The 57,671-nt window shown below is 52.9% G+C and carries 52 protein-coding genes, 1 tRNA gene and 1 other annotated feature (2 of these 54 running past the window's edge); of the genes, 36 read left to right on the forward strand and 17 right to left on the reverse strand.

The window, feature by feature from the left end; genetic code table 11:
- Positions 1–1,057: the 3' portion of a YchO/YchP family invasin gene (locus GY169_RS10555; protein WP_167575713.1), read on the forward strand. 335 nt of this gene lie to the left of the window's left edge; only the last 1,057 of its 1,392 coding nucleotides appear in the window; the start codon falls outside the window, past its left edge; the stop codon is at positions 1,055–1,057.
- Positions 1,058–1,100: 43 nt separating this feature from the next.
- On the opposite strand, the gene narL is transcribed toward GY169_RS10555, so the two are convergent.
- Positions 1,101–1,751 carry a two-component system response regulator NarL gene (gene narL, locus GY169_RS10560; protein ID WP_065356687.1) on the reverse strand — a complete coding sequence of 217 codons (651 nt, stop codon included), beginning with the start codon at positions 1,749–1,751 and terminating at the stop codon, positions 1,101–1,103.
- Positions 1,744–3,543: a nitrate/nitrite two-component system sensor histidine kinase NarX gene (gene narX / locus GY169_RS10565; protein WP_167575714.1), complete on the reverse strand. Its 1,800-nt coding sequence runs from the start codon at positions 3,541–3,543 to the stop codon at positions 1,744–1,746. Before narX ends, narL begins: the two co-directional genes overlap by 8 nt.
- A 310-nt stretch (positions 3,544–3,853) precedes the next feature.
- Here narX and GY169_RS10570 point away from each other — a divergent pair, with 310 nt between their 5' ends.
- The 5 genes from GY169_RS10570 to narI all read left to right on the forward strand — a co-directional run bounded on the left by GY169_RS10570 (position 3,854) and on the right by narI (position 12,300).
- Positions 3,854–5,245 (forward strand): NarK family nitrate/nitrite MFS transporter, encoded by a 1,392-nt coding sequence (locus GY169_RS10570; RefSeq protein ID WP_163448665.1) that lies wholly within the window; start codon positions 3,854–3,856, stop codon positions 5,243–5,245.
- Between the two features lie 392 nt (positions 5,246–5,637).
- On the forward strand, positions 5,638–9,381 hold the full coding sequence (locus GY169_RS10575; RefSeq protein ID WP_167575715.1) for a nitrate reductase subunit alpha: 3,744 nt from the start codon (positions 5,638–5,640) through the stop codon (positions 9,379–9,381).
- On the forward strand, positions 9,378–10,916 hold the full coding sequence (gene narH, locus GY169_RS10580; RefSeq protein ID WP_163448663.1) for a nitrate reductase subunit beta: 1,539 nt from the start codon (positions 9,378–9,380) through the stop codon (positions 10,914–10,916). Before GY169_RS10575 ends, narH begins: the two co-directional genes overlap by 4 nt.
- Positions 10,913–11,623, forward strand: coding sequence for a nitrate reductase molybdenum cofactor assembly chaperone (narJ, locus tag GY169_RS10585; protein WP_167575716.1), 711 nt, complete (start codon positions 10,913–10,915; stop codon positions 11,621–11,623). Before narH ends, narJ begins: the two co-directional genes overlap by 4 nt.
- On the forward strand, positions 11,623–12,300 hold the full coding sequence (gene narI / locus GY169_RS10590) for a respiratory nitrate reductase subunit gamma (RefSeq protein ID WP_064544999.1): 678 nt from the start codon (positions 11,623–11,625) through the stop codon (positions 12,298–12,300). Before narJ ends, narI begins: the two co-directional genes overlap by 1 nt.
- A gap of 182 nt (positions 12,301–12,482) precedes the next feature.
- Here the strand turns inward: narI and GY169_RS10595 are convergent.
- The 3 genes from GY169_RS10595 to GY169_RS10605 form a co-directional block, all read right to left on the reverse strand.
- Positions 12,483–12,567, reverse strand: a tRNA-Tyr gene (locus GY169_RS10595).
- Between the two features lie 163 nt (positions 12,568–12,730).
- Positions 12,731–13,573 carry a formyltetrahydrofolate deformylase gene (purU, locus tag GY169_RS10600; protein ID WP_163448661.1) on the reverse strand — a complete coding sequence of 281 codons (843 nt, stop codon included), beginning with the start codon at positions 13,571–13,573 and terminating at the stop codon, positions 12,731–12,733.
- Between the two features lie 48 nt (positions 13,574–13,621).
- Positions 13,622–14,080, reverse strand: a complete 459-nt coding sequence (locus GY169_RS10605; RefSeq protein WP_167577286.1) for a YchJ family protein — start codon at positions 14,078–14,080, stop codon at positions 13,622–13,624.
- 113 nt (positions 14,081–14,193) lie between these two features.
- Between GY169_RS10605 and rssA the strand changes: the two genes are divergently transcribed.
- The 3 genes from rssA (at position 14,194) to galU (ending at position 17,436) form a co-directional block, all read left to right on the forward strand.
- The gene (gene rssA, locus GY169_RS10610; protein WP_167575717.1) at positions 14,194–15,105 is read left to right on the forward strand and encodes a patatin-like phospholipase RssA; all 912 of its coding nucleotides are present in this window, start codon (positions 14,194–14,196) and stop codon (positions 15,103–15,105) included.
- Positions 15,106–15,196: 91 nt separating this feature from the next.
- A complete protein-coding gene (gene rssB / locus GY169_RS10615; RefSeq protein ID WP_163448659.1) occupies positions 15,197–16,210 on the forward strand; it encodes a two-component system response regulator RssB in 1,014 nt (337 codons plus the stop codon).
- A 317-nt stretch (positions 16,211–16,527) separates the two neighbouring features.
- Complete coding sequence (gene galU / locus GY169_RS10620; RefSeq protein ID WP_163448658.1) at positions 16,528–17,436, forward strand: UTP--glucose-1-phosphate uridylyltransferase GalU; 909 nt, start codon at positions 16,528–16,530, stop codon at positions 17,434–17,436.
- Positions 17,437–17,598: 162 nt separating this feature from the next.
- Here galU and hns read toward each other — a convergent pair whose 3' ends face one another.
- Positions 17,599–18,012: a histone-like nucleoid-structuring protein H-NS gene (gene hns / locus GY169_RS10625; RefSeq protein ID WP_064545023.1), complete on the reverse strand. Its 414-nt coding sequence runs from the start codon at positions 18,010–18,012 to the stop codon at positions 17,599–17,601.
- 913 nt (positions 18,013–18,925) lie between these two features.
- Here hns and tdk point away from each other — a divergent pair.
- Entirely contained in the window at positions 18,926–19,555 is a 630-nt protein-coding gene (tdk, locus tag GY169_RS10630; RefSeq protein WP_163448657.1) for a thymidine kinase, read from the forward strand.
- Positions 19,556–19,697: 142 nt separating this feature from the next.
- On the opposite strand, the gene adhE is transcribed toward tdk, so the two are convergent.
- Entirely contained in the window at positions 19,698–22,370 is a 2,673-nt protein-coding gene (gene adhE, locus GY169_RS10635; protein WP_167575718.1) for a bifunctional acetaldehyde-CoA/alcohol dehydrogenase, read from the reverse strand.
- 496 nt (positions 22,371–22,866) lie between these two features.
- Between adhE and GY169_RS10640 the strand changes: the two genes are divergently transcribed.
- The 7 genes from GY169_RS10640 (at position 22,867) to GY169_RS10670 (ending at position 30,734) form a co-directional block, all read left to right on the forward strand.
- Positions 22,867–23,514 carry a YchE family NAAT transporter gene (locus tag GY169_RS10640; RefSeq protein WP_163448655.1) on the forward strand — a complete coding sequence of 216 codons (648 nt, stop codon included), beginning with the start codon at positions 22,867–22,869 and terminating at the stop codon, positions 23,512–23,514.
- A gap of 760 nt (positions 23,515–24,274) precedes the next feature.
- Positions 24,275–25,906 (forward strand): oligopeptide ABC transporter substrate-binding protein OppA, encoded by a 1,632-nt coding sequence (oppA, locus tag GY169_RS10645; RefSeq protein WP_064545033.1) that lies wholly within the window; start codon positions 24,275–24,277, stop codon positions 25,904–25,906.
- An 85-nt stretch (positions 25,907–25,991) separates the two neighbouring features.
- Positions 25,992–26,912: an oligopeptide ABC transporter permease OppB gene (oppB, locus tag GY169_RS10650; protein WP_163448654.1), complete on the forward strand. Its 921-nt coding sequence runs from the start codon at positions 25,992–25,994 to the stop codon at positions 26,910–26,912.
- 14 nt (positions 26,913–26,926) lie between these two features.
- Positions 26,927–27,835 carry an oligopeptide ABC transporter permease OppC gene (gene oppC / locus GY169_RS10655; RefSeq protein ID WP_163448653.1) on the forward strand — a complete coding sequence of 303 codons (909 nt, stop codon included), beginning with the start codon at positions 26,927–26,929 and terminating at the stop codon, positions 27,833–27,835.
- Positions 27,836–27,846: 11 nt separating this feature from the next.
- Entirely contained in the window at positions 27,847–28,842 is a 996-nt protein-coding gene (locus GY169_RS10660; RefSeq protein ID WP_163448652.1) for an ABC transporter ATP-binding protein, read from the forward strand.
- Positions 28,839–29,843, forward strand: a complete 1,005-nt coding sequence (gene oppF, locus GY169_RS10665) for a murein tripeptide/oligopeptide ABC transporter ATP-binding protein OppF (RefSeq protein WP_163448651.1) — start codon at positions 28,839–28,841, stop codon at positions 29,841–29,843. Before GY169_RS10660 ends, oppF begins: the two co-directional genes overlap by 4 nt.
- 51 nt (positions 29,844–29,894) lie before the next feature.
- Positions 29,895–30,734: an ion transporter gene (locus GY169_RS10670; protein ID WP_411908114.1), complete on the forward strand. Its 840-nt coding sequence runs from the start codon at positions 29,895–29,897 to the stop codon at positions 30,732–30,734.
- Positions 30,735–30,775: 41 nt separating this feature from the next.
- On the opposite strand, the gene GY169_RS10675 is transcribed toward GY169_RS10670, so the two are convergent.
- Together GY169_RS10675 and cls are read right to left on the reverse strand one after the other, a co-directional pair.
- The gene (locus tag GY169_RS10675) at positions 30,776–31,105 is read right to left on the reverse strand and encodes an HI1450 family dsDNA-mimic protein (RefSeq protein WP_163448650.1); all 330 of its coding nucleotides are present in this window, start codon (positions 31,103–31,105) and stop codon (positions 30,776–30,778) included.
- Positions 31,106–31,138: 33 nt separating this feature from the next.
- The gene (gene cls, locus GY169_RS10680) at positions 31,139–32,599 is read right to left on the reverse strand and encodes a cardiolipin synthase (protein ID WP_167575719.1); all 1,461 of its coding nucleotides are present in this window, start codon (positions 32,597–32,599) and stop codon (positions 31,139–31,141) included.
- A gap of 143 nt (positions 32,600–32,742) precedes the next feature.
- Here cls and GY169_RS10685 point away from each other — a divergent pair, with 143 nt between their 5' ends.
- Positions 32,743–32,916 (forward strand): YciY family protein, encoded by a 174-nt coding sequence (locus tag GY169_RS10685; protein WP_122983154.1) that lies wholly within the window; start codon positions 32,743–32,745, stop codon positions 32,914–32,916.
- A 55-nt stretch (positions 32,917–32,971) separates the two neighbouring features.
- Here GY169_RS10685 and GY169_RS10690 read toward each other — a convergent pair whose 3' ends face one another.
- Entirely contained in the window at positions 32,972–33,268 is a 297-nt protein-coding gene (locus GY169_RS10690) for a YciI family protein (RefSeq protein ID WP_064545104.1), read from the reverse strand.
- 220 nt (positions 33,269–33,488) lie between these two features.
- On the opposite strand from GY169_RS10690, the gene tonB reads away from it, so the two are divergent.
- The gene (gene tonB / locus GY169_RS10695) at positions 33,489–34,202 is read left to right on the forward strand and encodes a TonB system transport protein TonB (protein WP_223882172.1); all 714 of its coding nucleotides are present in this window, start codon (positions 33,489–33,491) and stop codon (positions 34,200–34,202) included.
- A 29-nt stretch (positions 34,203–34,231) separates the two neighbouring features.
- Here the strand turns inward: tonB and GY169_RS10700 are convergent, their stop codons facing one another.
- Both GY169_RS10700 and pfkB read right to left on the reverse strand, forming a co-directional pair.
- On the reverse strand, positions 34,232–35,092 hold the full coding sequence (locus GY169_RS10700; RefSeq protein ID WP_167575721.1) for a fructosamine kinase family protein: 861 nt from the start codon (positions 35,090–35,092) through the stop codon (positions 34,232–34,234).
- A 252-nt stretch (positions 35,093–35,344) separates the two neighbouring features.
- The gene (gene pfkB, locus GY169_RS10705; protein ID WP_167575722.1) at positions 35,345–36,277 is read right to left on the reverse strand and encodes a 6-phosphofructokinase II; all 933 of its coding nucleotides are present in this window, start codon (positions 36,275–36,277) and stop codon (positions 35,345–35,347) included.
- 315 nt (positions 36,278–36,592) lie between these two features.
- Here pfkB and GY169_RS10710 point away from each other — a divergent pair, with 315 nt between their 5' ends.
- Together GY169_RS10710 and GY169_RS10715 are read left to right on the forward strand one after the other, a co-directional pair.
- Positions 36,593–37,351, forward strand: coding sequence for a YdiY family protein (locus GY169_RS10710; RefSeq protein ID WP_163448645.1), 759 nt, complete (start codon positions 36,593–36,595; stop codon positions 37,349–37,351).
- A gap of 270 nt (positions 37,352–37,621) precedes the next feature.
- Entirely contained in the window at positions 37,622–37,867 is a 246-nt protein-coding gene (locus tag GY169_RS10715) for a hypothetical protein (RefSeq protein ID WP_163448644.1), read from the forward strand.
- 249 nt (positions 37,868–38,116) lie between these two features.
- Here GY169_RS10715 and yniD read toward each other — a convergent pair whose 3' ends face one another.
- Positions 38,117–38,224, reverse strand: a complete 108-nt coding sequence (yniD, locus tag GY169_RS10720) for a small membrane protein YniD (RefSeq protein ID WP_100249959.1) — start codon at positions 38,222–38,224, stop codon at positions 38,117–38,119.
- 290 nt (positions 38,225–38,514) lie between these two features.
- On the opposite strand from yniD, the gene thrS reads away from it, so the two are divergent.
- The 14 genes from thrS to selO all read left to right on the forward strand — a co-directional run bounded on the left by thrS (position 38,515) and on the right by selO (position 51,234).
- A complete protein-coding gene (gene thrS, locus GY169_RS10725; protein ID WP_064545116.1) occupies positions 38,515–40,443 on the forward strand; it encodes a threonine--tRNA ligase in 1,929 nt (642 codons plus the stop codon).
- Positions 40,444–40,446: 3 nt separating this feature from the next.
- Entirely contained in the window at positions 40,447–40,989 is a 543-nt protein-coding gene (infC, locus tag GY169_RS10730) for a translation initiation factor IF-3 (protein ID WP_071845866.1), read from the forward strand.
- Between the two features lie 96 nt (positions 40,990–41,085).
- Complete coding sequence (rpmI, locus tag GY169_RS10735) at positions 41,086–41,283, forward strand: 50S ribosomal protein L35 (RefSeq protein WP_003030583.1); 198 nt, start codon at positions 41,086–41,088, stop codon at positions 41,281–41,283.
- A gap of 50 nt (positions 41,284–41,333) precedes the next feature.
- Positions 41,334–41,690 carry a 50S ribosomal protein L20 gene (gene rplT, locus GY169_RS10740; protein ID WP_000124850.1) on the forward strand — a complete coding sequence of 119 codons (357 nt, stop codon included), beginning with the start codon at positions 41,334–41,336 and terminating at the stop codon, positions 41,688–41,690.
- A 118-nt stretch (positions 41,691–41,808) separates the two neighbouring features.
- Positions 41,809–41,933 (forward strand) — a sequence feature (Phe leader region).
- The gene (gene pheM / locus GY169_RS10745; protein WP_001386830.1) at positions 41,814–41,858 is read left to right on the forward strand and encodes a pheST operon leader peptide PheM; all 45 of its coding nucleotides are present in this window, start codon (positions 41,814–41,816) and stop codon (positions 41,856–41,858) included. (Overlaps the previous feature by 45 nt.)
- Before the next feature lie 60 nt (positions 41,934–41,993).
- Entirely contained in the window at positions 41,994–42,977 is a 984-nt protein-coding gene (pheS, locus tag GY169_RS10750; protein ID WP_064545118.1) for a phenylalanine--tRNA ligase subunit alpha, read from the forward strand.
- A gap of 15 nt (positions 42,978–42,992) precedes the next feature.
- Positions 42,993–45,380 (forward strand): phenylalanine--tRNA ligase subunit beta, encoded by a 2,388-nt coding sequence (gene pheT / locus GY169_RS10755; RefSeq protein ID WP_167575723.1) that lies wholly within the window; start codon positions 42,993–42,995, stop codon positions 45,378–45,380.
- Between the two features lie 4 nt (positions 45,381–45,384).
- Positions 45,385–45,684 (forward strand): integration host factor subunit alpha, encoded by a 300-nt coding sequence (gene ihfA / locus GY169_RS10760; RefSeq protein WP_003030571.1) that lies wholly within the window; start codon positions 45,385–45,387, stop codon positions 45,682–45,684.
- A 99-nt stretch (positions 45,685–45,783) separates the two neighbouring features.
- Positions 45,784–46,767, forward strand: coding sequence for a vitamin B12 ABC transporter permease BtuC (gene btuC, locus GY169_RS10765; protein ID WP_163446509.1), 984 nt, complete (start codon positions 45,784–45,786; stop codon positions 46,765–46,767).
- Between the two features lie 99 nt (positions 46,768–46,866).
- Positions 46,867–47,421 (forward strand): glutathione peroxidase, encoded by a 555-nt coding sequence (locus GY169_RS10770; protein WP_167575724.1) that lies wholly within the window; start codon positions 46,867–46,869, stop codon positions 47,419–47,421.
- Positions 47,418–48,179, forward strand: coding sequence for a vitamin B12 ABC transporter ATP-binding protein BtuD (gene btuD / locus GY169_RS10775; RefSeq protein WP_167575725.1), 762 nt, complete (start codon positions 47,418–47,420; stop codon positions 48,177–48,179). Before GY169_RS10770 ends, btuD begins: the two co-directional genes overlap by 4 nt.
- A 94-nt stretch (positions 48,180–48,273) precedes the next feature.
- Positions 48,274–48,738 (forward strand): C40 family peptidase, encoded by a 465-nt coding sequence (locus GY169_RS10780; protein ID WP_163446506.1) that lies wholly within the window; start codon positions 48,274–48,276, stop codon positions 48,736–48,738.
- A gap of 278 nt (positions 48,739–49,016) precedes the next feature.
- Entirely contained in the window at positions 49,017–49,730 is a 714-nt protein-coding gene (locus GY169_RS10785; protein ID WP_163446505.1) for an EAL domain-containing protein, read from the forward strand.
- A 61-nt stretch (positions 49,731–49,791) separates the two neighbouring features.
- Positions 49,792–51,234, forward strand: a complete 1,443-nt coding sequence (selO, locus tag GY169_RS10790) for a protein adenylyltransferase SelO (protein WP_167575726.1) — start codon at positions 49,792–49,794, stop codon at positions 51,232–51,234.
- A 36-nt stretch (positions 51,235–51,270) separates the two neighbouring features.
- On the opposite strand, the gene hemP is transcribed toward selO, so the two are convergent.
- The 3 genes from hemP to GY169_RS10805 form a co-directional block, all read right to left on the reverse strand.
- A complete protein-coding gene (gene hemP / locus GY169_RS10795) occupies positions 51,271–51,450 on the reverse strand; it encodes a hemin uptake protein HemP (protein WP_163446503.1) in 180 nt (59 codons plus the stop codon).
- Between the two features lie 134 nt (positions 51,451–51,584).
- A complete protein-coding gene (gene aroH, locus GY169_RS10800) occupies positions 51,585–52,631 on the reverse strand; it encodes a 3-deoxy-7-phosphoheptulonate synthase AroH (protein ID WP_163446502.1) in 1,047 nt (348 codons plus the stop codon).
- A gap of 153 nt (positions 52,632–52,784) precedes the next feature.
- A complete protein-coding gene (locus GY169_RS10805) occupies positions 52,785–53,618 on the reverse strand; it encodes a pyruvate, water dikinase regulatory protein (RefSeq protein ID WP_035896136.1) in 834 nt (277 codons plus the stop codon).
- 331 nt (positions 53,619–53,949) lie between these two features.
- Between GY169_RS10805 and ppsA the strand changes: the two genes are divergently transcribed.
- Positions 53,950–56,328 carry a phosphoenolpyruvate synthase gene (ppsA, locus tag GY169_RS10810; RefSeq protein ID WP_167575727.1) on the forward strand — a complete coding sequence of 793 codons (2,379 nt, stop codon included), beginning with the start codon at positions 53,950–53,952 and terminating at the stop codon, positions 56,326–56,328.
- A 164-nt stretch (positions 56,329–56,492) separates the two neighbouring features.
- Here the strand turns inward: ppsA and GY169_RS10815 are convergent, their stop codons facing one another.
- Positions 56,493–57,671: the 3' portion of a glycoside hydrolase family 88 protein gene (locus GY169_RS10815; RefSeq protein WP_167575728.1), read on the reverse strand. The gene runs 24 nt beyond the window's last position; the window shows 1,179 of its 1,203 coding nt (coding positions 25–1,203); its start codon lies beyond the right edge, outside the window; it ends in the stop codon at positions 56,493–56,495.

Below are 57,671 nucleotides of genomic sequence, written 5' to 3' on the forward strand. Positions count from 1 at the left end.
GCTGGTGGATGAGAAGGGTAAGTTTACCGGTAGTCACGGCAGTTGGTTTGTGCCGTTGCAGGACAACACCCGCTATCTCACCTGGACCCAGATAGGGTTAAGCCAACAGGATGAAGGAACGGTAGGGAACCTCGGCGTCGGCCAGCGTTGGGTCGCCGGGCGATGGTTGCTGGGCTATAACACCTTTTACGATAGCCTGTTGGGTGATGATCTCAACCGTGGCGGCGTTGGCGCGGAGGCCTGGGGTGAAAATCTGCGCTTTTCAGCCAACTACTACCATCCGCTTCATGCCTGGGAAAACAGCGGCACGACGCTACAACAGCGTATGGCGCGTGGCTACGACGTTACCGCACAGGCCTGGATCCCCGCCTGGAACCACATTAATACCAGCCTGAGCGTGGAGCAGTACTTCGGCGATAGTGTCGATCTGTTCCGCAGCGGTACGGGGTACCATAACCCGGTCGCGGTTTCGCTTGGCCTTAACTATACCCCCATTCCACTTCTTACCTTTAGCGCTCAGCACAAGCAGGGAGAGAGCGGGGTGAATCAAAACAATCTTGGCATGAAGGTGAATTTCCGCTTCGGTGTACCGCTGAAAAAGCAGTTAGCGGCTGATGAAGTGGCGCAAACGCGCACCCTGCGCGGCAGCCGCTATGATGCGCCAGAGCGCAATAGTTTGCCGGTGATGGAGTATCGGCAGCGTAAGAGTCTGACGGTCTATCTGGCGACGCCGCCGTGGAACCTGAGCAGCTATGAAACGGTCGAGCTTAAACTTCAGATACACGACGAGTACGGCGTGAAATCGCTGACCTGGCAAGGTGATACTACCGCGCTCAGCCTGACGCCGCCGGCGTCGAATAACAGCACCGACGGGTGGAGCATCATTATGCCCGCGTGGGATTATACCCAAGGCGCCAGCAATACCTGGCATCTGTCGGTGGTGGTGGAAGATAAGAAGGGGCAGCGTGTTACCTCCAATGAGATCACGCTGGCGTTGACCGAGCCGGTCGTCAGCTTTGCGCCGATGGAAAATGGCTGGTCGGGCATGACGCCTTAATTGTGCGTGACAGGAGCTGTCACGACAATTAAGGAGCGGGCAGTCAGAAAATACGTTCCTGATGCACCCAGACCGCGGCTTCAACGCGCGATTTCAGCTTCATTTTCTTCAGCATATGCTTCACGTGCACCTTGACGGTGCTTTCGGTGATGTCCAGGCGACGAGCGATCATCTTATTCGGCAGGCCTTGAGCGATCAGTTTCAGAATATCGCGTTCGCGTGGCGTCAGCTGGTTGATGTCACGATCTGAAGTGGCGCGGTTGGCGCGCAGGCTGGCAGCCAGAACCGGGGTTAATGCTTCGCTCAGAACCATTTCGCCCGCGGCGGCCTGCTGCAGGGCTTTCAGCAGGTCTTCCGGCTCCATATCTTTTAGCAGATAGCCGTCAGCGCCGCGTTTGAGCGCAGTGACGACGTCTTCTTCATGGTTAGAAACGCTGAAAACCACCACGCGGCCAGAGAGTGATTTTTCGCGCAGCTTGTCGAGGGTTTCCAGACCGTTCATGCCGGGCATGTTGAGATCGAGCAAAATCAGATCCGGATCGAGCGCTTCTGCCAGTTCAATGCCTTGCTCGCCGTTGCTGGCTTCGCCCACAACCTGTATATCCGATGCCATACTGACCAGCTGTTTTACGCCAGTACGCAGCATGGGATGATCGTCAATTAGCAGGATGGTAGCCCGTTCCTGATTACTCATGGATTTCTCCTTGGAAAGTTGAAAGCGATTTTTCAGGGATAAACGAGACCACGACTTCAGTACCGCCGCTTTCACGGCGACGAACCTGGCAATCGCCACGCAGGCTCTGCGCGCGGTCACGCATAATAATAAGACCATAATGGTTGCTGCGTTCAGCGTGCAGCGGCACACCGCAGCCGTTATCCGCCACCACCAGTTTGACCTGATTACCCTGTTGGGTAACGGTCACCTTCACGTCGCTGGCCTGTGAATGCTTCAGCGCATTGCTGAGTGCCTCACGGGCAATTTGCAGCACGTGAATGGCCTGATGCGACGGGACGTAGCGCGGCGGTAGCTGATAGTCCAGCTGGACCGGGAAACCAAAGTGTTTGCTGTATTCCAGACAACTGGACTCCAGTGCCGGGCGCAGACCCGACTCGGTCAGCTTCAGGCGGAAAGTGGTCAGCAGCTCGCGCAGTTGCGCCCACGAGGTGTTTAGCTCGTTACGGACCTGGCCAAGCAGTTCGCGGCTTTCTGCGGACGACTGTTCGTTCTGCATCATTTGCAGACAGCTGACCTGCATTTTCATGCATGAGAGCGATTGGGCGATGGAGTCGTGCAGCTCGCGGGCAATGGTGGCGCGCTCTTCCATAACGATGAGCTGCTGCTGGCGCTCCAGCTGTTTATCCAACGCCAGCGTTGAGGTTAGTTGTTCGAGCAGCGTGTCGACCAATTGCTGCTGATCGTGGCTCAGCTCGCGACCATGGGGCAGGGTGGCCAGCAGAATGCCATACTGATTGCGCGGGTCGGTAAGACGCCATTTGAGCGTCGCGCCTTCGGTCGCCGACATATCAACGTCCCGTGGACACAGGTAACAGCCTTTATCGTCGCATTCCCAGCCTGAATGGCAGCTAAATTCCTGGTGGTTCTCTTCATCTTCAGTGTCGTAGACCCGCACTTCAATTTCCCGTAGCGGCGTCAGCTGTTGCAGGCCGTTCAATACCGGCGAAATACGCTCGCACAGCGGTGCGCTGCTGTGTAGCCGGCGGTTCGCCTGCCACAGGAAGGAGAGTATGGCATTCTTCTGCTCCAGACCGGCGGTTTTTTCCTGCACCCGGCGTTCCAGCGATGCATAGCTTTCGGCCAGTTCGGCAGACATGTTGTTCAGCGCCATGCCCAGAGTTGCCATTTCATTACGTCCGCCGATCTGCGCGCGATAGGTAAAATCACGATGACTGATGGCTTCCGCCATCCGCAGAAGCTGACGCCACGGATGCAGCAGGCGTGTACGTAGCCAGAAGACGGTGAAAATAAACAGCACGGCCATGAAAAAAGCCATCAGGCGGTGCATCCACACCACGTGAGAGATGCGCTCTTCGGTGGTGTGATCGAAAACGGTGACTAACTGATTAATGCGGTCGACGAAGCCCGAGACATCGGCATTCACTTCATCCTGGCTTTGTGCGCCGCGAATGTCGGGCGCCAGATGATTCAGCCAGTACTGTTGTAGCGCTTTGAGCTGTGCCACCTGGCCATCACGTTCTGCCGCCAGCTGTAGCTCCGGGCTGAAGACGGTTTTTTGCATTTCATCAAACAAGGGCTGGTCGTGCTCTTGCACGGGAATGGCCGCCAGCAGACGGTAGCTCTGCATACGCAGAGAGCCTGCCTGGTTAATGGCGTGCGCGCTGCCCTGGACGCCGTTGACCAGGCGTGCGGAAATCATCATGCTGGCCACCCCGATGAGGGTAGAGAGCAGGACGATGAGGGCCAGTTGATTCACCAGCGTGAGTGGTGTAAAAAAGCGTCTAAACATTGTGCGTTACAGCTCCTGACGGAAGGCTCTCCGGCGAGTGGCGTTATTTTCGACTATCGCCTGGAGTATACCCATACCCCCAAGGAGTTACTCCTTTATTTCCATAATAGTAAAGGTGCCGGGGGGAGAGGGGTAGCAACGTAACAGCCGTGTGATAAAACAGGTTTTTTTAGACAGAAAAGACTACTCCCTAAGGATGATGCTGTTTTTTTGCCCATTCTGTAGCCCACTTTTCCTTTGATTTATATCAACTTACCTCGTGGTGTAAACCCTAATGTGGCGAGGTTGATATTAATAATCAGAGGTGTCTATGAGTCACTCCACTGCCCCGGAAAGGGCAACCGGCGCTGTCATTACCGACTGGCGTCCGGAAGATCCGGCATTCTGGCAGGAACGCGGTCATCGCGTTGCAAGCCGGAACCTGTGGATTTCAGTACCGTGCTTGCTGCTGGCTTTCTGCGTATGGATGTTGTTCAGCGCTGTTGCGGTCAATTTACCAAAAGTGGGCTTCCAGTTTACGACCGACCAACTGTTCATGCTGACGGCGCTGCCGTCTGTGTCAGGGGCGCTGCTACGCGTGCCGTATTCCTTCATGGTGCCGATGTTTGGCGGCCGTCGCTGGACAGCGTTCAGCACCGGGATCTTAATCATTCCATGCGTATGGCTCGGTTTTGCGGTGCAGGATACCTCTACGCCGTTTAGTATCTTTATCATCATCTCTCTGCTGTGCGGCTTTGCCGGCGCAAACTTTGCGTCCAGCATGGCTAACATCAGCTTCTTCTTCCCGAAACAGAAGCAGGGCGGTGCGCTGGGCCTGAACGGTGGACTGGGTAACATGGGCGTAAGCGTTATGCAGCTGGTGGCTCCACTGGCGATTTCGCTGTCTATCTTCGCCGCCTTTGGTAGCCAGGGCGTCCAGCAGCCGGACGGTTCAGAGCTGTTCCTGGCGAACGCTGCATGGATCTGGGTGCCGTTCCTGGCCATTTTCACCCTTGCGGCCTGGTTTGGTATGAACGAGCTGGCGACCTCTAAAGCATCGCTGAAAGAACAGCTGCCGGTACTGAAACGTGGTCACCTGTGGATCATGAGCCTGCTGTATCTGGCAACCTTCGGTTCGTTTATCGGTTTCTCCGCCGGTTTTGCCATGCTGTCGAAAACCCAGTTCCCGGACATTCAGATTCTGCACTACGCCTTCTTCGGGCCGTTTATCGGCGCGCTGGCGCGTTCTGCGGGCGGGGCTATCTCCGACCGCCTGGGCGGGACTCGCGTGACGCTGATTAACTTTATCCTGATGGCGGTATTTAGCGCGCTGCTGTTTATGACCCTGCCAACCAACGGCGTGGGCGGTAACTTCATCGCCTTCTACGTAGTCTTCCTGGCGTTGTTCCTGACGGCCGGTCTGGGCAGCGGTTCCACCTTCCAGATGATTTCCGTGATCTTCCGTAAGCTGACGATGGATCGCGTGAAAGCCGAAGGCGGTTCCGACGAGAAAGCAATGCGCGAAGCGGCCACCGATACGGCGGCAGCGCTGGGCTTTATCTCGGCGATTGGCGCTATCGGCGGCTTCTTTATTCCGAAAGCGTTCGGTACCTCGCTGGATTTAACCGGCTCACCGGCTGGCGCAATGAAGGTGTTCCTTGTGTTCTATATTGTTTGTGTGGTGGTGACCTGGGCAGTATATGGTCGCAAAGCGAAAAAATAACGCTTAACGTTATTTAAAAATAAAGGCGCGAGTTTTCGCGCCTTTATTACATTCCGGGTTAGTTACAACATACTATTGGTGTTACGACGATTTTGGCAGCGTGCCAAAGTGGGCTTAGCAGGAGGGGAACGCGACTCTACCCCTTAATACCAGATGGCTCCTTTTTTACAGACTGAAACATTATCCATTTAATAAAAGTCTTTATTTTACAATGCATTATAAAATACAAATGTATACCACCTTGGTGGTATGTGAGTTTTTAGCCGCAATTGTTAAGCCTGCCCGCCTTGATCGTTATCAATTCCCTCCATCTTTCAGCGCGTTAACTTCGCTGCAAATTCAGCAATGTCGATTTATCAGAGAGCCGTCAGGCTCCAAACAGGAGAGACCCGATGAGTAAATTCCTGGACCGGTTTCGCTACTTTAAACAAAAGGGTGAAACATTTGCCGATGGGCACGGACAGATTCTAGATACCAACCGGGATTGGGAAGATGGATACCGAAGCCGCTGGCAGCATGACAAAGTTGTGCGCTCCACGCACGGCGTAAACTGCACCGGTTCCTGCAGCTGGAAAATCTACGTTAAAAACGGTCTGGTCACCTGGGAAACCCAGCAGACCGATTACCCGCGCACCCGTCCGGACCTGCCAAACCATGAACCTCGCGGCTGTCCGCGTGGGGCGAGCTATTCCTGGTACCTTTATAGCGCCAACCGTCTGAAATATCCGCTGATGCGTAAACGCCTGATGAAAATGTGGCGTGATGCGAAGAAACTGCACAGCGATCCGGTTGATGCCTGGGCATCCATTATTGAAGATGCCGACAAAGCAAAAAGCTTCAAGCAAGCGCGTGGCCGCGGTGGCTTCGTACGCTCCTCCTGGCAGGAAGTGAACGAGCTGATTGCCGCCTCCAACGTTTACACCGTCAAAACCTACGGCCCGGACCGTGTGGCAGGCTTCTCGCCGATCCCGGCGATGTCGATGGTTTCCTATGCTTCCGGCGCCCGCTATCTCTCCCTGATCGGCGGCACCTGCCTGAGCTTCTACGACTGGTACTGTGACTTGCCGCCAGCGTCTCCGCAGACCTGGGGCGAACAGACCGACGTACCGGAATCCGCCGACTGGTACAACTCCAGCTACATTCTCGCCTGGGGTTCCAACGTTCCGCAAACGCGTACCCCGGACGCGCACTTCTTCACTGAAGTTCGCTATAAAGGCACCAAAACCGTCGCTATTACCCCGGACTACGCTGAAATCGCCAAGCTGTGCGACCTGTGGCTGGCACCGAAGCAGGGGACCGATGCGGCGATGGCGCTGGCGATGGGCCACGTGATGCTGCGTGAATTCCACCTCGACAAACCGAGCCAGTACTTCACCGATTACGTTCGCCGCTACACCGACATGCCAATGCTGGTGATGCTGGAAGAGCGTGATGGCTTCTACGCCGCGGGCCGTATGCTGCGTGCAGCGGATCTGGTGGACGGTCTGGGTCAGGAAGAGCACCCGGAATGGAAAACCGTCGCCTTTGATGAAAAAGGCGAAATGATCGCGCCAAACGGTTCAATCGGTTACCGCTGGGGCGATAAAGGTAAGTGGAACCTCGAACAGCGCGACGGTAAAACTGGCGAAGAGGTTGAACTGCGCCTCAGCCTGCTGGGCAGCCACGACGACGTGGCTCAGGTTGGCTTCCCGTACTTTGGCGGCGACGGCACCGAACACTTCGCCAGCGTTGAGCTGGAAAACATCCTGCTGCACAAACTGCCGGTGAAACGCCTGCAGCTGGCAGACGGCAGCACCGCGCTGGTAACTACCGTTTATGACCTGACCATGGCGAACTACGGCCTGGAACGCGGTCTGAACGATGAAAACTGCGCGACCAGCTACGAAGATATTAAAGCGTACACCCCGGCGTGGGCGGAGAAAATCACCGGCGTTTCCAGCGCACAGATCGTCCGTATCGCGCGTGAATTTGCTGATAACGCAGATAAGACGCATGGTCGCTCGATGATCATCGTTGGTGCCGGTCTGAACCACTGGTATCACCTCGATATGAACTATCGTGGCCTGATCAACATGCTGGTGTTCTGCGGCTGCGTCGGTCAGAGCGGCGGCGGCTGGGCACACTACGTAGGCCAGGAAAAACTGCGTCCGCAGACCGGCTGGCAGCCGCTGGCGTTTGCCCTTGACTGGCAGCGTCCGGCACGTCACATGAACAGCACTTCCTACTTCTATAACCACTCCAGCCAATGGCGCTATGAGTCGGTTACCGCGCAGGAGCTGCTGTCCCCGCTGGCGGATAAATCTCGCTACACTGGTCATCTGCTGGACTTCAACGTGCGCGCAGAACGCATGGGCTGGCTGCCGTCTGCGCCGCAGTTAGGCACCAACCCGCTGCGCATTGCCGATGAAGCGAAAAAAGCCGGCATGACCCCGGTGGATTACACCGTTAAGGCGCTGAAAGAAGGTTCTATCCGCTTTGCCGCTGAACAGCCGGAGAACGGTAAAAACCATCCGCGTAACCTGTTCATCTGGCGCTCTAACCTGCTGGGCTCTTCCGGTAAAGGTCATGAGTACATGCTGAAGTATCTGCTGGGTACCGAGCACGGAATTCAGGGGCTGGATCTCGGCAAGCAGGGCGGCGTGAAGCCGGAAGAAGTGGAATGGCAGGATAATGGCCTCGACGGCAAGCTGGATCTGGTGGTGACGCTGGACTTCCGTCTGTCGAGCACCTGTCTGTACTCCGACATCGTGCTGCCGACTGCGACATGGTATGAAAAAGACGACATGAATACCTCGGATATGCATCCGTTTATTCACCCGCTGTCTGCCGCCGTTGATCCGGCCTGGGAGTCGAAAAGCGACTGGGAAATCTACAAAGGCATCGCCAAGAAATTCTCTGAAGTCTGCGTTGGCCACCTCGGTAAAGAAACCGATGTCGTCACGCTGCCAATTCAGCACGACTCCGCTGCCGAGCTGGCGCAGCCGTTAGACGTGAAGGACTGGAAAAAAGGCGAATGCGATCTGATTCCTGGCAAGACCGCGCCGCACATTATTCCGGTTGAACGTGATTACCCGGCAACCTACGAGCGCTTTACCTCTATCGGCCCGCTGATGGAGAAAATCGGTAACGGCGGTAAAGGCATTGCCTGGAACACCCAGAGCGAAATGGATCTGCTGCGTAAGCTCAACTACACCAAGGCGGAAGGCCCGGCGAAAGGTCAACCAATGCTGGATACCGCGATTGATGCCGCAGAGATGATCCTCACTCTGGCGCCGGAAACCAACGGTCAGGTGGCGGTGAAAGCCTGGGCGGCGCTGAGCGAGTTTACCGGTCGCGACCACACCCATCTGGCGCTTAATAAAGAAGACGAGAAAATTCGCTTCCGCGATATTCAGGCGCAGCCGCGCAAGATTATCTCCAGCCCGACCTGGTCTGGCCTGGAAGATGAGCACGTCTCTTACAACGCCGGTTATACCAACGTTCATGAGCTGATCCCATGGCGTACGCTCTCGGGTCGTCAGTCCTTGTATCAGGACCACCAGTGGATGCGTGACTTCGGTGAAAGCCTGCTGGTTTACCGTCCGCCTATCGACACCCGTTCGGTGAAAGAGGTGATGGGTAAGAAATCCAACGGTTACCCTGAGAAGGCGCTGAACTTCCTGACGCCGCACCAGAAATGGGGCATTCACTCCACTTACAGCGACAACCTGCTGATGCTGACCTTAGGTCGCGGCGGCCCGGTGGTATGGATGAGTGAAGAAGATGCCAAAGAGATCGGTATTGAAGACAACGACTGGATCGAAGTCTTCAACAACAACGGTGCACTGACCGCGCGTGCGGTCGTGAGCCAGCGTGTACCGGCCGGGATGACCATGATGTACCACGCGCAGGAACGTATCGTGAACCTGCCGGGTTCAGAAATTACCGGTCAGCGCGGCGGTATCCATAACTCGGTGACCCGCATTACGCCAAAACCGACCCATATGATTGGTGGCTATGCGCACCTGGCCTACGGCTTTAACTACTACGGCACCGTAGGTTCTAACCGTGATGAGTTCGTGGTGGTACGTAAGATGAAGAACATTAACTGGCTGGATGGCGAAGGCAATGACCAGGTACAGGAGAGCGTAAAATGAAAATTCGTTCACAAGTCGGCATGGTGCTGAATCTCGATAAATGCATCGGCTGTCATACCTGCTCAGTCACCTGTAAAAACGTCTGGACCAGCCGTGAAGGGACCGAGTACGCGTGGTTCAACAACGTTGAAACCAAGCCGGGCACCGGTTTCCCGACCGACTGGGAAGATCAGGAGAAATATAAAGGCGGTTGGATCCGTAAAATTAACGGTAAACTGGTGCCGCGCATGGGCAACAAAGCGCTGCTGCTGGGTAAAATCTTCGCCAACCCGCATCTGCCGGGTCTGGATGATTACTACGAGCCGTTTGATTTCGACTACCAGACGCTGCACAACGCACCGGCGGATAGCAAGGCACAGCCCATTGCCCGTCCGCGCTCGCTGATTACCGGCAAGCGTATGGACAAAATCACCAAAGGCCCGAACTGGGAAGATGACCTTGGTGGTGAGTTTGAGAAGCTGTCGAAAGACAAAAACTTCGAGAACATGCAGAAGGCGATGTACGGCCAGTTCGAGAATACCTTCATGATGTACCTGCCGCGTCTGTGCGAGCACTGCCTCAACCCGGCGTGTGTGGCGACCTGCCCGAGCGGTGCTATCTACAAGCGTGAAGAAGACGGCATTGTGCTGATCGACCAGGACAAGTGCCGCGGCTGGCGTATGTGTATTACCGGTTGCCCGTACAAGAAGATCTACTTCAACTGGAAGAGCGGCAAATCTGAAAAATGCATCTTCTGCTATCCGCGTATTGAAGCGGGTCAGCCGACCGTGTGTTCAGAAACTTGCGTAGGCCGTATTCGCTACCTCGGCGTGCTGCTGTACGACGCGGACGCGATTGAAACCGCAGCCAGCACCGAAAACGAGAAAGATCTGTATCAGCGTCAGCTGGACGTGTTCCTCGACCCGAACGATCCGAAAGTGATTGAACAGGCGCAGAAAGACGGTATCCCGCTGAGCGTGATTGACGCGGCGCAGAAATCGCCGGTCTACAAAATGGCGATGGACTGGAAGCTGGCGCTGCCGCTGCACCCGGAATACCGTACGCTGCCGATGGTCTGGTACGTGCCGCCATTGTCGCCGATTCAGTCCGCCGCCGATGCGGGCGAGTTGGGCAGCAACGGTATCCTGCCGGACGTTGAAAGTCTGCGTATTCCGGTGCAATACCTGGCGAACCTGCTGACCGCAGGCGACACCGCACCGGTGCTGCTGGCGCTGAAACGTATGCTGGCGATGCGTCACTTCAAACGTACGGAAACCGTCGATGGCGTTATCGATACCCGTGCGCTGGAAGAGGTGGGGCTGACCGAAGCACAGGCGCAGGAAATGTACCGCTATCTGGCGATTGCCAACTACGAAGACCGCTTTGTGGTGCCAAGCAGTCACCGTGAACAAGCGCGCGAAGCGTTCCCGGAGAAAAACGGTTGTGGCTTTAGCTTCGGTGACGGATGCCACGGTTCGGACAGCAAGTTCAACCTGTTCAACAGCCGCCGTATCGATTCGGTGGATGTGAGCAGCAAAACGGAGCCGCACGCATGATTGAACTCGTGGTGATTTCACGTCTCCTTGAGTACCCGGATGCTGCCTTATGGCAGCATCAAGGCGAACTCTTCGACGTATTGTCTGAATCAGACAAACTGGAAAAAGCGGATGCTCAGGCGCTGGGCATCTTCCTGCGTGATTTAACCGCGCAGGATCTGCTGGACGCTCAGGCGGCCTACAGTGAACTGTTTGACCGTGGTCGCGCCACCTCGCTGCTGCTATTCGAACATGTTCACGGCGAATCCCGCGATCGCGGGCAGGCAATGGTCGATCTGCTGAATCAGTATGAGCAGCACGGTCTGGTCCTCGACAGCCGCGAGCTGCCGGATCACCTGCCGCTGTATCTGGAGTATCTGGCACAATTGCCAGAGAGTGAAGCGGTTGGTGGCCTACAGGATATCGCGCCGATTCTGGCGCTGCTCTGCGCGCGCTTGCAACAGCGTGAGAGCCGCTATGCGGTGTTGTTCGAACAGTTGTTGAAGCTCGCCAACAGCGCGGTAGATGAAGCGAAAGTGGCGGAAAAAATTGCGGACGAAGCCCGCGATGATACGCCACAGGCGCTGGATGCGGTGTGGGAAGAAGAGCAGGTGAAATTCTTTGCCGACCAGGGCTGCGGTGATTCGGAAATCGCCAATCACCAGCGTCGTTTTGCCGGAGCCGTGGCCCCGCAATATTTGAATATCTCTAACGGAGGACAGCAATAATGCACTTCCTGAATATGTTCTTCTTTGACATTTATCCGTACATCGCGGGTTCTGTCTTCCTGATTGGCAGCTGGCTGCGCTATGACTACGGCCAGTACACCTGGCGTGCCGCCTCCAGCCAGATGCTGGATCGCAAAGGGATGAACCTGGCATCGAACCTGTTCCATATCGGGATTCTGGGGGTATTTGCTGGTCACTTCCTGGGGATGCTGACCCCGCACTGGATGTACGAAGCATGGCTGCCACTGGAAGTGAAACAGAAGATGGCGATGTTTGGCGGTGGTGCGGCAGGTCTGATGTGCCTGGTCGGTGGTGTGCTGCTGCTCAAACGCCGTCTGTTTAGCCCACGGGTGCGTGCGACCACGACCGGCGCCGATATTCTGGTACTCTCCGTGCTGGTTATTCAGTGCGCGCTGGGGCTGCTGACCATTCCGTTCTCCGCCCAGCATATGGACGGGAGTGAAATGATGAAGCTGGTCGGCTGGGCGCAGTCCGTGGTGACCTTCCATGGTGGCGCCTCCGCACATCTGGACGGTGTAGCCTTTATCTTCCGTATGCACCTGGTGCTGGGCATGACGCTGTTCCTGTTGTTCCCATTCTCGCGCCTGGTACATATCTGGAGCGTGCCGGTCGAGTACCTGACCCGCAAGTATCAGATTGTTCGTGCACGCCATTAATACGGTGCTGTGACGCTCTAAACCCCGCTTCGGCGGGGTTTTTTTGTGCGGTCTGTTCCCCGGCCAAGCGCAGCGCCGCTGGGATATATATATGGCAGAGAGGCAAGATAGAGCTAGAGAAATAAAAGAAATGACTGAGAGAGATTTGAATATTTAATGGAAAGAGGTGCTACCGGAGATGATGGTGGTGGGGGAAGGATTCGAACCTTCGAAGTCGATGACGGCAGATTTACAGTCTGCTCCCTTTGGCCGCTCGGGAACCCCACCACTGGGGTAATGCTTGGTTTTACTGGCCTGCTTCCTTCTCGGGAAGCGGGGCGCATCATATCAAATGACGCGCCGCTGTAAAGCATTCGTTTATCGAAAATGAACTGTTTGCCTGCTTTTTATCCGCAACGGGTTAAAGCTAATCAATTCATTTCGCTAACGATTAAAGAATAATCGTGCGATTACCGTAAACGAAAACGCGTTGCGCCAGCACCTGATACAGCGCACGGCTCAGTACATTTTTCTCGACGTCACGACCGGCTCGCATCATGTCTTCTGCCGTATAGGTGTGATCGACGTGAATAACGTCCTGCATGATGATTGGACCTTCATCCAGGTTATCGTTCACGTAGTGTGCGGTCGCACCGACAATTTTCACGCCGCGCTCGTAGGCCTGATGGTACGGGCGGGCGCCAATAAACGCCGGCAGGAATGAATGGTGGATGTTGATAATCTTGTTCGGGAAACGGGCGACAAACTCAGGCGTCAGCACGCGCATATATTTCGCCAGCACTACGTAGTCAGGCTCGTGTGCTTCGATGGCATCGGCCATTAATTTATCGTGCTCTTCGCGTGCCAGCCCTTCATGACTGACCAGCTGGAACGGAATACCAAAACGTTCAACCAGCGTACGCAGAGTCTCGTGGTTACCGATGACGGCGGCAATTTCGACATCCAGGCCGCCGTAGTTGGCTTTCATCAACAGATCGCCAAGGCAGTGCGCCTCTTTCGTCACCAGAATAACGATGCGGCGGCGTCCCGCAGGATTCAGCTCGCGTACGGAACCTTCCGGCAGCGCGCTGTCTAAATCTGCGAGCAGGGTGGCGTCGTTGAAGATGCCTTCCAGTTCGGTACGCATAAAGAAACGTCCGGTGCGGTGGTCGACAAATTCGTTGTTCTGCACGATGTTCAATTCGTGTTTGTAGCAGATGTTGGTGATGCGCGCGATCAGGCCTTTCTGGTCAGGGCAGATGGTGCGTAGTACTTTTCGTTGAATGGAGTGCATTGCCGGGTAAATCCTGTTGATGATGTTTGCGAAGCTGTTGTCAGGCGTTTATTGCCCACAGCATTTTTTAAATTTTTTCCCTGAACCGCAAGGGCAAGGGTCGTTTCTGCCAATCACTGGCCGCGTACCGTCAATATAGTACCACTGACCGTTTTCTTTTAAGAATCGCGAACGCTCAATGATGGCGCCATTTTTGTTATGTTCACGAAAACGAGCGACAAAGCTGACAAAACCTTCATCCGCGTTGCGGCCTTCGTCGGTGGCGAACACGGTCAGCCCTAGCCATTCGGTATGGGCAAAACCGTTATGAATATCATCACGAAACGCGGCAGCCTGACAGCTGGGATGCCAGGTTTTGACCAGATAATCTGCATCCTTCTTCACGAAGGCGCAATAGCGTGAGCGCATAAGGTGTGATGGGCTCGGTGCGACTTCGTTGCCGGACAGATAACGCTGGCAACATAAGCTATACTCGAGGGCGCTCCCACAGGGGCAAAGTTCAGACAAAGCGATCTCCCTGAAACGATAAATTAACGGCGAAGTTACGCCTGATTGCACTATGGTAACCGAGCGATGGGGATGATACCACGCCAGAAGCAAGAGGATGTTCATCGGTCACAATGAGAAAGATTAAAATTGGCCTGGCGTTAGGTTCAGGGGCGGCGCGGGGCTGGTCGCATATTGGCGTGATTAAAGCGCTGCAGAAAATGGGTATAGAGATTGATATCGTTGCCGGGTGTTCCATCGGTTCGCTGGTGGGGGCGGCGTACGCCAGCAATCAACTTCCTGCGCTGGAGAAGTGGGTCTGTTCATTCAGCTATTGGGATGTGCTGCGCCTGATGGATTTGTCATGGCGTCGGGGCGGCCTGCTGCGCGGTGAACGCGTCTTTAATCACTATCGGCAGATTATGCCGAACGACACGATCGAACAGTGCGAGCGTCGTTTTGCGGCGGTTGCGACTAACCTTAGCACCGGCCGTGAACTGTGGTTTACCGAAGGTGATCTGCATATGGCGGTTCGCGCATCGTGTAGCATACCGGGGTTGATGGCGCCGGTGCAGCATAACGGTTATTGGTTAGTGGATGGCGCGGTCGTTAACCCGGTACCGGTTTCGTTAACACGTGCGCTGGGGGCTGACATTGTCATTGCGGTCGATTTGCAACACGACGCACACCTTATGCAGCAGGATCTCCTGTCCGTCAATATTCAGCCCGATGGAGAGATGAATGAATCGCCAGATGAGCTATCATGGCATGAGCGCCTGCGCGCCCGTTTGGGGCGCGTTGCTTCTCGCCGGTCGGTGGTTGCGCCCACAGCAATGGAAATTATGACAACGTCAATCCAGGTGCTGGAAAATCGGCTCAAACGTAACCGCATGGCGGGTGACCCGCCGGACATTCTGTTACAACCGTTTTGCCCCCAGATTTCAACTCTGGATTTTCATCGAGCTTCATCTGCAATAGCCGCGGGTCAACAAGCGGTTGAAAAAAAGACAGATGAGCTGCTGCCTTTAGTACAGAGTTCAACTTAAGGCATTTTTTTCGACTACTTCAGCAAATTCTGAAAGGCGTTTATCACAATAGCATGCCACTATTTAGATATCGTCGGGCAGGGGAGATATCATGACGCAGCCGTTGGCGGGAAAACAGATTTTGATTGTCGAAGACGAACCGGTTTTCCGCTCACTTATGGATTCATGGCTTTCGTCGCTCGGTGCACACACGCTGCTTGCTCAGGACGGCGTTGACGCGCTTTCGCAGATGGAAAGCCAAAGACCCGATCTGATGATATGTGACCTGGCAATGCCGCGAATGAACGGCTTACAGCTGGTCGAACATCTGCGCAATGCCGGCGATACGCTACCCATTCTCATCATTTCCGCGACCGAAAATATGGCTGATATTGCCAAAGCGCTGCGCCTTGGCGTTCAGGATGTGTTATTAAAGCCGGTTAAAGATTTGAACCGTCTGCGTGAAACGGTATTGGCCTGCCTTTATCCCAATATGTTTAATTCCCGGGTGGAAGAAGAAGAGCGGTTATTTGAAGACTGGGATGCGTTGGTGAACAATCCCGCGGCGGCGGCAAAGCTTTTACAAGAGCTACAGCCGCCGGTGCAGCAAAGAATATCGCACTGTCGGATAAATTATCGCCAGCTGATGGCGGTCGACGCCCCCGGTTTAGTGTTGGATATAGCGCCACTGTCTGAGCACGATTTGGCATTTTATTGCCTGGATGTTACCCGCGCGGGCGATAATGGGGTACTGGCGGCATTATTATTGCGTGTGCTCTTTAATGGTCTCTTGCAAGAACAGCTGGCACATCAAGGTCAACGCCTACCCGAATTAGGCAGTTTGTTAAAGCAGGTCAATCAGCTATTGCGTCAGGCCAATCTTCCTGGACAGTTTCCGCTACTCGTGGGTTATTATCATAGCGGGTTAAAAAATCTCATCCTGGTCTCTGCTGGTTTGAACGGCACATTAAATACCGGCGAACATCAAATACAAATAAGTAATGGCGTACCGCTGGGGACGTTAGGTAACGCTTATCTTAATCAAATAAGCCAGCGTTGTACCTCCTGGCAGTGCCAGATTTGGGGAAATGGTGGTCGTTTACGCTTAATGTTGTCTGCGGAATGAGCAAACGCATTTTTTTACAGGGATAGCTTTAACGGCTTTTCTGCCGTAGTGCTACTATCTGGCAAATTGATGTGGATATACTCGTCATACTTCAGCGTGCTGGTGCGTTGAACGGACCCGTTATCTTCGGCGGCGGTGATTAACGTTAGCACGGAGTTTATGGGCAGCGCTCTTCCTTCAGTCCGACTTTCGAGTATAAATCTTAATTCGATGTCATCGCGTCCTTTTCAGAGCAGCCTCAGTAGGTTGTGATGATATACTCGACGCGTTATTAATAAACGAGCAAGTTCAAAGTTTGAACAGTTCAGGAGATTTGAATGGCTGCCCTAAATTCGAAAGTAAGAAAGGCTGTTATCCCGGTTGCCGGATTAGGTACAAGGATGTTGCCCGCGACTAAAGCAATTCCAAAGGAAATGTTGCCTCTGGTCGATAAGCCTTTAATTCAGTATGTCGTGAACGAGTGTATCGCAGCTGGTATCACTGAAATTGTACTGGTTACCCATTCTTCCAAGAATTCTATTGAAAACCACTTCGACACCAGCTTTGAGCTTGAAGCCATGCTGGAGAAGCGCGTAAAACGTCAGCTTCTGGAAGAAGTGCAGTCTATCTGCCCACCGCACGTCACCATTATGCAAGTCCGTCAGGGGCTGGCAAAAGGTCTGGGCCACGCGGTGCTGTGCGCGCATCCTGTCGTTGGTGATGAGCCTGTCGCGGTCATCCTGCCGGACGTTATTCTTGATGAATACGAGTCCAATCTGAGCCGGGATAACCTAGCTGAAATGATCGCACGCTTTGATGAAACGGGTGTAAGCCAGATCATGGTTGAGCCGGTTGCTGACGTTACTGCTTACGGCGTGGTCGATTGCAAAGGCGCTACCCTGAACCCGGGTGATAGCGTGCCGATGGTTGGCGTGGTTGAGAAGCCGAAAGCCGACGTTGCACCGTCTAACCTCGCGGTTGTGGGACGCTACGTCCTGAGTGCAGAAATCTGGCCATTGCTGGCGAAAACCCCTCCAGGCGCCGGTGATGAGATTCAGCTGACTGATGCTATCGACATGCTGATCGAAAAAGAGACCGTGGAGGCCTATCACATGAAAGGCAAAAGCCATGACTGTGGTAACAAGCTGGGGTATATGCAGGCGTTTGTGGAATACGGCATCCGTCATAATACGCTGGGTGAGGATTTCAAAGCGTGGCTGCAAGACACGCTGGGCATCGCGAAGTAATATCGTGAGGACGAAAAAACCGGGGAAACCCGGTTTTTTTATTTTTAAATAACACGAAAGGATAAAAAATGAACGAGCTTGTGCCGATGTGTTTTCAAGCTGGCGGTAAAGGTCCAGATATAAAAAATCCCGCCGTAGCGGGATTTTTACACAGCGTGAGGATTAATCCTTGATCAGGAAATCGTCCAGAGATTTACCCTGCTCATCCATCGCTTTTTTGATTACTGCTGGGGTACGGCCCTGGCCAGTCCAGGTTTTGGTTTCGCCGTTTTCATCAACGTAGCTATATTTAGCAGGACGTGCAGCACGTTTCGCTTTGGTGCCAGTCTTGGCTGCAGCCATGCTATTCAGCAGTTCGTTCGGATCAATACCGTCAGCAATCAGCATTTCGCGGTATTGTTGCAGTTTACGGGTGCGCTCTTCGATTTCTGCCGCAGCAGCATTTTCTTCTTCACGACGTTCGTTAACAACAACTTCTAATTTTTCCAGCATTTCTTCAAGCGTTTCAAGGGTGCATTCTCTTGCCTGCGCACGAAGAGTACGGATGTTGTTCAAAATTTTAAGTGCTTCGCTCATTGTAGTAATCTCAAACTTATATTGTGGGGTGGTTTGTTGAACTAATAATAGAGCGATAAAATCAGATGTGCAATAGGGAAGAATGTAAGGAATTCAAAATAACGTGTTATTTGATGCTGTCATTAATATTTATAAGTTAAATTGTGGGCCAGGTTCCTCATCTTTCCCGTACTAATTGTCAGGAGGCGTAGCGGGATAACGAGCGGGGCGGAGAGGATGGGATGTGTATAAATATACCCCGTACGGGTAAATATCAACCTTATGTATTAGCTGGTATGCATCCATTTTGTGCATTACTTTATCGACAATGAATGATTGCGTGACTCAACCACTTCACGGCCTGTCCGGGCTTTTGCAGCGCATTCCTTAACACTATTAACCTATTTGCCTCAGAGCCTGTATGGGTAAATTGCATGGCGGTGAAAACGATTTTACCGTGCGGACAATGGCAATACCGCAGGCAGCATCAGGGTTATCGGCTTTAAGCCCATAGTTATGACGATGTTATTTCAACCTGTGACTGTTTAATTTATGGATAACAATGTCCTGCAAGTCGCTACACAAATTGGCGGCGATCACATTTTTTTAGACAGACTCATTCATCTTTTCAACTATTAACCTCGCTAGCTAATTTTACCGTGATGGTCCGCCAGCTGTATGCGGCGGCGGAGGGCAAAAGTGGTTAACTATTTCAGATTTATGATGAAGTTACCTTCGTGCCAGGGATAAATAGGTAGGGCGAAAACGACAGTGACGTAATATATCGGTTTTTCTGAATATTTCAGTTGTATCAGGCTCATAATCGAGAGGTGTCTTCATCCTGCAATGGTGAAGAGGACACAGGAAGACTGTGGGCAAAATATGCTACACTGCACGCCGTTTAAAAAACGCATCGATTAGGATTTTGCAGCCAATGGCACAACTTTATTTCTACTACTCAGCAATGAATGCCGGGAAGTCGACCGCTCTGTTGCAGTCGTCATACAACTACCAGGAGCGCGGTATGCGCACTATCGTTTATACCGCAGAAATAGACGATCGCTTTGGCGCCGGGAAAGTGAGCTCGCGAATTGGCCTCTCTTCGCCTGCGAAGCTGTTTAATCAGACCAGTAATCTGTTTGCCGAAATTAGCGCTGAGAATGCGCGTGAACGCATTAACTGCGTGCTTGTCGATGAATGCCAGTTTCTGACGCGTGAACAGGTCTACGCGCTTTCTGATGTGGTAGATAACCTGGATATTCCGGTATTGTGCTACGGGCTGAGAACGGATTTTCGCGGCGAGCTGTTTAGCGGTAGCCAATATTTACTGGCGCTCTCTGACAAACTGGTTGAGTTAAAAACGATCTGCTTCTGCGGTCGTAAAGCCAGCATGGTGCTGCGACTCGACCAGGAAGGGCGGCCGTACAATGAGGGTGAGCAGGTGGTGATTGGCGGCAACGAGCGTTATGTATCCGTTTGCCGTAAGCATTACAAGGAGGCGCTTGAAAAGGGCTCTCTGGCTGTTATTCAGGACCAGCACCGTATGACCTGCCGTTCTTGTTAAACGTCTCTACGTACGTTTGAGGCCCTGATGGATATGGGGAGCCAAACGTGCGTGGTTTTCCGTTGATGTTTTTGGAATAAAAAAAGCCCCATCATGATGATGGGGCTTTTTGCTTATGCTTTTCAGCGAGCGTTAAAGCGGATTATTTCTTCGCTTTTTTCTCAGCTTTCGCCGGAGCAGCTTCTTTCTTCTCTGCTGCCGGAGTGCCTTCAACGAAGTCACGACCGTAGTAGGTATCCAGCAGAATCTGTTTCAGTTCAGAAATCAGCGGGTAACGCGGGTTAGCGCCGGTACACTGGTCGTCAAACGCATCTTCAGACAGTTTGTCAACGTGTGCCAGGAAGTCAGCTTCCTGCACGCCAGCTTCACGGATAGACTTAGGAATACCCAGTTCAGCTTTGATTTCGTCCAGCCAGCCCAGCAGTTTTTCAATTTTCGCTGCAGTGCGGTCGCCCGGAGCAGACAGACCCAGGTGGTCAGCGATTTCCGCGTAGCGACGACGTGCTTGCGGACGGTCGTACTGGCTGAATGCAGTCTGTTTAGTCGGGTTGTCGTTCGCGTTATAACGAATAACGTTGCTGATCAGCAGGGCGTTCGCCAGACCGTGAGGAATGTGGAACTGAGAACCCAGCTTGTGCGCCATAGAGTGACATACACCCAGGAAGGCGTTCGCAAACGCGATACCGGCGATAGTCGCTGCACTGTGAACACGCTCACGCGCTACCGGGTTCTTAGAACCTTCGTGGTAGGACGCTGGCAGGTTTTCTTTCAGCAGTTTCAGAGCCTGCAGTGCCTGGCCGTCGGAGAACTCAGAAGCCAGTACGGAAACGTAAGCTTCCAGGGCGTGAGTTACCGCATCCAGACCACCGAACGCACACAGTGACTTCGGCATATCCATCACCAGGTTGGCATCAACAATCGCCATGTCTGGAGTCAGCGCGTAGTCAGCCAGCGGGTATTTCTGGCCGGTTGCGTCGTCGGTTACTACCGCAAACGGAGTCACTTCAGAACCGGTACCGGAAGTGGTGGTGATAGCAACCATTTTTGCTTTCACGCCCATTTTCGGGAACTTGTAGATACGTTTACGGATGTCCATAAAGCGCAGCGCCAGCTCTTCGAAGTGGGTTTCCGGGTGTTCGTACATAACCCACATGATTTTCGCTGCATCCATCGGGGAACCGCCGCCCAGCGCGATGATCACATCTGGTTTGAACGAGTTCGCCAGGTCTGCACCTTTACGGACGATGGTCAGAGTCGGGTCAGCTTCAACTTCGAAGAACACTTCGGTTTCAACGCCAGCCGCTTTCAGAACAGAAGTGATCTGGTCAGCGTAGCCATTGTTAAACAGGAAGCGGTCGGTCACGATCAGCGCACGTTTGTGGCCATCGGTAATCACTTCATCCAGCGCGATTGGCAGAGAGCCACGGCGGAAGTAGATAGATTTCGGAAGTTTGTGCCACAACATGTTTTCAGCTCGCTTAGCAACGGTTTTCTTGTTGATCAGGTGCTTAGGACCAACGTTTTCAGAGATGGAGTTACCACCCCAGGAACCACAACCCAGAGTCAGAGAAGGTGCGAGTTTGAAGTTATACAGGTCGCCGATACCACCCTGAGAAGCCGGGGTGTTGATCAGAATACGCGCGGTTTTCATCATCTGACCGAAGTAAGCTACGCGTTCTGGCTGGTTGTCCTGGTCGGTGTACAGGCAAGAGGTATGACCGATACCGCCCATCGCAACCAGTTTTTCCGCTTTATCAACAGCGTCCTCGAAGTCTTTCGCACGGTACATGGCCAGGGTCGGAGACAGTTTTTCGTGAGCAAACGGCTCGCTCTCATCAACGACTTTTACTTCACCGATCAGAATCTTGGTGGTTTCAGGAACAGAGAAGCCTGCCAGTTCAGCAATTTTGTATGCCGGCTGACCAACGATAGCCGCGTTCAGCGCGCCATTTTTCAGGATAACGTCCTGAACAGCTTTCAGCTCTTTACCCTGCAGCAGGTAGCCGCCGTGAGTCGCGAAACGCTCACGTACTGCGTCATAGACGGAATCAACAACAACAACAGACTGTTCAGAAGCACAGATTACGCCGTTATCGAAGGTTTTAGACATCAGAACGGACGCAACGGCACGTTTCACATCAGCGGTTTCATCAATAACAACCGGGGTGTTACCAGCGCCTACGCCGATAGCAGGTTTACCGGAGCTGTATGCCGCTTTAACCATGCCTGGGCCACCGGTCGCGAGGATCAGGTTGATGTCCGGGTGGTGCATCAGCGCGTTAGACAGTTCTACAGACGGTTGGTCAATCCAGCCGATCAGATCTTTCGGTGCGCCAGCAGCGATAGCAGCCTGCAGCACGATGTCAGCCGCTTTGTTGGTTGCGTCTTTAGCACGCGGGTGCGGAGAGAAAATGATGGCGTTACGCGTCTTCAGGCTGATCAGCGATTTGAAGATAGCGGTAGAAGTTGGGTTAGTGGTCGGTACGATACCGCAGATGATGCCGATAGGTTCAGCAATAGTGATGGTACCGAAAGTGTCGTCTTCGGACAGCACGCCACAGGTTTTTTCATCTTTATAGGCGTTGTAGATATATTCTGAAGCGAAGTGGTTTTTGATCACTTTGTCTTCAACAATACCCATGCCGGATTCGGCAACGGCCATTTTGGCGAGAGGGATTCGAGCATCTGCAGCGGCCAGAGCGGCGGCGCGGAAGATTTTGTCAACTTGCTCTTGAGTGAAACTGGCATATTCACGCTGGGCTTTTTTTACGCGCTCTACGAGTGCGTTAAGTTCAGCGACATTAGTAACAGCCATAATGCTCTCCTGATAATGTTAAACTTTTTTAGTGAATCATCTGCTCGACAAGTCAGTATAGACAAATCACCTGCAGCTGGCGAAAAAGTTAAGGAAACAAAGCGTTACCCACGAACTGATCCACTTGATTTACTAAAAGAGCTTCGATTTAGCCAAGGAGCTTACCGGAAAAAATACGACTTATTTATGAGGTCGTTTCTCTTTCGGTGTAAGCAGATTACCCACTTCTGAGTACGATTTACGTGATCTAAATCAAATTTAAGCTAAGCTGACACCTTTCAGCAGGGCTGTTTTAGCAAAATGTAGAAGCTGTTAATCATTCGTGAGTATCGGTGCCGTAAACATTAGCATACTTTATACAAATTTATAACACTCTGTTTTTACCTCATTTTTCTGGACAATTCTGGTGAACATGGTCGATAAAAAAGGTATTGTCTGCGCCACTCTCGATTTACTGTTCATCAACGACAACTTTTAATGATGCTCCGGGGTTCACGTGATTCAGACGTTGTTTGATTTTCCTATTTTCTTTAAGTTCTTTATTGGACTGTTTGCACTGGTGAACCCGGTTGGTCTGATTCCGGTTTTCATCAGCCTGACGAGTTATCAAACGGCAGCGGTGCGCAACAAAACCAACCTGACGGCTAGTCTGTCGGTTGCCATTATTCTCCTGACTTCGTTATTCCTTGGCGATCTGATCCTGCAACTCTTCGGTATCTCGATTGATTCCTTCCGTATTGCTGGCGGGATCCTGGTGGTCTCGATTGCGATGTCGATGATCAGCGGTAAGCTGGGAGAAGATAAGCAGAACAAGCAGGAGAAATCAGAGACTGCCGTGCGTGAAAGTCTGGGGGTTGTGCCGCTGGCGCTACCATTGATGGCGGGGCCGGGCGCTATTAGCTCCACGATCGTATGGGGTACACGCTATCATTCGCTAACCTATCTCCTCGGTTTTTCCTTATCTATTGCGCTATTCGCCTGGTGTTGTTGGGGCATTTTCCGTATTTCTCCGTGGCTGGTGCGTATGCTGGGGCAAACGGGGATTAACGTGGTCACCCGTATTATGGGGTTGTTACTGATGGCGTTGGGGATTGAATTCATTGTGACCGGTATCAAATCCATCTTCCCGGGTCTGGTCGGCTAATTATTCTGCGGCGACGGTAGGGCACTCAAAACTACTGTTGCCGTTAATATCAGAAAAACATATCACTCATTCCGCAAGTCGCTGTACAAATAATCAATTTGAATATTTGAATAAATATATACATATCAACAAGATATTCTTGTCCTGCCATACCGTCTTTCTTCACATAAATGTTATTTCCTTCACACGATACTCTGGGGCTTGCTGTTAGATAATTGAAATGATATTAGTAATTTCAGTTTCAGGGCAGAGTTATGTGCTAAAAAATGAGCAACTGTTAAATTTTCGTACAAAAAACAGCCTCTGATACTGAGCCAGTAAACAACAGGCACCATTTTTTGTATATCTATCTGATAATAATAGATTTAAGAATATCGTGTTTTGTGCATACGCTGTCATCAACAGGCTGCTCTGCTGGCTAAAAGAGAATTGGTTAACAAATTTGCAAATTATATTGGCGGCGATAATCGGCATTTGGTACTTTCCGGCCTGAGTTATTCGCGACATAAAGCTATGTAAATGATAACTGTTTCCATATGTAAGCAGTTATGAACAGAATAAGAAAAGCGTCCCGACAGGGGGGAGGCTTTAATGAATCGACGTCAGGCTGCCATAAGAGCGGCCGTAATAAAAAAGTCGGTGATAGCAGGCAGTAAATGACCTGGCAGACGCAAAAATCTCCTGCGCTGCACAGGAACCCGAAAGGGGACTAAACAGGCTGACGACAGTCAGTAATAATAATGAACGGAGTATCAACACAATGTCCATCATCACAAAAAAAAGCCTGGTTGCGGCTGGCATTCTCACAGCGCTGATCGCAGGGAACGTAATGGCTGCAGATGTTCCTGCAGGCACCGAGTTAGCGAGCAAACAAACGCTGGTACGAAATAGCGGTGCTGAACCGCAGTCTCTCGACCCGAATAAAATTGAAGGGGTGCCAGAGGCGAATATCAGCCGCGACCTGTTCGAAGGGTTGCTGAATACCTCTCCAAAAGACGGTCACCCGATTCCGGGCGTCGCCGAAAGCTGGGACAATAAAGATTTTAAAGTCTGGACATTCCATCTGCGTAAAGATGCCAAATGGTCCAACGGCGAACCGGTTACCGCACAAGATTTCGTTTATAGCTGGCAGCGTCTGGTCGATCCGAAAACCGCATCGCCATATGCCAGCTATCCACAGTACGGCCATATTGTGAACGTTGATGAAATTATCGACGGCAAAAAAGCACCGAGCGAACTGGGCGTCAAAGCGATCGATGACCACACTCTGGAAGTGACGCTGAGTGAGCCAGTGCCTTATTTCTATAAGCTGCTGGTGAACCCGGCCATGTCCCCGGTTTACAAACCGGCGATCGAGAAATTCGGCGAGAAATGGACTCAGCCGGGCAACATCGTAACTAACGGTGCGTACACCCTGAAAGACTGGGTTGTTAACGAACGTATCGTGATGGAACGTAACCCACAGTACTGGGATAACAAGAAGACCGTTATCGATCAGGTAACCTGGCTGCCGACCTCTTCTGAAGTGACTTACGTAAACCGCTACCGCAGCGGTGAGCTGGATATGACCTATAATCAGTTGCCGATCGAACTGTTCCAGAAACTGAAAAAAGAGATTCCGAACGAAGTTCACGTCGATCCGTATCTGTGTACTTATTACTACGAAATTAACAACCAGAAAGCCCCGTTCACCGACGCTCGCGTACGTACCGCACTGAAGCTGGGTCTGGACCGCGATATCATCGCTAACAAGGTCAAAGGCCAGGGCGACCTGCCGGCTTATGGTTACACGCCGCCGTATACCGATGGCGCGAAGTTGACCGAACCAGAGTGGTTCAAGTGGTCACAGGAAAAACGTAATGAAGAAGGTAAAAAACTGCTGGCGGAAGCGGGTTATACTGCTGATAAGCCGCTGACCTTCAACCTGCTGTACAATACCTCCGATTTGCACAAAAAACTGGCTATCGCCGCGGCCTCACTGTGGCGTAAGAACCTGGGTGTCGAAGTCAAACTGGTTAACCAGGAGTGGAAGACCTTCCTCGACACTCGTCACCAGGGGACTTATGACGTTGCGCGCGCTGGCTGGTGTGCGGACTACAACGAACCAACCTCCTTCCTGAACACCATGTTGTCCGGTAGCTCAATGAACACCGCGCACTATAAGAGCGAAGCGTTCGATAAGATCATGGCTGAGTCGGTAAAAGCCGCCAACGAAGAGCAGCGTACAGCCGCGTATGCCAAGGCTGAGCAGCAGTTGGATAAAGATACCGCTATCGTACCGGTCTATTACTACGTTAACGCCCGCCTGGTGAAACCATGGGTTGGCGGCTACACCGGTAAAGACCCGATGGATAACGTCTATACCAAAGATCTGTACGTTATCAAGCATTAATGGCAATACGTGGGGCGAGCATGTGCTCGCCCCATCGTGTCTTATTTGAGAGCAGTGCAAAGGCACATGCCAGAAGGTACGGGCAATGTTGAAATTTATATTACGTCGCTGTCTGGAAGCGATTCCGACGCTATTTATCCTTATTACGATTTCCTTCTTTATGATGCGCCTTGCGCCGGGCAGCCCATTTACGGGTGAGCGTACGCTGCCGCCCGAGGTCATGGCCAACATCGAAGCAAAGTATCACTTAAACGATCCCATCCTGGTGCAGTACGGTAATTACCTGAAGCAGTTAGCCCACGGTGATTTCGGCCCCTCCTTTAAATATAAAGATTATTCCGTTAACGATCTGGTCGCAGTGAGCTTCCCGGTGTCGGCAAAATTAGGCGCGGCAGCGTTTCTGCTGGCGGTTATTTTGGGCGTCACGGCTGGCGTGATTGCGGCATTAAAACAGAACACGAAATGGGACTATGCGGTCATGGGGGTAGCGATGACCGGGGTGGTTATTCCCAGCTTCGTCGTCGCGCCGCTGCTGGTGATGATATTTGCGATTACGTTGCACTGGCTGCCCGGCGGCGGCTGGAACGGTGGGGCGCTGAAATTCATGATTCTACCGATGGTTGCGCTCTCTCTGGCCTATATCGCCAGCATTGCGCGTATTACCCGTGGCTCGATGATTGAAGTTTTACACTCCAACTTTATTCGTACCGCCCGCGCAAAAGGGTTGCCGATGCGGCGGATTATTTTCCGCCACGCGTTAAAACCCGCGCTGCTGCCGGTGCTTTCTTATATGGGGCCTGCCTTCGTCGGTATTATTACCGGTTCGATGGTGATTGAAACCATCTACGGCTTGCCGGGGATTGGACAGCTGTTCGTTAACGGAGCGCTTAACCGCGATTACTCTCTGGTGCTTAGCCTGACGATTCTGGTTGGCGCATTAACGATCCTGTTTAACGCGGTGGTAGATGTGCTCTACGCCGTTATTGACCCGAAAATCCGTTATTAAGGCTGGAGCTCGCTATGATGTTAAGTAAAAAGAACAGCGAGGCGCTGGAAAGTTTCAGCGAGAAGCTGGAAGTCGAAGGGCGTAGCCTGTGGCAGGATGCGCGCCGACGCTTTATGCATAACCGCGCGGCGGTCACCAGTCTGGTCGTGCTGGTGCTGATTGCGCTCTTCGTGACGCTGGCGCCGATGCTATCGCAGTTTTCCTACTTCGATACCGACTGGGGCATGATGTCCAACGCGCCAGATATGGAGTCCGGTCACTATTTTGGCACCGACTCTTCCGGGCGCGATCTGCTGGTGCGTGTGGCAATCGGCGGACGTATCTCACTGATGGTCGGTATTGCTGCCGCGCTGGTGGCCGTCATCGTGGGGACGTTGTACGGTTCGCTCTCTGGCTATCTGGGCGGCAAAGTTGATTCGGTGATGATGCGCCTGCTGGAAATCCTCAACTCCTTCCCGTTCATGTTCTTCGTCATTTTGCTGGTGACCTTCTTCGGGCAAAACATCCTGTTGATTTTCGTCGCCATCGGGATGGTTTCCTGGCTGGATATGGCACGTATCGTGCGCGGTCAGACGCTTAGCCTGAAACGTAAAGAGTTTATTGAGGCGGCCCAGGTCGGCGGTGTCTCTACCGCGAGCATCGTTGTCCGCCATATCGTGCCGAACGTACTCGGGGTCGTGGTGGTTTACGCCTCTCTGTTGGTGCCTAGCATGATTCTGTTTGAATCCTTCCTGAGCTTCCTAGGTCTGGGGACACAAGAGCCGCTGAGCAGTTGGGGAGCGCTGTTAAGCGATGGCGCTAACTCGATGGAAGTGTCGCCGTGGCTGCTGCTGTTCCCGGCTGGATTCCTGGTCGTGACGCTGTTTTGTTTCAACTTTATCGGCGATGGCCTGCGTGATGCCCTCGACCCGAAAGACCGTTAAGGAGTGTTGCCATGAGCATAATTGAAACGGCAACGACGTCGCAGCGGTTGCTGGACGTAAAAGATCTGCGTGTGACCTTTAAGACGCCTGACGGTGATGTGACCGCCGTTAATGACCTCAACTTCAGCCTGCGTGCGGGTGAGACGTTGGGGATCGTCGGCGAGTCCGGTTCGGGTAAATCGCAAACGGCGTTTGCCCTGATGGGGCTATTGGCAAGCAACGGACGGATCGGCGGTTCGGCACTGTTTAACGGGAAAGAGATCCTTAACCTGCCGGAGCATGCGCTGAATAAACTGCGTGCCGAGCAGATTTCAATGATTTTCCAGGACCCAATGACCTCCCTGAACCCGTACATGCGGGTAGGCGAGCAGCTGATGGAAGTGCTGATGCTGCATAAAGGCATGGGCAAGGCCGAAGCGTTTGAAGAGTCGGTCAAAATGCTGGATGCGGTCAAAATGCCGGAAGCGCGTAAGCGTATGCGAATGTATCCGCACGAGTTTTCCGGCGGTATGCGTCAGCGCGTGATGATCGCGATGGCTTTGCTGTGTCGGCCAAAACTGCTGATTGCCGATGAGCCCACCACCGCGTTGGACGTGACCGTTCAGGCGCAGATCATGACGCTGTTGAACGAACTGAAGCGTGAGTTTAACACCGCAATTATCATGATTACCCACGATCTCGGCGTCGTTGCGGGGATCTGCGATAAGGTGCTGGTGATGTACGCAGGCCGCACGATGGAATATGGCAAAGCGCGCGATGTGTTCTACCAGCCTGCGCACCCGTACTCTATTGGTCTGCTGAATGCGGTTCCACGTCTGGACGGTGAAGGTGAATCGCTGCTGACCATTCCTGGCAACCCGCCAAACCTGTTACGTCTGCCAACCGGCTGCCCGTTCCAGCCTCGCTGCCCGCACGCGATGGAGGTGTGCAGCAGCGCGCCGCCGCTGGAAGAGTTTGCGCCAGGCCGCTTACGCGCCTGCTTTAAGACCGTGGGGGAACTGGTATGAGCGCCGTGACTGACGAAAGAAAAGTACTGCTCGAAATCGCGGATTTAAAGGTCCACTTCGAGATTAAAGATGGCAAACAGTGGTTCTGGCAGCCGCCGAAAACGCTGAAAGCGGTAGATGGTGTCACGCTTCGACTGTATGAGGGCGAAACGTTAGGGGTGGTCGGCGAGTCTGGCTGCGGGAAATCAACCTTTGCGCGAGCCATTATCGGTCTGGTGAAAGCCACCGACGGTAAAGTGGCCTGGCTGGGTAAAGACCTGCTCGGCATGAAGCCGGATGAGTGGCGCAATGTGCGTAGCGACATTCAGATGATTTTCCAGGATCCGCTCGCGTCATTGAACCCACGTATGACTATCGGTGAGATCATTGCCGAGCCGCTGCGTACCTACTACCCGAAAATGCCGCGTCAGGAAGTGCGCGACAAAGTGAAAACCATGATGATGAAGGTGGGGTTGCTGCCAAACCTCGTCAACCGCTATCCGCATGAGTTTTCCGGCGGCCAGTGCCAGCGTATCGGCATTGCGCGTGCGCTGATCCTTGAACCGAAACTGATTATCTGTGATGAGCCAGTTTCGGCGCTGGACGTGTCGATTCAGGCGCAGGTGGTCAACCTGCTGCAGCAACTACAGCGTGAGATGGGGCTGTCGCTGATCTTCATCGCTCACGATCTGGCGGTAGTGAAGCATATCTCCGATCGTGTACTGGTGATGTATCTGGGACATGCGGTAGAGCTGGGCACCTACGATGAGGTGTACAACAATCCGTTGCATCCTTACACCAGGGCGTTGATGTCCGCCGTGCCGGTGCCCGATCCCGACCTGGAGCAGAATAAAACCATTCAGCTTCTGGAGGGCGAACTGCCTTCGCCGATCAACCCACCGTCAGGCTGTGTATTCCGGACCCGCTGCCCGCTGGCGGGGCCAGAATGTGCGCAAACGCGTCCACTTCTGGAAGGAAGTTTCCGTCACGCCGTTTCCTGTCTCAAGGTTGACCCGTTATAATCGTCAGGGCTGGCAGGTTGCCAGCCCTTATTTTTTATACGAGGGTTCATCGTGACCGGGATTAGCGCTTTGCGCCATCGTCTTTATCATTTCTTATTCGATCAACGCACGCGGACCGGGCGCCGGTTTGAAGCGCTGTGCGGTTGTTTTGCCTTATTAAGCGTTGTCACTATCTTTATTGAGTCGGGTATCGGTACAACTTACCATCTCACCTACGATGAATGGCATGCTTTTGTCTGGCTGGAAATTGCCTTTACGCTGGTGTTCACGCTGGAGTATTTCCTGCGTCTATTCTGCTGGCCCAATCCCGCACGCTACGTTTTCAGCTTCTGGGGATTTATCGACCTGGCCACCATTCTGCCGTTTTACGTGATCATGCTATGGCCTGAAATCGGCGTGGAATATTTGTTTGCCTGGCGAGCGATGCGTGTGATTCGCGTACTGCGAATTTTGAAGCTGCTCCGGCTGATGCCCGCCCTGAATAGTTTGTGGAGCGCGATCGTCAATTCCCGTCATCAGCTGATTCTATTCTACGCGTTTATCGGCATCGTAATGGTTGTTGCGGGGGCGCTTATGTACGGAATCGAAGGGCCGGTGAACGGTTTTACGACGCTGAGTACGGCGGTATATTGGGCGATTGTGACGGTCACGACGGTGGGTTATGGCGATATTACGCCACATACCGCTGCGGGCAGAATGGTGGCGTCTGTTCTGATCTTAATCGGTTACTCCGTGATCGCGATTCCGACCGGGATTATTACCGCTCAGATGACCAGCGAATTCCAAAAACGTCGTCAGGAACGGGTGTGTCCGCATTGTAAACAGCGACACCATGAGCCAACTGCGCGCTATTGCAACGGCTGTGGTACCGCACTGCCTCGGCAACAATAATTTGCCGACAAAAAAGGGCAGCGTGGCTGCCCTTTATCTTATTACTCGCGCCAGAGAATATGGCAAAGCTTGTGATCTTTTTCGCGACACAGTAGCACGCGGGCGAAAATATCGTTGATCTCGCCGCCGTCGGTATCCGCCAGACCAATCACCACTTCAGCGAAGAAATCGGGATTCAGATCGAAATCAACGTGATCTTTCCAGTCTTCGGAAGGGTCGAACAGCTCGGCGCCGCCGCGCTCTTCAAACTGCAGGTTGAACAGAATAATGTCGGCCGGGTCAAGGTTGTCACCCGCAAGCTCAAGAAAAATGTCATAAGCCTGTTCGAGCGTTTCATCTTCGGTCAGACGATTGTTTAAATCCATATCCATGATGGCTACCTGTTGAGTGCTAATGGGCACGTTTTACAGTAATGGGCTAAAGAAGTAAAACAGTCGTTCGGCGAGACGATGCCAGAATGGTCGTTTCACCCACAGTCGTGCATCCAGCAGACGTGAACGGGAAATATAGTCGTCCTGTACGGCAGCCAGATCGCTACCGAATCCGCTGTCGTCTATCACCAACGTAATTTCGAAGTTGAGCCACAGGCTACGCATATCGAGGTTAACCGTCCCGACCAGGCTCAGTTCACCGTCGACCAGCACGCTCTTGGTATGCAGCAAGCCCCCTTCAAACTGATAGATTTTGACGCCCGCAGCCAGCAGTTCCGTAAAGAAGGCTCGACTGGCCCAGCCAACCAGCACTGAGTCATTTTTACGCGGCAAAATGATGCTCACATCAACTCCACGCTGCGCGGCGGTGCAGATAGCGTGCAACAGATCTTCGCTCGGAACAAAGTACGGAGTCGTCATGATCAGGTATTCGCGAGCGGAATACGCCGCGGTGAGCAGTGCCTGATGAATCAGGTCTTCAGGGAAACCAGGCCCGGACGCAATCGTCTGGATTGTATGCCCGCTGGCCTCTTCAAACGGCATGATGTTGAGGTCGGGCGTCGGCGGTAAAATGCGTTTGCCGGTCTCAATCTCCCAGTCGCAGGAGTAAACGATACCCATGCCGGTGGCGATAGGGCCCTCCATACGCGCCATCAGGTCAATCCACTGGCCGACTCCGGAGTCTTGCTTAAAGAAGCGCGGGTCGACCATGTTCATACTGCCGGTGTAGGCAATATAGTTGTCGATCATGATCATTTTGCGATGCTGGCGTAAATCCATCCGGCGCAGGAACACACGCATCAGATTAACCTTCAGCGCTTCAACAACCTCGATGCCCGCATTGCGCATCATGGCGGCCCAAGGGCTGCGGAAGAAGGCGACGCTGCCTGCGGAGTCCAGCATCAATCGGCAGTGCACGCCGCGACGGGCAGCGGCCATCAGCGATTCAGCAACCTGATCGGCCATGCCGCCTGGCTGCCAGATATAAAAGACCATCTCGATATTGTGGCGCGCCAGCTGAATATCGCGAATGATTGCCTGCATCACGTCGTCAGACTCAGTCAATAGCTGTAGCTGATTGCCCTTGAGACCCGCGATACCCTGACGGCGTTCACATAGCTTAAACAGAGAAGAAGCAACCTGGCTGTTGTCTTCGGCGAAGATATGTTTGCAGGCTTTTAGATTGTTCAACCACTTTGCGGTTGACGGCCACATCGCGCGCGCGCGTTCTGCGCGGCGTTTTCCAAGGTGTAGTTCACCGAGTGAAAGATAGGCGATGATACCGACCAACGGGAGAATATAAATAATCAGCAGCCAGGCCATGGCTGAAGGCACGGCACGTCGCTTCATCAGAATACGTAACGTTACCCCGGCGATTAACAACCAATACCCCAGAATGGCCATCCAACTTACTACGGTGTACACGGTTGTCATATTTCGAAAATCCTTTTGCTTGCCAGTTGTTAAGAGTTTACGCATCAGAAGAGATCTGGCAAATAAAAACGCAACGAGAAACCGCTGGTCAGCCATTTGCAAGGGGCTATAATGGGGCGTCTTTTTTAGCAAGAGCGTTAGAAATGAAGCGTAGTAGACCGGAAGTGGGGCGCTGGCGGATGGTGAGACAAGCCAGTCGTCGCAAAGCGCGTTGGTTAGAAGCACAATCGCGTCGTAATATGCGCATCCACTCCATCAGAAAGTGCCTGGTCGGCCGGCAGCGAAACTGCCTGTTGTTTGCCATTTACGATCTCTGATGATTAAAAGGGCACCGTCAGGGTGCCCTCTGTTTTTCAGCCTGCTTAGCGCAACTCAAAAAACCTTTTTATACGGTTTTACCGAAACCTGCTGGTACACACCAGCCGCGACATAGGGATCGTCCTGCGCCCAGGACTGAGCTGCTTCCAGCGATTCAAATTCCGCAATCACCGTTGAACCACTAAAACCTGCCGCGCCCGGATCGTTGCTGTCAACGGCAGGCATTGGCCCGGCGGTCAGCAAACGGCCTTCATCATGCAGCAACTGCAAACGAGCCAGATGAGCGGGGCGGACCGAAAGACGTTTTTCAAGAGAGTCGGCGATATCCTGAGCATAAATGACGTAAAGCACGGGCGGAGCTCCTGTTTAAATAGTTTGCGGATTACGGTAAGACAAAGCGCCAGCGACTGCAATGCAAAGTTTTGTGTGCAGGAAAAGACGCGAAACGTCGCGGTTTTTTTGACCAAGCGCAGGAGAAAATTGACCGAAGATAAGATGGCTTATTGAATATGATTGCTATTTGCATTTAAAATCGAGTTCTCATTTTTCAACTGTAACGACTATGACTGCAATGACCCTTGATTTACCCCGCCGGTTTCCGTGGCCGACGTTGCTCTCTGTTGGCATCCATGGTGCCGTCGTGGCCGGTCTGCTTTATACCTCGGTACATCAGGTTATTGAATTGCCCGCTCCCGCACAGCCGATTACCGTCACGATGGTTGCGCCGGCCGATCTCGAGCCTCCTCAGGCTGTCGCTCAGCCGCAGCCAGTCGTTGAGCCGGAGCCCGAGCCTGAACCCGCGCCGATTCCGGAGGTGCAGCAGGCGCCGGTCGTTATTCACAAACCAAAACCGAAGCCGAAGCCAAAACCCAAGCCGGTGAAAAAAGTCGAACAGCCGAAGCCTGAAGTGAAGCCGGTTGAATCGCGTCCTCTGTCAACGGTTAACCGTGATGCGCCGCCGGCGAGTTCGGTTGCCAACAATTTGCCGGGGGCAAGCGCGCCGTCGGTTAGCGCGCCTACCGGCCCACGAGCGTTGAATCGCCCGCAGCCGGGTTACCCATCGCGCGCTCAGGCGCTGCGTATCGAAGGTAAAGTACGGGTGAAATTCGACGTGACCGCCGATGGTCGCGTGGAGAATGTGCAAATCCTCTCAGCGCAGCCATCCAACATGTTTGAGCGCGATGTTAAAACGGCAATGCGGAAATGGCGTTACGAATCCGGCAAGCCGGGGACGGGGCTGATTATGAATATTGAGTTCCGCTTGAAAGGCGTTCAGATGAACTAAGTAAAAGCCCCCGAAAGGGGGCTTTGTCATTATGCGGCCAGAACCTTATCCATTGCCTTTTGCGCGATCACCAGATGCTGTCCGCCAAATAGAATCGCCCGGTTAATCAACGTATAGAGCTGATATATCGGCTGGCGCTCAAGGAATCCGGCTGGCAGCGGTGAAATCGACTGATAGCCGTCGTATATTTGCGGTGGTTGGTCGGGATGCAGCGGCAACATCGCCAGATCACACTCGCGATCCCCCCAATAGCAAGCCGGGTCAAAAATGTACGGCCCGTTTGGCCCCAGTGCGCAGTTGTTTGACCAGAGGTCGCCGTGCAGCAGCGAAGGCTGCGGCTGATGCGAACTCAAGCGCTGCTGGATATGATCGACAATCGCGTCGATATCGCCAAACTCCATGCCTTTTTCTGCGGCCAACTCTAACTGCCAGCCAATTCGCTGCTCGGCAAAAAAATTCGACCAGCGACGTTGCCAGGCATTGGGCTGTGGGGTGGTGGAAAGGTCGTTGTCAAAATCGAGGCCAAACTGCGGTTGGTCGCTCCACTGATGCAGGTGAGCGAGCTGCTGGCCCAGCAGGAAGGCATTGTGTGCGTCCAGAGGACGGGGCGGCAGATACTCCATCACCAGGAAACTGTAGTCGCGGTCTGTACCCACGACGAACACTTCCGGGACGGTCACGGTTTTACTACGAGAGAGCAGCTCGAGCTGATCGGCCTCCGCGGTAAAAATGGGCAATAATTCACGTTCATCGCACTTCACGAAGAAATCCCGACCGGCATAACGTATATGCCATGCGGCATGAATTTCTCCGCCGGGCAGTTCAGTACGCAGATCGATTTCGCCACTTCCAAGTTGCTCGCCTAACAGGCTACTGATCGCTTGCCACATGATGTCTCTCCCCATGTTTTCTGCCGTATCATAAGGTTAGCGCATTACTGCTGGGTAAAAATTCGAGCTATACCGCACAACGGGTAAAAAGAATGTAGATCGCAGAGGCAGGATCGTACTCCCTCTGCTACAGACGTGTGATGACTGCGCTTCGTATGCACCCCATTGTTAACCATGGAGTTTGCTTAGCATAGCCGATTACGGCGATTTAGCGACCTGCGGGATGCCCCGCAGATCCGTTTTCCTGCACATTTAGTGCTGTTGCAGATAAGAATAAATTTTCTGCGTATTTTCGCGTGAACACAGGCGGGTACCTTGATTGATCGTGGCGGCACTGCCTGCCGCGACGCCATAGTGCACCATTTCCTCAAGGCCGGCGCCCTCTGCAAGTTTCAGCGTCATGGCGCCGACCATGCTGTCACCTGCGCCAACGGTGCTCTGGCTTTTGATCGGCGGCGGGACAACCTGCACGCATGAATGCGCGTCAACGGCCAATGCTCCCTGTGCGCCCAAAGAAACCACCACGCGACGCGCTTTCCCGCTGCGAACGATCTCCTGTGCGGCGTTGCGAACATCATCCGGTTGGTTCAGGTCCCGCTGAACCAGTGCGCTAAGTTCTTTCTGATTGGGTTTAACCAGCTCGATGTCGCCGATCGCCAGCGCGGCCGCGAGGGCATCGCCGGAGCTATCAATAATGCAGCGTAGCCCGTGCTGCTGGGCGGATTTAATCAGGCTGACAAACTGTGTGAGGGAGACCCCTGGCGGCAGACTTCCGCTAATAACCAGCAGAGAGCCAGAATCGATCTGCGATATGTTTTTTTGCAGCGCTTCCAGTTCATCATCATGCAGCGTGGCGCCTGGCATGACAAAGCGATACTGCTCGCCGCTGGCATCAACGTGGACGTGGAGATTCTGCCGCGTCCATTCACGGGATTCGACACTGTTGACGGGAACATGTTCGGCTTGTAGTAACGCCACCAGATGTTCTCCGGTCGCACCGCCCGCCGGAAAGAGAGCGGTAGCGTTGCCACCCAGAAAGGTGATCGCGCGCGCAACATTGATTCCACCTCCGCCAGGTTCAAAGACAGGAGCGCTACAACGAAGTTTACCTTCGGGATAAATTTGTGGTGTTTGCGTGGCGCTGTCGAGTGAAGGGGCGAGCGTCAGTGTGTAAATTTTAACCATAGCTATAACCTCCCTTTATGAGCAAATAGACTGCTCTGGACACAACCTGGTTTAAGTCTGGCACTTGCCTGATGAGAATGAAAGAAACAACAGCATGATTTTTATAGAAAAGTGTAAATAACTGCTGACTTTTATTATGAAATAAAATGCGCTTTAAGACGGCTCTTATTCAAAAAATGAAAGACGAATAGCATTGCTATGTTATTCGTGCCTTTTTATAATTTGTTGCCTTTCTATGGACCACCCCGACGTTGATCCTCGCGAAAGTTTCCGGGACGGAATCGTCTCCTTTTTTGTTGTACGGACTCATAATAAATGAAGCTTTTGAAGACAGTACCGGCAGCGGTTGTGCTGCTGGGGGGCGTGTTTGCGTCTGCATATGCAACCGCCAGTGATACCGTTTTTACTGTCATGGATGACCCAACCAGCGCTAAAAAACCTTTTGAAGGTAACGTGAATGCGGGCTACCTCGCACAATCTGGCAATACCAAAAGCTCATCAGCAACCGCTGATTCAACGCTGACCTGGTACGGTGATACGACGGCATGGTCCCTGTGGGGCAATGCCAGCAATACATCCGCTAACGATGAACGCTCTTCTGAAAAATATGCTGTTGGCGGCCGTGGTCGCTATAACATGACGCATGAAGACTACCTGTTTGGCCAGGCTAGCTGGTTAACCGACCGTTATAACGGCTATCACGAGCGTGATGTCTTTACCGCAGGTTATGGTCGCCAGTTCCTGACCGGGCCGATCCACAGTTTCCGTTTTGAATTTGGTCCCGGTGTTCGTTACGACGAATACACCGACGGAAACTCGGAAACACAGGCGCTGGGTTACGCGTCTGCGGCCTATGCATGGAAGATGACCGACACCACTAAATTCACTCAGGGTGTCTCTGTATTGGGGGCCGATGATACGACCGTCAACTCAGAAACCGCGCTAAATGTTGCTATCAATGAGCACTTTGGCCTGAAAGTGGCCTACAACGTGACGTGGAACTCTGAGCCACCGGAAACGGCACCGAATCACACCGATCGCCGTACTTCTTTGACGTTGGGTTATACCATGTAGTCATTTACGGGCCGGAGATAAGCCGGCCTGTATTTTCAATTTTGCGCGATGTGTTATTATTAAATACGACCGCTGTTTTATTTAATTAAAAATTCATAACCTCCATAATATCTCCACATTTGCCCCTTTCGACATAATATTCAATAAATTTGACACGAATAGCTAAATATTTTGACTAGGCAAAAGTGTGATCTGGATCTACACTTGTGTTCAAGGGCGAAATGATGCCTTGGCGTTCAAAAGTCTTAATCCAGTTAGAGAATAAACATTATGAAAAATATCAAAATCGCATCTGCAGCTATTCTGCTGTCAACACTCTCTTTCGGTGTATTTGCTGCCGAGCCTGCCACGCAGCCAGCCAGTTCCACTAAAGCCGCTACCGTTCAGCACGTTGGTATCTCCAGCGCCTATGACGTTGAAGCCGGTTCCAACATTGCCCCGGGCTCACAGAATACCGGTCGTTCTATGGATGACGCATTCAATGTTCACACCCTGGTTGCAGGTGAGTGGTACTAACTATTCTGTGCTGTAATAATTTGATTTCTTATTAATTATTAATGCCGGCAGAGAAAACCGGGTAGAGTCGTACCGGTTTTTCTTGCTGCTATTGATATTTGTTAAAATAAGAAAATTCAGAATTTGTATTTAAAACGTCAGTTCAGGTATTTTTACCGCACGTATTGTTAATAAATAAACGTTAAAGGCATTTTTTGTATATAAATGATCTTTAACCAGAGTTTCCCGTCACGGTTGTTTATCTATTTATTATCCCCATATCATTGCCGCCCATCTGAGTAGCAGCATGGCACCACAGATGGCGATTAACACCAGCACCATTTTCCAGTGTTTTTTCGCGAATCGATGTGTCGGCATTGGTTCACTCCCTTATATATGCTGTGTTTCACGTAGTGTACCAGAATTGTCGACAAACATAGCAACCCGCACAGGGTAGGGCAATTGCGGCTTTAATCACGCCCTGATGATGTGTAAACTAACCCACGGTATTATCAACAGCGGATCCAGGCGGAGCCCGGTACACCGTACAGGTTCCTCATTTTTTGCAGAGTGAAGCGGAAATCAATCCATAACGTGTTGATAAATTTAATCATATAGTTTTGTATGTGCTCTTTCGTGTGGGGCACCACTGCAAATAAGGACATGAAATGCCTGTAATTACTCTTCCTGATGGCAGCCAACGCCATTATGACCATGCCGTAAGCCCGATGGATGTCGCTCTGGACATCGGCCCTGGTCTGGCAAAAGCCACCATCGCTGGGCGCGTGAACGGTGAACTGGTTGATGCATCCGATATCATTGAAAACGATGCAACGCTGTCTCTCATCACTGCGAAAGATGAAGATGGCCTGGAAATCATTCGTCACTCCTGCGCTCACTTGCTTGGTCATGCCATTAAACAGCTGTGGCCAAACACTAAAATGGCGATTGGCCCGGTTATCGACAACGGCTTCTATTACGACGTTGATCTTGACCACACGCTGACCCAGGAAGACATCGACGCGCTCGAAAAACGTATGCATGAGCTCGCCGAGAAAAACTATGACGTCATCAAGAAGAAAGTGAGCTGGCATGAAGCCCGCGAGACTTTCGTGAAACGTGGCGAAACTTATAAAGTTTCCATCCTTGATGAAAATATTGCGCATGATGACAAACCCGGTTTGTATCATCACGAAGAATACGTCGACATGTGCCGCGGTCCGCACGTGCCGAATATGCGTTTCTGTCACTACTTCAAGCTGATGAAAACCGCCGGTGCTTACTGGCGCGGCGACAGCAACAACAAGATGCTGCAGCGTATCTACGGTACGGCGTGGACGGACAAAAAAGCCCTCAATGCCTACCTCCAGCGTCTGGAAGAAGCGGCGAAGCGCGATCACCGTAAAATCGGTAAGCAGCTCGACCTGTATCATATGCAGGAAGAAGCGCCGGGTATGGTCTTCTGGCATAACGACGGCTGGACTATCTTCCGCGAGCTGGAAACTTTCGTGCGCTCCAAGCTGAAAGAGTACCAGTACCAGGAAGTGAAGGGCCCGTTCATGATGGACCGTGTGCTGTGGGAAAAAACCGGCCACTGGGACAACTACAAAGATGCGATGTTCACCACCTCTTCTGAGAACCGTGAGTACTGCATCAAGCCGATGAACTGCCCGGGGCACGTTCAGATCTTCAATCAGGGTCTGAAATCTTACCGCGATCTGCCGCTGCGTATGGCGGAGTTCGGTAGCTGCCACCGTAATGAACCGTCAGGTGCGCTGCATGGCTTAATGCGCGTGCGCGGCTTCACTCAGGATGACGCCCATATCTTCTGTACGGAAGAGCAGGTGCGTGACGAAGTGAACGCGTGCATTCGTTTAGTCTATGATATGTACAGCACTTTCGGTTTCGAAAAAATCGTGGTCAAACTTTCAACGCGTCCGGAAAAACGTATCGGTAGCGATGAAATGTGGGATCGTGCAGAAGCGGATCTGGCAGTTGCGCTGGAAGAAAACAACATCCCGTTTGAATATCAGCTGGGTGAAGGCGCATTCTACGGTCCGAAAATTGAATTTACCCTGTATGACTGCCTCGATCGTGCATGGCAGTGCGGTACTGTACAGTTAGACTTCTCTCTGCCGGCTCGTCTGAGCGCCTCTTATGTTGGCGAAAACAACGAACGTCAGGTACCGGTGATGATTCACCGCGCAATTCTGGGGTCTCTGGAGCGCTTCATTGGCATCCTGACCGAAGAATTCGCTGGCTTCTTCCCAACATGGCTTGCGCCGGTGCAGGTTGTGGTGATGAATATTACCGATTCTCAGTCTGAATACGTTAACGAATTGACCCGCAAACTACAAAATGCAGGCATTCGCGTAAAAGCGGACTTGAGAAATGAGAAGATTGGCTTTAAAATCCGCGAGCACACTTTACGTCGTGTCCCTTACATGTTGGTCTGTGGCGACAAAGAGGTTGAAGCCGGCAAAGTTGCCGTGCGTACCCGTCGTGGCAAAGACTTGGGCAGCCTGGACGTAAATGAAGTTATCGAGAAGCTGCAACAAGAGATTCGCAGCCGCAGTCTTCAACAACTGGAGGAATAAGGTATTAAAGGCGGAAAACGAGTTCAAACGGCACGTCCGAATCGTATCAATGGCGAGATTCGCGCCCAGGAAGTTCGCTTAACTGGTCTGGAAGGTGAGCAGCTGGGTATTGTGAGTCTGAGAGAAGCAATCGAAAAGGCTGAAGAAGCTGGAGTAGATTTAGTTGAAATCAGCCCTAACGCCGAACCGCCAGTTTGTCGTATCATGGACTACGGCAAGTTCCTTTATGAAAAGAGTAAGTCTTCTAAGGAACAGAAGAAAAAGCAAAAAGTTATCCAGGTTAAGGAAATTAAATTCCGTCCTGGGACCGATGATGGCGATTACCAGGTAAAACTCCGCAGCCTGGTTCGCTTTCTCGAAGATGGCGATAAGGCCAAGATCACACTGCGTTTCCGCGGTCGTGAGATGGCCCACCAGCAGATCGGTATGGAAGTGCTTAATCGCGTCCGTGACGATCTGAGTGAACTGGCAGTAGTCGAATCCTTCCCTACGAAGATCGAAGGCCGCCAGATGATCATGGTGCTCGCTCCTAAGAAGAAACAGTAAGGCCTTCAAGTAACAACGTTCGTGAAGCCTTCGGGCTTCACTGATGTTGTTCGCCTACGTTTCGTTTATTAACAATGCGAAGTGGAAGTTATTAAGATGCCAAAAATTAAGACCGTACGCGGTGCTGCTAAGCGCTTCAAAAAAACCGGTGGTGGTGGATTTAAGCGTAAGCACGCAAACCTGCGTCATATTCTGACCAAAAAATCTACTAAACGTAAACGTCACCTGCGTCCAAAAGGCCTTGTTTCTAAAGGCGATCTGGGTCTGGTTATCGCGTGCCTGCCGTACGCATAAGCCGTTAACGTTAAATTTTTTACTAAGAATATAGATACAGGAGAGCTCACATGGCTCGCGTAAAACGTGGTGTAATTGCTCGTGCACGTCACAAAAAAATTCTGAAACAAGCTAAAGGCTACTACGGTGCGCGTTCTCGCGTATACCGCGTTGCCTTCCAGGCTGTTATCAAGGCTGGTCAGTACGCTTACCGTGACCGTCGTCAGCGTAAGCGTCAGTTCCGTCAACTGTGGATTGCACGTATCAATGCGGCAGCACGTCAGAACGGTATTTCTTACAGCAAATTCATCAACGGCCTGAAAAAAGCCTCTGTTGAAATCGACCGTAAGATCCTGGCTGACATCGCAGTATTCGACAAAGTAGCGTTCACCGCTCTGGTCGAAAAAGCGAAAGCAGCACTGGCATAAGCCAGTTGAAAGAGGGAGCTAGTCTCCCTCTTTTCGTTTTAATAGCATCAAAACGTTGACATTTATTTCCGTAGCCCTTTCAATAAAGGTGTTACGACTCTTACCACACAAGGTAACGCAAGCATGAATGCTGCTATTTTCCGCTTCTTCTTTTACTTTAGCACCTGAACTCAGGAGGCTTGCGCGTGAAAGAAGAAACGAAAAATCAGCGCCAATAAGCCTCCAGATGGAGGCTTTTTTTGTATCTGAATTCGAGATTAAGTCCACCAAACCGGTGTCTGCACCGACATAATGAGGAAAACCATGTCACATCTCGCAGAGCTGGTTGCCAGTGCCAAGGCAGCCATTAACCAGGCTTCAGATGTTGCCGCGTTAGACAATGTCCGCGTCGAATATCTGGGCAAGAAAGGGCATCTGACCCTTCAGATGACCACACTGCGTGACCTGCCGCCCGAAGAGCGTCCGGCTGCAGGTGCGGTCATCAACGAAGCAAAAGAGCAGGTACAGCAGGCACTGAACGCGCGAAAAGCCGATTTAGAAAACGCTGCGCTGAACGCTCGTCTGGCCGCAGAGACCATTGATATCTCCCTGCCGGGGCGTCGTATTGAAAACGGGGGCTTACACCCGGTAACGCGCACCATTGACCGTATTGAAAGTTTCTTCGGTGAGCTCGGCTTTACCGTTGCAACGGGCCCGGAAATCGAAGACGACTACCATAACTTCGATGCGCTGAATATTCCGACGCACCACCCGGCACGTGCTGACCACGACACTTTCTGGTTTGACGCTACCCGTCTTCTGCGCACTCAGACCTCTGGCGTACAGATTCGTACCATGAAGGAGCAGCAGCCGCCAATCCGGATCATCGCGCCGGGCCGCGTGTATCGTAACGATTACGATCAGACGCACACCCCAATGTTCCATCAAATGGAAGGCCTGATTGTTGATAAAAACATCAGCTTTACCAACCTGAAAGGGACGTTGCACGATTTCCTGCGCAACTTCTTTGAGGAAGACCTGCAAATTCGTTTCCGCCCGTCCTACTTCCCGTTCACCGAACCGTCCGCTGAAGTTGACGTGATGGGTAAAAACGGCAAATGGCTGGAAGTGCTGGGTTGCGGGATGGTGCACCCGAACGTTCTGCGCAACGTAGGCATCGATCCGGAAGTGTATTCCGGCTTCGCCTTCGGGATGGGCATGGAGCGTCTGACCATGCTGCGTTACGGTGTCACCGATTTACGTGCGTTCTTCGAAAACGATCTGCGTTTCCTCAAACAGTTTAAATAAGGGCAGGACAACATAATGAAATTCAGTGAACTGTGGTTACGCGAATGGGTTAACCCGGCTATCGACAGCGAAGCGCTGTCGGGGCAAATCACGATGGCGGGCCTGGAAGTCGACGGCGTTGAAGCCGTGGCTGGCAGCTTTAACGGCGTGGTGGTCGGTGAAGTCGTTGAGTGTGGTCAGCATCCGAACGCCGACAAACTGCGTGTCACGAAAGTGAACGTAGGCGGTGAACGTCTGCTGGATATCGTCTGTGGCGCGCCGAACTGCCGTCAGGGCCTGAAAGTGGCCGTGGCAACCATCGGTGCAGTGCTGCCGGGTGATTTCAAAATCAAAGCGGCAAAACTGCGTGGCGAACCGTCTGAAGGCATGCTGTGCTCCTTCTCCGAGCTGGGTATTTCCGACGACCATAGCGGCATTATCGAACTGCCGGCCGACGCGCCGCTGGGCACCGATATCCGTGAATACCTGAAGTTAGACGATAACACTATCGAAATCAGCGTCACGCCAAACCGTGCCGATTGCTTAGGCATCATCGGCGTGGCTCGCGACGTGGCGGTACTGAACAAGCTGCCGCTGAACGCGCCGGAAATCGCGCCAGTGGCGGCGACCATCGCGGACGTGCTGCCAATCGAAGTTGAAGCCGCCGACGCCTGCCCGCGCTATCTGGGCCGCGTGGTGAAGGGCATCAACGTCAAAGCGCCAACGCCGCTGTGGATGAAAGAGAAACTGCGTCGCTGCGGTATTCGCTCCATTGATGCGGTCGTTGATGTGACTAACTATGTCCTGCTGGAACTGGGTCAGCCAATGCATGCGTTCGATAAAGATCGCATCGAAGGCGGCATCAAAGTGCGGATGGCGAAAGAGGGCGAAACCCTGGTCCTGCTGGACGGTTCTGAAGCCAAACTCAGTGCAGACACCCTGGTGATTGCCGACCATCACAAAGCGCTGGCGATGGCCGGTATCTTTGGCGGTGAGCACTCTGGCGTGAATGACGAAACCCAGAACGTGCTGCTGGAATCTGCTTTCTTCAGCCCGCTGTCCATCACCGGCCGTGCGCGCCGTCATGGCCTGCATACCGATGCTTCTCACCGCTACGAGCGCGGTGTGGATCCCGTACTTCAGTACAAAGCAATGGAACGTGCTACCGCGCTGCTTATTGAACTCTGTGGCGGCGAAGCAGGCCCGATCATCGATGTCACCAACGTAGCTACGTTGCCGAAGCGTGCGACCATCACATTGCGCCGCAGCAAGCTGGACCGTCTGATTGGTCATCACATTGCTGATGATCAGGTCACCGATATCCTGACTCGTCTGGGCTGTGAAGTGACTGTCGGCAACGACGAATGGCAGGCGGTTGCGCCAAGCTGGCGTTTCGACATGGAAATCGAAGAAGACCTGGTCGAAGAAGTGGCGCGCGTTTATGGCTATAACAGCATCCCGAACGAGCCGGTACAGGCCGGTCTGGTGATGGGCAGTCATAAAGAAGCCAATCTGTCGCTCAAGCGTGTGAAAACCATGCTGAACGATAAAGGCTATCAGGAAGTGATCACCTACAGCTTCGTGGATCCGAAGGTTCAGCAGCTGGTTCACCCGGGTGAAGAAGCGCTGATTCTGCCAAGCCCAATATCCAGCGAAATGTCCGCCATGCGTCTGTCTCTGCTGACCGGCCTGCTGTCGACGGTGGTGTACAACCAGAACCGCCAGCAGAACCGTGTCCGTATCTTCGAGACTGGTCTGCGCTTCGTTCCGGACACTCAGGCACCGCTGGGCATCCGTCAGGATGTGATGCTGGGTGGGGTCATCTGCGGCAACCGCTACGATGAGCACTGGAATCTGGCAAAAGAGACCGTTGATTTCTATGATTTGAAGGGCGATCTGGAATCTGTTCTCGATCTGACCGGTAAATTATCTGAAATTGAATTCAAGGCAGAAGCCAACCCGGCACTGCATCCGGGCCAGTCTGCCGCGATTTATCTGCGCGGTGAACGCATTGGTTTCATTGGTGTTATCCACCCTGAACTGGAGCGTAAACTGGATCTGAACGGCCGTACACTGGCGTTTGAACTGGAGTGGAACAAGCTCGCAGACCGCGTGGTTCCTCAGGCGCGCGACGTTTCTCGCTTCCCGGCAAACCGCCGTGACATCGCCGTTGTGGTCGCTGAAAATGTGCCGGCAGCGGATATTTTAAACGAGTGTAAGAAAGTTGGCGTAAATCAGGTAGTTGGCGTAAACTTATTTGACGTGTACCGTGGTAAGGGTGTTGCGGAAGGCTATAAGAGCCTTGCTATCAGCCTGATTTTACAAGATACCAGCCGTACACTCGAAGAAGAGGAGATTGCCGCTACCGTTGCCAAATGCGTAGAGGCATTAAAAGAGCGATTCCAGGCATCATTGAGGGATTGAACCTATGGCGCTTACAAAAGCTGAAATGTCAGAATATCTGTTTGATAAGCTTGGGCTTAGCAAGCGGGATGCCAAAGAACTGGTGGAACTGTTTTTTGAAGAGATCCGTCGTGCTCTGGAAAACGGTGAGCAGGTTAAACTGTCCGGTTTTGGCAACTTTGATCTGCGTGACAAAAATCAACGCCCGGGACGTAACCCAAAAACGGGTGAAGATATTCCCATTACAGCCCGGCGTGTGGTGACCTTCAGACCAGGACAGAAGTTAAAAAGCCGGGTCGAAAACGCAACACCCAAAGAAGAGTAATTCTGATCTAACTAAAAAGGCCGCTGATGCGGCCTTTTTCTTTTCTGGGCGGCGTTGTCACCGTAAAATCAAACGCTTCTCCACGGGCGACGGATAACTATGCAGGTTTATGTAGATCAACAGCAGCGGCGTAATCGTCGCTGGCTTACCGGATTGTCTCTGGCCCTATTGGCGATGCTGACCATCAGCCTGTGCGCTGGCGACCAGTGGATCCCTCCCGGCGAATGGCTCACGGCCAAAGGTCAGTTGTTTATCTGGCAGATTCGCCTGCCGCGTACCGTTGCGGTGCTGTTGGTCGGCGCGGCGCTGGCCTTGTCGGGGGCGGTGATGCAGGCGTTGTTTGAAAATCCGCTTGCCGAACCGGGATTGCTTGGCGTCTCTAACGGTGCGGGCGTCGGACTTATTGCGGCAATTATGCTGGGCCAGGGTCATCTTCCGGGCTGGGCGCCAGGGCTGGCAGCCATTGCGGGCGCATTGGTGATAACTGGAATACTAATGCGCTTTGCACGACGCCATCTCTCCACCAGCCGCCTGCTGCTGGCGGGCGTGGCGCTGGGCATTATCTGTAGCGCGTTGATGACGTGGGCGGTCTATTTTTCGACGTCGTTCGACCTTCGCCAACTGATGTACTGGATGATGGGCGGCTTTGGCGGCGTGGACTGGCAGCAGACAGGGTTGATGGTGGTGCTGCTGCCGGTGATTGTCTGGGTTTGTCTGCAAGCTCAGCCGTTAAATCTGCTGGCGCTGGGAGAAACCTCTGCTCGCCAACTGGGCGTACCCATCGCCTTCTGGCGTAAGCTGCTGGTGATGGCTACCGGCTGGCTGGTGGGTGTCAGCGTGGCGCTGGCGGGTGCAATCGGTTTTATTGGACTGGTGGTGCCGCATATGCTGCGCCTGTGCGGCCTGACTGACCATCGCGTGTTGCTACCGGCCAGCGCGCTGGCGGGGGCGAGCACGCTGCTGTTTGCTGATATTATCGCGCGACTGGCGCTGTCGGCCGCTGAGTTGCCGATTGGCGTAGTGACCGCGACGCTGGGGGCACCGGTGTTTATCTGGTTGTTGCTCAAGTCAGGACGCGACTAACGCAACGTCCTGATTAAAAAGCTTTGGTGTCGTGCCAGCGTATCTGGCTATTATTAAAGACCGGGCGATAAGACCCAAACACGCTGAAAAGAGGATGCTATGCAAACCACCATACTGAACACCCCAGTCACGACTATCGACGGCGAGAAAACAACCCTGGAAGGCTACAAAGGCAAGGTACTGCTGATTGTTAACGTTGCCTCTAAATGTGGCCTTACACCGCAGTACGAGCAGCTAGAAGCGCTACAGACGTCTTTACAGCACGAAGGCTTTACGGTGCTCGGTTTCCCGTGTAACCAGTTCCTGGGCCAGGAGCCGGGTAGCGAAGAAGAGATTAAAACGTTTTGCAGTACGACTTACGGCGTAACGTTCCCGCTGTTTAGCAAAATCGACGTGAACGGTGACACGCGTCATCCGCTGTATAGCCTGTTGACCCGTCTTGCGCCGAAAGCCGTAGCGCCGGAAGGCAGCGGCTTTTATGAACGTATGGCCAGCAAAGGACGCGCTCCTGCGCATCCGGGCGATATTCTGTGGAATTTCGAGAAGTTCCTGATTGGTCGTGATGGTCAAATCATTAACCGTTTCTCTCCGGATATGACGCCGGATGATCCGATCCTGACTTCGGCGATCAAGCAGGCTCTCGCTCAGCCATGATGCCGCTGATGCAGCTTCAGCATGTCGCTGAAGGCAGCCGCCTTCATGCGTTCAGTGCCAGGGTGGAGCCCGGTGAGATCATTCATCTTGTTGGGCCAAACGGGGCTGGCAAGAGTACGCTGCTGGCCAGAATGGCCGGTCTGAGTAGCGGGAAGGGTACCATCACGTTGAATGCGCAGCCGCTGGATGAATGGCCAGCGCAGGCGTTGGCGCGCCATCGCGCGTATCTTTCTCAGCACCAGACGCCGCCCTTCGCCATGCCTGTCTGGCAATTTCTGATGTTGCATCAACAAGGCGAGCGGCAATCGGCGCTCGCCGTTCACGTGACTGAGATGTTGGATCTGAGTAATAAGCTCGGACGTAACGTCAGCCAGCTCTCCGGCGGCGAATGGCAGCGAGTTCGGTTGGCGGCCGTCATCCTGCAAATTCATCCTGACGATAATTCAGATGGTCAGCTTCTGCTACTGGATGAGCCGATGAACAGTCTTGATGTCGCTCAGCAGGCGGCGCTGGATAGGTTGTTGGCTGAACTAAGGGGGGCTGGCGTCGCTATCGTGATGAGCAGCCATGACCTGAACTATACATTACGCCATGCCGGACGTGTCTGGCTATTATGTCAGGGGCGTTTGATCGCCAGCGGTGAGACCGAGAACGTTATGCAGCCCGCGCATTTATCTGCCGCGTATAATATGCGCTTTCAGCGACTGGATATTGCTGGGCACCAAATGCTCATTTATGACGATGCCGGCGAAAATTAATCCAACTCCGCTTGAAATGGCGGTGATTGCTTGCCAGCCAAACCGCAATAGATATAATTTACTGGCTGAATAAAAAAATGAGGATTCGCTGGGTATGCGTTTCTGGACTCTTTTTCTCGTGGCTTTCGTTTTAGCAGGGTGTAGTAGCCATCGCGCGCCGCCGCCCAATCCCCGGCTTTCGGATTCTATTACCGTTATCGCAAGCTTAAACGATCAGTTGCAAAACTGGCACGGTACGCCTTATCGCTATGGTGGGATGAACCGCCGCGGCGTGGACTGTTCCGCTTTTGTGCTGATGACTTTCCGCGATAAATTCGAAATGCAGCTTCCGCGGGAAACACGCCAACAGGCGAAGATCGGCACCGAAATAGATAAAGATGAACTGCTGCCCGGCGACCTGGTGTTCTTTAAGACTGGCGCAGGCGAGAGCGGGTTGCACGTGGGTATTTACGATACCGACAACCAGTTTATTCATGCCTCCACCAGCCAGGGCGTCACGAGGTCATCGCTCGATAATGTCTACTGGCGAAAAAACTTCTGGCAGGCCAGGCGAATTTAATCAAAAAGAAAAGGAGGCGAAATGCCTCCTTTTCTTTTTATAGACGACAACATTTTAAATAAATAGCCGACAATATGCCGATTTTGTCAGGTGAGATCATAGAACTTAAGGTTGATTGTGTTAATCCATTACTTTCGATTACAATCATTACGATCCAGTGACGGACCACAAAAATAAAAGGAACCGATGAAAGGAATAACAGCAGCATTCATTACCGTAGGTTTTTTGCTTTGTGACGTCGGAAACCCGGACATGACTTTTAGTGAAGGGCAGTCGCAATGATTGTATCGCTGGATAATACGTATTGTTCTCAATTGTTTTTCCTGCCCGCCAGAAATAGCGACGGGCGTCTTGTCGGCCTGAAAATCGTCAGCCAATTTAGCGGTCTTGATAATCACATACGCATTCCCACTGGTCTGGTGCTGCCGCGGCTGACTCCACAACAAGAAATAACCTTATTTGAGGAAAAACTGGCGCTGTTGAATAACTGTCAGTTGTTCTTTCGTCAGCACAACCTCAAAGCGTGGATCACTGCGCCACCGGGGCTTGTTACGGCGCTGCTTGCCGACGATGAGCTCGTCGCCAGCGCGCAGCGTTTTCCGTTTCTGGAGTTGGCCGTTAGCGAAAGCTATCCTGGCCTCAATCAGGTAGATGAAAATCATCCTTTGGCCCACCTGTGTCAACACTTCCCTTTAGTGCTCAGTGACTTTGGTTCCGGTGATGCCTCCACCCGCGCGGTATTCGCCGGGCTGTTCACTCGCATTGTTCTGGATAGAAGCTTTGTCCAGCGCCAGTCAAAATCCGCGTCTTTTGAACCGTTTCTGCGTGCGATCGTGACGCAGATCCAGCCTTACTGTCAGGGTATTATGATCTCCGGTGTGGATGACGAGCACACGCGTCAGCGCGTAGCGTCCTTCGGGTTCAGTGGGATGCTTGGCAACCTGTGGCCGGTAGTGGCAGAATCTTCCTTAACAACATTAGTGCAACAATAACCCTGCACTTACCCGGGTGTTTAACGTACAGTAACCCAATACACTACGGGCAGGAGGAACCATGAACCTGTCATTTAACACCCGCTGGCGCGATGAGCTGCCAGGATTTTACAGTGCGCTACAGCCCACGCCGCTGCATAACGCCCGCGTGATCTGGCACAACGCGCCGCTGGCGCAAGCGCTCGCGATTCCCGAATCACTTTTCACGCCTGAACATGGCGCAGGCGTCTGGGGTGGCGAAACGCTGCTGCCTGGTATGTCGCCGTTAGCACAGGTATACAGTGGTCATCAGTTTGGCGCCTGGGCAGGGCAACTGGGCGACGGGCGCGGTATCTTACTGGGCGAACAGCAGTTAGAAAACGGCAAAACGGTCGACTGGCATCTTAAGGGCGCTGGACTCACGCCGTATTCACGAATGGGCGATGGGCGAGCGGTACTACGTTCGACGATTCGTGAGAGTCTGGCCTCGGAAGCCATGCATTATCTTGGCATTCCGGGCACCCGGGCGCTGGCGATAGTGACCAGTGATACGCCGGTCTACCGCGAAACGGTAGAATCTGGCGCGATGCTGATGCGCATTGCCGAAAGCCACATCCGATTCGGCCACTTCGAACATTTCTACTACCGCCGCGATATCGACAGCGTACGTAGGCTGGTGGACTTTACGATCCGTCATTACTGGCCGCAGTTGCAGCATGAGGCCGATGGTTATGCGCTGTGGTTCCAGGACGTCGTGGCGCGTACGGCGCAGATGATTGCCCGCTGGCAAACGGTGGGTTTCGCACATGGCGTGATGAATACCGACAACATGTCGATACTGGGGCTGACGCTTGACTACGGTCCGTTTGGTTTCCTCGATGACTATCAACCCGCGTTTATCTGTAACCACTCGGATCATCAGGGCCGCTATCGCTTCGATAATCAGCCTGCAGTCGGTCTGTGGAACCTTCAGCGTCTGGCGCAGGCGGTGTCACCGTTGATTGACGTGGATACGCTTAACGCCGCGCTGGAAGGCTATCAGGCGGTGCTGTTCCGGGAATACGGGCAGCGAATGCGCCAAAAACTCGGGCTGTTCAGCGAAAGAACAGGCGATAACGATCTGCTTAACGGCTTGTACGCGTTGATGGAAAGAGAAGGGAGTGACTATACGCGTACCTTCCGCTTGCTCAGTGAAACGGAGCAGCACAGCGCCGCGTCGCCGCTGCGTGATGAGTTTATTGACCGCTCAGCCTTTGACAGCTGGTTTACTCAGTACCGCGCGCGTTTACAGCTGGAACAAGTGGATGATGCGACGCGCCAGCAGGCCATGAAACTCGCCAACCCAGCAATGGTCCTGCGAAACTGGTTGGCGCAACGGGCGATTGAGCAAGCGGAGAAGGGCGACTATCGGGAGCTCCATCGCCTGCATGAAGCGCTGCGCGATCCGTGGCGCGATCGGGATGATGACTACAGTCGACGTCCGCCTGACTGGGGTAAGAGACTGGAAGTCAGCTGTTCAAGCTAATTAATGTATTCAGGCTGCGCTATGACGATGGCGCAGCTACTTGGTCAATATCAGCTTTCCTGCCTGAGTTTGCCGTAGCAGATACTGCTGCTCTCCATGCTCAATGATTAAACGACCCTCGTTGCCTAACAGCGTCTGGCTGTCGATCCGCCGATCCTGAGGAAGAGGATGCGGGGTATTATCCTTCTTGGTTTCCTGTTTTGCGCAGCTATCCATTTGCTAAATTTATAATGAAAATCAATATAACAATGAGAATTATTATCGATTTTTGACGGGGTAACCGCAAGCGTTATTTACCACTAGATCGGGTAGGGGCAATGGCCCACCGCTGAACGGTGGGCGGGGGAGGCTTAGAGACGAGTGGCGACTGCGGCTGCCAGCTTTTCCAGCAGCAGTTCGGTATCTTCCCAGCTCAGACACGGATCGGTAATCGACTGACCGTAGGTCAGAGGCTGGTCAGCGACGATCTTTTGCGTCCCTTCACGCAGGAAACTTTCCGCCATAATACCGGCAATAGCCGAGGAACCATTGCGGATCTGTTGGCAAATATCGTCACACACTTCCAGCTGACGGCGATGCTGCTTCTGGCAGTTGCCGTGACTGAAGTCAACCACCAGGTGCTCGGGGAGATCAAACTGATGCAGCGTGTCGCAGGCCGCGGCGATATCGTCGGCATGGTAGTTCGGTTTTTTGCCGCCACGCATAATGATATGGCCATACGGGTTGCCGCTGGTCTGATAGATAGTCATCTGACCGTTTTTATCCGGCGACAGGAACATGTGGCTGGCGCGCGCCGCGCGAATAGCGTCAACCGCAATGCGGGTGTTGCCGTCGGTGCCGTTTTTAAAACCTACCGGGCAGGAGAGCGCAGAGGCCATTTCACGGTGGATCTGGCTTTCCGTTGTCCTGGCGCCAATGGCGCCCCAACTGATTAAATCGGCGATAAACTGACCGGTCACCATATCGAGGAATTCGGTCGCCGTCGGTACACCCAGCGTGTTGACCTGTAACAGCAGCTTGCGTGCCTGCTCAATACCGTGGTTAACGCGGTAGCTGCCGTTCAGGTCGGGATCGGAGATTAATCCTTTCCAGCCCACCACGGTGCGCGGCTTTTCGAAATAGGTGCGCATGACGATTTCCAGCTCGCCCTGATGCTTTTCACGCAGCACCTGAAGGCGACGAGCATAATCCATCGCGGCATCGAGGTCATGAATGGAGCAGGGGCCCACTATCGCCAGCAGACGACGGTCTTCACCGTTGAGGATTTTTTCAATACGATGGCGTGAGGCGGTGACGTGGGCCGCAACGTCCGGTGATACAGGGTGGCGCTGAGCAAGTTCAGCAGGCGTAATCAGGCTCTCAATTCGAGCGGTACGCAATTCATCGGTCTTATTCATGGAAGTCTCAGAAATTTGTTGCTTCACCAGTCAAAATGCTGGGAAGTGATGCACATCACGATAAACCAATCTGGGTTTAATTCAAGCGTGGCAGGTAATGTGCTCTCAATCACAAAGCTATGATAACTAAATTTGCTGCATTGTACTAGTGTGTTAGTACATTCTGCGACTTAATCCCATTATATCCATGATTTTCGTGGCAATTTCTTCAACCGAGTAGTTGGTACTGTTCAGCCATGGGATCTGATGACGGCGGTAAAGCGCCTCGACCTCGGCCACTTCCATTCGGCACTGGCGCATTGACGCATAGCGGCTGTTTTCCCGCCGCTCTTCACGAATAGCCGCCAGACGCTCAGGATTGATTGTCAGCCCGAACAGCTTATGCTGCAGCGGTTTGAGCGAGGCAGGTAGCACCAGATTGTCCATATCATCGGCAATAAAGGGGTAGTTGGCTGCACGAATACCAAACTGCATCGCCAGATACAGGCTGGTCGGCGTTTTACCGCAGCGCGACACACCCAGCAAAATCACCTGCGCCTGATCGAGATTACGCAGCGAGATGCCGTCGTCGTGTGCCAGGGTGTAGTCAATGGCGGCGATACGTGCATCGTATTTGGTCAGGTTGCCGGGGGTTAAGCCGTGGGTACGGTGAGCAATCGGCGTTGGGTCAAGCTTCAGCTCTTCCTGCAACGGCGCGACCAGTGCCTGCACAATATCCTGACAAAAACCTTCACATTGCAGAATAATGTCACGAATTTCGGGGATCACAATCGAATAGAACACAAGAGGCCGTACGCCCGTTTGCTGGTAGATAGCATCGATCTGTTCCTTCACCGCCCGCGCGCGACTTTCACTTTCGATAAACGGCAGAGTGATGCTGTTTATCGCTACCGGGAACTGCGACATGACCGCGTGGCCGAGCACCTCCGCCGTAATCGCGGTTCCGTCAGAAATATAAAATACCTGCCTGTCGACTGCGTTATCCATATTGCTTGACTCCCGTTAATTGCCTGAAAGGGTAAATTAAATTTAAACACAAGCCAGACGTATTTGTCTTAAATTTAAAAATGAAACGGTATTTTTATTTTTAATGAAATGGTCGTTTCAATTTCCAAAAGAGGTCAATAGACCGCATGTTTTTGTGCCTTTTCAGGCTAATCAGTAGGTTATGAATAAACAGGAATCAATCCTAAAAAGTAAAAAAATAATTTGCTTACACGATTCACCGTTTTTTTCGGCCGTTTAAATATGCGAGGATATTTTAAGTAGTCAGTCGTTTCTTATCACTGCTTCTTTAAATCAAAAAAGGATTGTCTCGATGTCCAACAATGGCTCGTCACCGCTGGTGCTTTGGTACAACCAACTCGGCATGAATGATGTAGACAGAGTTGGAGGCAAAAATGCCTCCTTGGGTGAAATGATTACTAATCTGTCCGGAATGGGTGTGTCTGTGCCCAACGGATTTGCCACCACTGCCGATGCGTTTAATCAGTTTCTCGACCAGAGCGGCGTAAACCAGCAGATTTATCAACTGTTGGATAACACCGATATTGACGACGTTACCGCCCTGGCGAAAGCCGGCGCGCAGATCCGCCAGTGGATCATCGACACTCCTTTCCAGAGCGAACTGGAACAGGCAATTCACGAAGCGTATAACCAGCTGGCCGCTGATAACGCCAATGCTTCCTTTGCCGTGCGTTCTTCCGCAACAGCTGAAGATATGCCGGACGCTTCCTTCGCCGGTCAGCAGGAAACCTTCCTTAACGTCCAGGGCTATGACGCGGTGCTGGTGGCGGTGAAGCACGTGTTCGCTTCACTGTTCAACGACCGCGCTATTTCTTACCGCGTGCATCAGGGCTATGACCATCGCGGCGTCGCGCTCTCCGCGGGCGTACAGCTGATGGTGCGTTCCGACCTCGCTTCCTCTGGCGTCATGTTCTCCATCGATACCGAATCCGGCTTTGACGAGGTGGTGTTTATCACCTCCGCGTGGGGCCTGGGGGAAATGGTGGTGCAGGGCGCGGTGAACCCGGATGAGTTCTACGTTCACAAACCGACCCTCGCCGCCGGTCGCCCGGCGATTGTTCGCCGTACCATGGGCTCGAAGAAAATTCGTATGGTCTATGCGCCGACCCAGGAGCATGGCAAACAAGTGCGCATTGAAGACGTGCCGCAGCAGCAAAGCGATATTTTCTCGCTGACTAACGACGAAGTGCAGGAGTTGGCGAAGCAGGCAGTACAAATTGAAAAACACTACGGTCGTCCGATGGACATCGAGTGGGCAAAAGACGGTCATACCGGCAAGCTGTTTATCGTTCAGGCGCGTCCTGAGACGGTACGTTCGCGCGGGCAGGTGATGGAACGTTATACGCTGCACTCGCAAGGGCGTATCGTGGCGGAAGGCCGCGCCATCGGTCACCGTATTGGCGCGGGCCCGGTTAAAGTCATTCATGACATCAGCGAAATGAATCGCATCCAGCCGGGCGATGTTCTGGTCACCGACATGACCGACCCGGATTGGGAACCGATCATGAAAAAAGCGGCGGCGATTGTCACCAACCGCGGCGGACGTACCTGCCACGCGGCGATTATTGCCCGTGAGCTGGGGATCCCGGCGGTGGTGGGCTGTGGCGATGCCACCGAGCGCATGAAGGATGACGAAAAGGTCACCGTTTCCTGTGCCGAAGGCGACACCGGCTACGTTTACGCCGACCTGCTGGACTTCAGCGTGAAAAGCTCCAGCGTGGATACCATGCCGGATCTGCCGCTGAAGATCATGATGAACGTCGGCAACCCGGACCGCGCGTTTGACTTCGCCTGCTTGCCAAACGAAGGCGTGGGTCTGGCGCGTCTGGAGTTCATCATCAACCGTATGATCGGCGTGCACCCACGTGCACTGCTCGAATTCGACGACCAGGAACCAAAACTGCAAAACGAAATCCGCGAAATGATGAAAGGGTTCGATTCGCCGAAAGAGTTCTACGTTGGCCGTCTGACGGAAGGGATCGCCACGCTGGGCGCGGCGTTCTATCCGAAACGCGTGATTGTGCGTCTGTCTGACTTTAAGTCGAACGAATACGCCAATCTGGTCGGCGGCGAACGTTATGAACCGGAAGAAGAGAACCCGATGCTCGGCTTCCGCGGTGCTGGTCGCTATGTGTCTGACAGCTTCCGTGACTGCTTTGCCCTCGAGTGTGAAGCGGTGAAACGCGTGCGTAACGACATGGGGCTGACCAACGTCGAAATCATGGTACCGTTCGTACGTACCGTGGATCAGGCGAAAGCGGTGGTGGATGAACTGGCGCGTCAGGGCCTCAAGCGCGGTGAAAACGGGCTGAAGATCATCATGATGTGTGAGATTCCGTCCAACGCCCTGCTGGCGGAGCAGTTCCTTGAACACTTTGACGGCTTCTCCATTGGCTCAAACGATATGACGCAGCTGGCGCTGGGCCTGGATCGAGACTCTGGCGTCGTTTCCGCGCTGTTCGATGAGCGTAATGAGGCGGTGAAAGCGCTGCTGTCGATGGCGATTCGCGCAGCGAAGAAGCAGGGCAAGTATGTCGGTATCTGCGGCCAGGGGCCGTCCGATCACGAAGACTTTGCTGCCTGGCTGATGGATGAAGGAATCGATAGCCTGTCGCTGAACCCGGATACCGTCGTGCAGACCTGGCTGAGTCTGGCCGAGCTGAAAAAGTGATGACCATTCTGCTGAGATCCCGGGCATTCAGTTAATGCCTGGGTGACGGCAAAGCGGTGATATAGAAATCCGTAATCTCACAGAGATTACGGATTTTTTTATGGTGAGTCATACTGTTACGGCTATGAGCGCCAAACGTTCAATTAGCGCGATTCTCACCTGAGTTACCAATAAGGCTTCCAGCACTGACGTACGCGAATCAGAGCTTCAAGGTAAAAGTAATCTCCCCAGGAACAGCATTCATCAACGCCTTTACCGGCCGGCATATGATAAACCGAATGCATCAGCAGTCCCTCACAGCTCTCGTCATGGGTAGAAAGATAGTGCTCCGTTAATGAATGAATAATGTGCAGTGCGCACTCTTCATACTGCATCCGATGCGCATCGGTCGCAGGGAGCGCTTTCGTCAGCTCCAGCAGCCCGCAGGCTGCAATAGCGGCGGCAGAACTGTCACGCACGGCGTCGGTATCAACGAGCGCCAGATCCCAGTGGCAGACGAAGTCTTCTGGCAAACGGTTGATAAAGTAGTGGCTCAGGCTACGCGTCAGGTCGACCAGGCTGCTTTTGCCGGTATACAGGTAGCTGAGCATAAACCCGTAAATTCCCCACGCCTGTCCACGCGCCCAGCAGGAACTATCGCTATAGCCCTGGTGCGTGTTGCCATAGCGCGGTTCGCCGGTGTTCACGTCCATATAGTAGGTGTGATACGTCGAAGCATCGGGCCTGACAATATATTTTGCAGCCTGCGTGGCGTGGGACAATGCCGCCTGGGCAAAGGCAGGGTTACCCGTCTGCTCGCTAGCCCAGTAGAGCAGCGGAAGGTTCATATTGCAGTCGATAATCATCCGCCCTTGTTGCTCCGGGTCCGTCAGATCGCCCCAGGCCTGGATAATCCCCGCCGTGGGGTTGTAGCGTTGCATCATCATTTCCGCCGCATGCAGCGCGATATCGCGCGCACGGGTATTGCCGGTCAGACGCCATGCGTTTACGCAGGAGAGACTATAGAGAAAACCAAGATCATGGGTATCCGTCTCAACCCGGTTTGCCAGCCGATGAGCAAAAGAGAGAATAAATCGCTCAGCCGCCTGACGATATTTATCGTTGCCGGTCATCTCCCAGAGTAGCCAAAGCTGGCCGGTCCAGAAACTATTGGTCCACTGATTATTTTCTGCCGGTTGCCATTTCCCTCCTTCGCAGGCTTCATTAGGAAACTTATCGCCCAGCGCAAATAGCGTGCGGTCAATCTGTGAGGTAATATGCTGAAGAGCATTATCCACTTTTATTTTTAATACCTGACGATCTATCGGTGCGTTATCGAATGGGCGCAGGGCTTCAGTAACGAC

The sequence above is a fragment of the Kluyvera genomosp. 3 genome (assembly GCF_011765685.1).
Taxonomy (GTDB): Bacteria; Pseudomonadota; Gammaproteobacteria; order Enterobacterales; family Enterobacteriaceae; genus Kluyvera; species Kluyvera georgiana_A.

Bases quoted from the DNA above. Each gene is read 5' to 3' on its own strand.
- GY169_RS10805 (WP_035896136.1), bottom strand. From the start codon at position 53,618: ATGGATAACGCAGTCGACAGGCAGGTATTTTATATTTCTGACGGAACC.
- cls (WP_167575719.1), bottom strand. From the start codon at position 32,599: ATGACAACCGTGTACACCGTAGTAAGTTGGATGGCCATTCTGGGGTAT.
- pfkB (WP_167575722.1), bottom strand. From the start codon at position 36,277: ATGGTTAAAATTTACACACTGACGCTCGCCCCTTCACTCGACAGCGCC.
- btuC (WP_163446509.1), top strand. From the start codon at position 45,784: ATGCAGGTTTATGTAGATCAACAGCAGCGGCGTAATCGTCGCTGGCTT.
- tdk (WP_163448657.1), top strand. From the start codon at position 18,926: ATGGCACAACTTTATTTCTACTACTCAGCAATGAATGCCGGGAAGTCG.
- GY169_RS10715 (WP_163448644.1), top strand. From the start codon at position 37,622: ATGAAAAATATCAAAATCGCATCTGCAGCTATTCTGCTGTCAACACTC.
- pheS (WP_064545118.1), top strand. From the start codon at position 41,994: ATGTCACATCTCGCAGAGCTGGTTGCCAGTGCCAAGGCAGCCATTAAC.
- GY169_RS10575 (WP_167575715.1), top strand. From the start codon at position 5,638: ATGAGTAAATTCCTGGACCGGTTTCGCTACTTTAAACAAAAGGGTGAA.
- hemP (WP_163446503.1), bottom strand. From the start codon at position 51,450: ATGGATAGCTGCGCAAAACAGGAAACCAAGAAGGATAATACCCCGCAT.
- pheT (WP_167575723.1), top strand. From the start codon at position 42,993: ATGAAATTCAGTGAACTGTGGTTACGCGAATGGGTTAACCCGGCTATC.
- rpmI (WP_003030583.1), top strand. From the start codon at position 41,086: ATGCCAAAAATTAAGACCGTACGCGGTGCTGCTAAGCGCTTCAAAAAA.
- narH (WP_163448663.1), top strand. From the start codon at position 9,378: ATGAAAATTCGTTCACAAGTCGGCATGGTGCTGAATCTCGATAAATGC.
- narX (WP_167575714.1), bottom strand. From the start codon at position 3,543: ATGTTTAGACGCTTTTTTACACCACTCACGCTGGTGAATCAACTGGCC.
- hns (WP_064545023.1), bottom strand. From the start codon at position 18,012: ATGAGCGAAGCACTTAAAATTTTGAACAACATCCGTACTCTTCGTGCG.
- adhE (WP_167575718.1), bottom strand. From the start codon at position 22,370: ATGGCTGTTACTAATGTCGCTGAACTTAACGCACTCGTAGAGCGCGTA.
- rssA (WP_167575717.1), top strand. From the start codon at position 14,194: ATGAGAAAGATTAAAATTGGCCTGGCGTTAGGTTCAGGGGCGGCGCGG.
- selO (WP_167575726.1), top strand. From the start codon at position 49,792: ATGAACCTGTCATTTAACACCCGCTGGCGCGATGAGCTGCCAGGATTT.
- oppC (WP_163448653.1), top strand. From the start codon at position 26,927: ATGATGTTAAGTAAAAAGAACAGCGAGGCGCTGGAAAGTTTCAGCGAG.
- galU (WP_163448658.1), top strand. From the start codon at position 16,528: ATGGCTGCCCTAAATTCGAAAGTAAGAAAGGCTGTTATCCCGGTTGCC.
- narI (WP_064544999.1), top strand. From the start codon at position 11,623: ATGCACTTCCTGAATATGTTCTTCTTTGACATTTATCCGTACATCGCG.
- ihfA (WP_003030571.1), top strand. From the start codon at position 45,385: ATGGCGCTTACAAAAGCTGAAATGTCAGAATATCTGTTTGATAAGCTT.
- tonB (WP_223882172.1), top strand. From the start codon at position 33,489: ATGACCCTTGATTTACCCCGCCGGTTTCCGTGGCCGACGTTGCTCTCT.
- GY169_RS10685 (WP_122983154.1), top strand. From the start codon at position 32,743: ATGAAGCGTAGTAGACCGGAAGTGGGGCGCTGGCGGATGGTGAGACAA.
- GY169_RS10700 (WP_167575721.1), bottom strand. From the start codon at position 35,092: ATGTGGCAAGCGATCAGTAGCCTGTTAGGCGAGCAACTTGGAAGTGGC.
- yniD (WP_100249959.1), bottom strand. From the start codon at position 38,224: ATGCCGACACATCGATTCGCGAAAAAACACTGGAAAATGGTGCTGGTG.
- GY169_RS10660 (WP_163448652.1), top strand. From the start codon at position 27,847: ATGAGCATAATTGAAACGGCAACGACGTCGCAGCGGTTGCTGGACGTA.
- oppA (WP_064545033.1), top strand. From the start codon at position 24,275: ATGTCCATCATCACAAAAAAAAGCCTGGTTGCGGCTGGCATTCTCACA.
- aroH (WP_163446502.1), bottom strand. From the start codon at position 52,631: ATGAATAAGACCGATGAATTGCGTACCGCTCGAATTGAGAGCCTGATT.
- thrS (WP_064545116.1), top strand. From the start codon at position 38,515: ATGCCTGTAATTACTCTTCCTGATGGCAGCCAACGCCATTATGACCAT.
- GY169_RS10710 (WP_163448645.1), top strand. From the start codon at position 36,593: ATGAAGCTTTTGAAGACAGTACCGGCAGCGGTTGTGCTGCTGGGGGGC.
- narJ (WP_167575716.1), top strand. From the start codon at position 10,913: ATGATTGAACTCGTGGTGATTTCACGTCTCCTTGAGTACCCGGATGCT.
- rssB (WP_163448659.1), top strand. From the start codon at position 15,197: ATGACGCAGCCGTTGGCGGGAAAACAGATTTTGATTGTCGAAGACGAA.
- rplT (WP_000124850.1), top strand. From the start codon at position 41,334: ATGGCTCGCGTAAAACGTGGTGTAATTGCTCGTGCACGTCACAAAAAA.
- GY169_RS10570 (WP_163448665.1), top strand. From the start codon at position 3,854: ATGAGTCACTCCACTGCCCCGGAAAGGGCAACCGGCGCTGTCATTACC.
- narL (WP_065356687.1), bottom strand. From the start codon at position 1,751: ATGAGTAATCAGGAACGGGCTACCATCCTGCTAATTGACGATCATCCC.
- GY169_RS10780 (WP_163446506.1), top strand. From the start codon at position 48,274: ATGCGTTTCTGGACTCTTTTTCTCGTGGCTTTCGTTTTAGCAGGGTGT.
- ppsA (WP_167575727.1), top strand. From the start codon at position 53,950: ATGTCCAACAATGGCTCGTCACCGCTGGTGCTTTGGTACAACCAACTC.
- btuD (WP_167575725.1), top strand. From the start codon at position 47,418: ATGATGCCGCTGATGCAGCTTCAGCATGTCGCTGAAGGCAGCCGCCTT.
- GY169_RS10675 (WP_163448650.1), bottom strand. From the start codon at position 31,105: ATGGATATGGATTTAAACAATCGTCTGACCGAAGATGAAACGCTCGAA.
- GY169_RS10770 (WP_167575724.1), top strand. From the start codon at position 46,867: ATGCAAACCACCATACTGAACACCCCAGTCACGACTATCGACGGCGAG.
- purU (WP_163448661.1), bottom strand. From the start codon at position 13,573: ATGCACTCCATTCAACGAAAAGTACTACGCACCATCTGCCCTGACCAG.
- oppB (WP_163448654.1), top strand. From the start codon at position 25,992: ATGTTGAAATTTATATTACGTCGCTGTCTGGAAGCGATTCCGACGCTA.
- GY169_RS10785 (WP_163446505.1), top strand. From the start codon at position 49,017: ATGATTGTATCGCTGGATAATACGTATTGTTCTCAATTGTTTTTCCTG.
- oppF (WP_163448651.1), top strand. From the start codon at position 28,839: ATGAGCGCCGTGACTGACGAAAGAAAAGTACTGCTCGAAATCGCGGAT.